The organism is Marinirhabdus gelatinilytica, from assembly GCF_003353425.1.
Taxonomy (GTDB): Bacteria; Bacteroidota; Bacteroidia; order Flavobacteriales; family Flavobacteriaceae; genus Marinirhabdus; species Marinirhabdus gelatinilytica.
Window position 1 is genome coordinate 234,496 of record NZ_QRAO01000002.1, and the last position, 57,671, is coordinate 292,166.

Sequence of the window (57,671 nt, forward strand, 5' to 3'; positions counted from 1 at the left end):
AATCATTGGTTAATGTTTTTGCCTTTGCGCTCGCCCTCAATCCCTGAAGGGATGTCCACGCTCAATTGGGCATTAATAATACTTTTAATGGTTTCATAATCATTTAAAACTTGCTCATTCAAAAACCTTAATTCTAAAATTCCCAAGGTTTTTAGATAGTCCGTTCTCTCTAAATCCTTTTCTTTTTGTTCCTTTTGTAAATGATAGCCTCCGTCTATTTCTATAGACAGTCTTAATCTATGGCAATAAAAATCCAAAACATATCCAGCAATGGGATGTTGCCTTCTAAATTTAAAGCCCATTGGTTTGATTTTTAGATATTCCCAAAGTTTCTTTTCAGTTTCGGTCATACTATCCCTTAGCCTTGCGGCATTTCTAAAAACTTTTGGTGTAGCCCCATCGTGCATTCCTGATATTTTAAGAGGGTCTTTTTTCATCTAAGAGGGTCTTTAGAAAACCCACCCTTTAGGGATGGGGCAAGGTTTTCGGCAATCAATATTCCAATCACCACAAGGATGATTTCGCCTATGGCGTAGAGCAGGTATTTCGAGAAACGATTTTCTCGTATCAAACGTTGGCGGATATGTCGGAAGAATTTAATCATTGTCGTTTGTTTATTTCACTTGTAATAAGTTGTGTGAGTTCTTCAACCTCTTCTTCTAATTTTTTGAAATAGGGCAATTGTCTATGATAATTGTCAGCAAATACATCAAAATTATTTATAAACTCCTTGTTGTTGATAATTCCTAGCATGGATTGCCCCATAGACTGCATGGCATTTTGAATTTCTTCTTCAGTGAATTGAATATCCACGTATTCTGCGAAATTTGGGTCAATGGGTTTAAAATCCTTTATATTGTAATGGGATTGTGTTGTCTCCATTAACCTATTATGTGTTGAAGCGCTCGTATTATCCCAATTTTTAATGCTGGAATAATTATTATTAAGAGCAATTAATTTGCTCTTAATGGTATCATTTTTAATTACATTGAGGTTGCCACTGCTCAACAACTCTGTAAATGTATCTTGATTTGGGTTGATGCTATTCCATGTCATGGCAGTTTTCATATCTCCTGCAAGCTTCATGAAATTTATAGTGTCTTTACGCTTGTTAAAGTTAATTGCAATGGTATTTTGAATGTATTGCACCTGCTTTTTACGAGTATCATGAGTGTTCTGCCATAACAGTTTATCTTTTTCTAAATCGTTTACCAGACGTTTTAAATAGCCAATCTCAATAGCATCTTGCTTGCGTTCTTCATTCCAATTATTAATCTGTAATGCAATTAAAATACCAATCACCACAAGGATGATTTCACCTATGGCGTAGAGCAGGTATTTTGAAAATCGATTTTCGATTACTAATCTTTGACGTATATGGCGGAAGAATTTTATCATTGGTTAATGTTTTTGCCTTTGCGCTCGCCCTCAATCCCTGAAGGGATGTCCACGCTCAATTGGGCATTAATAATACTTTTAATGGTTTCATAATCATTTAAAACTTGCTCATTCAAAAACCTTAATTCTAAAATTCCCAAGGTTTTTAGATAGTCCGTTCTCTCTAAATCCTTTTCTTTTTGTTCCTTTTGTAAATGATAGCCTCCGTCTATTTCTATAGACAGTCTTAATCTATGGCAATAAAAATCCAAAACATATCCAGCAATGGGATGTTGCCTTCTAAATTTAAAGCCCATTGGTTTGATTTTTAGATATTCCCAAAGTTTCTTTTCAGTTTCGGTCATACTATCCCTTAGCCTTGCGGCATTTCTAAAAACTTTTGGTGTAGCCCCATCGTGCATTCCTGATATTTTAAGAGGGTCTTTTTTCATCTAAGAGGGTCTTTAGAAAACCCACCCTTTAGGGATGGGGCAAGGTTTTCGGCAATCAATATCCCAATAACCACAAGAACAATTTCACCTATGGCGTAGAGCAGGTATTTTGAAAATCGATTTTCGATTACTAATCTTTGACGTATATGGCGGAAGAATTTTATCATTGGTTTTCAGCTATTTCCGAAGTAATTAAATCTATTATTTCTTGGGTTTTATTCCTAACACCAATGGACTGTTCATTAGTGTAAGGTGTCATACCAAGTAATCGAGTGATATGATCTTCAAAATCAGGATGGTTTAAAAGATTTTCGAAATTAGCCTTTGGTACCAGATTTTTTAATTCTGAAAAATCACTAAGACTTTTACCAATGGTGAATCTGGCCCTTAATTCTTCATCAAATAAAAAATTAGTAATGAAGCCTCCTATTTGATACTGATCAATTAAAAAAGCGTAAAATTCTTCTTCGGTAAACCTAAAAATGTTCAATTCTTCTTCATTGAGCTCCTTTAAAAAACTCGAATATGAAGATATTCTGTTCCGTAAAGTAGCGTTTTCTATTAAATATAATTTACCTGCATTTATCAACTCATTGCTTACACCTAACTGTGGGTCAAAGGTTGGTCTCATTGTTGCACGTGAAAGATGATAATCTATACTATCTGTTGTAATATTTTTAGGGCGTTTATGGATGTAATTTAAAAGGGTAATGCACGATTTAATAACATCATTTCTAAGGCTGATTTTACTTTCTATTTGCTGCAAGTTACTTTCATATTCTGCCAATAACTGCGTTAGTATAAGTTGTTCTTGTTGGTCGTTTTTTTTATTCTCATTCCAATTGTTAATCTGTAAAGCAATAAGGATCCCAATTACTACAAGGATGATTTCACCTATAGCGTAGAGTAGGTATTTACTGAATTTGTTTTCAGAAAGTAAACGTTGTCTTATCCTTCGGAAGAATTTTATCATACTATCAGCACATTTTTGCAAGCTGTTCGTAAACAGGCTTCATCTTGTTCAAAATTAGTTTTGAAGTATTTGGCAACACCTGCGATAGGCTGTCTATAGTGTATTGTTGGGCTACAAGTATGTAGTATGGGAGCAAGGCCATAATGGTCCCAGTTTTCATGGTGAGGCTGGTTTTTGTTGCTTTGTAATATTTTGTTTTTCAGTGATATAAATGTAGGCTATTATTTTTTAACGAGAAATACGTGTTTATACTTATAGCTTTTCAACGGAATTCAAAATTGAAATCCAGGCCGAAATGGAACGTTGGTTTCAAAACCTAAAAGCCTGCAATGCCAACTGTTACTGTAAACCGTATTCAAATTATGACACCCTGTCAGTCTCTTTCCCTTGGCACATTCCTTGACTATTAGTAAGCGTATTACAAAAAAGAATTTAAAATTTATAACACTAATAATATGAGTAAAATAATTGGAATCGACTTAGGGACAACCAACTCTTGCGTTTCGGTAATGGAAGGTAGCGAGCCAACGGTAATCCCTAACGCCGAAGGAAAAAGAACAACGCCCTCCGTAATTGCATTTGTAGAAGGAGGAGAAATTAAAGTAGGAGATCCTGCAAAGCGCCAGGCCGTGACCAACCCAACAAAAACGGTTGCGAGTATCAAGCGTTTTATGGGGAACAAATTCTCTGAAAGTAAAAAAGAAGCAGATCGCGCTGCCTATAAAGTGGTAAAAGGTGAAAACGATACCGCCCGTGTAGATATTGACGGCCGTATGTACACCCCACAGGAATTGAGTGCGATGATCCTTCAGAAAATGAAGAAAACAGCCGAGGATTACCTGGGTCAAGATGTATCCCGTGCCGTAATTACGGTACCTGCGTACTTTAACGATAGCCAGAGACAAGCAACCAAGGAAGCTGGTGAGATCGCTGGGTTAAAGGTAGAACGTATAATCAACGAGCCTACCGCAGCAGCATTGGCTTATGGTCTTGACAAGAAAAGTACAGACCAAAAAATAGTGGTATTCGACTTTGGTGGTGGTACGCACGATGTATCGATCCTTGAATTGGGAGACGGTGTATTTGAAGTATTGGCTACCGATGGTGACACACACTTGGGTGGTGACGATGTAGATGAAAAGATCATCGACTGGTTGGCAGACGAGTTCCAGAAGGAAGAGGACATGGATCTTCGTAAGGACCCTATGGCACTACAGCGTTTGAAGGAAGCAGCCGAAAAAGCAAAAATCGAGCTTTCATCTTCTGCACAAACTGAAATCAACTTACCTTACGTTACGGCTACCGCTAGCGGACCGAAGCACTTGGTAAAAACATTGACACGCTCAAAATTTGAGCAATTGATAGACGACTTGGTAAAAAGAACCATCGCACCTTGCGAAAAAGCACTGAAAGCTGCTGGATTGAGCAAGAGCGATATAGATGAGATCATCCTTGTGGGTGGTTCCACACGTATTCCTGCCGTACAGGAAGCCGTAGAGAAGTTCTTTGGTAAAGCACCAAGTAAAGGTGTGAACCCGGACGAGGTAGTGGCTATTGGAGCAGCTATCCAAGGAGGAGTCCTCACTGGAGATGTTAAGGATGTATTGTTGCTGGACGTAACACCACTTTCTTTAGGTATTGAAACTATGGGTGGCGTAATGACCAAACTTATTGAGGCCAACACTACCATCCCTACCAAGAAAAGCCAGGTATTCTCCACAGCGGCCGATAATCAGCCAAGTGTAGAGATTCACGTACTGCAAGGAGAACGCCCAATGGCGAACGATAACAAAACAATAGGTCGTTTCCACTTGGACGGGATCCCACCAGCACAACGTGGTGTACCACAGATAGAGGTAACGTTCGATATTGATGCCAACGGTATCATTAAAGTAAGTGCCGAGGATAAGGCAACCGGTAAGAAGCAGGATATCCGTATCGAGGCATCTTCTGGATTGACCGAAGAGGAAATCCAAAAAATGAAGCAAGAAGCCGAAGCAAATGCTGAAACTGATAAGAAGGCAAAGGAAACAGCCGATAAGATCAACGAGGCAGACGGGATGATTTTCCAGACCGAGAAATTGCTGAAGGAATCTGGCGATAAGTTATCTGAAGATAACAAGACCAAGATCGAAGGCGCTCTTGAAGAATTGAAGAAAGCTTACGAAACCAGAGAGATCGAGAAGATCCAACCCGCGTTGGATAACATCAACGAAATCTGGAAGACTGCGAGCGAAGAGATCTATAAGGCACAAGCCGAAGCTCAAGGACAACAGGGAGCTCCAACAGGAGAGCCCACTGCCGATGCAGACAACGCAACAGAAGGCAATAATGAAGGAGCCGATGTTGAGGACGTAGACTTCGAAGAAGTCAAGTAGCCTGTGCTAAGCGGAGTCGAAGCATAGATTTCGACGAAGTAAAATAACGGTTGTCATTCCGAGCCTAGCGAGGAATCTTCAATCCTATATTTAGAAGTTAAATCCCACAACTGTTTAAGTTGTGGGATTTTTTGTTAGAATAGCTCACCTAACCTTAAAATAAAATAGGTAGGTTGCCTAAGGGCAATAGCATTTTATATTGTTTAAAAATTATAGTGGAAATGCAATTAAAGCCAGCTATATAAACAAAAGGAAATCAATTATTCAGCTTCGGGATAATATGTTACATTTGGTATTCAAAATGCTTTTCTATGGATAATGCATCTACATATATTTTGGCAGGAGCGCTCATCATCATTATGTTGGGGATGGGGCTAAGCCTTAAGGTTGAGGACTTTAAGCGCATCGTTCTGTACCCAAAAGGAATCTTTATAGGACTTACCAACCAATTGATCTTTCTTCCGGTTATAGGTTTTTTAATTGCCACTCTTCTTCCCATGCAGCCAGAGATAGCAGTGGGGGTAATGATTCTGGCAGCTTGCCCCGGCGGACCTACTTCAAACTTAATTTCATTTATGGCAAAGGGTAACCTGGCGCTCTCGGTCTCTCTAACCGCATTGAGTAGTGTGATTACCATATTGACTATTCCGTTTATCGTTGTGTTTGCCTCTGAATACTTTGTAGGGGCAGAGGAGGTGGTGCAACTTAATATAGTACAGACCATTGTGCAGATTTTTGTAATCGTGGTAATCCCCATTGCCATAGGGATGCTTATTAGGAGCGCAAAACCCGAGTTTGCCAATAAAATGGGTAAACCAGTACGTATAGCCTCCGGTGTTGTATTGGCATTGATCATTATTGGACTGGTAATTAAGGAGCGTGCTAATTTTGTGACCTATCTCAAGCAAGCCGGGGTCGCTACCTTTTTGCTGAATGTTTTAACAATGGCGTTGGGATATGCTTCTGCTAGGTTGTTTAAGTTGGCCAAAACTTCGGCTATATCAATTTCTATTGAGTCTGGGATACAAAATGGAACCTTGGCCATCACTATTGCTATTGTGATGTTACAAAATACTTCCTATGCCATTGCTCCGGCTGTATATAGCTTGCTAATGTTTATTACTGGAGGGTTTGCTATCTATCTTTTCAACAGAAAGACGTAAAAAAAGGACCTGTATATACAGATCCTGGTTACATCAAACTATTTAATAAAAATTAATTGTCGTCTTCGCTGGTTTCTATGGCGATTACTGTTTTTGCAGAGGGTACGATACTGCTTTTCTGTAAATCTAGAGTTCCAGAATTAGACATCAATACCATTGAGAAAATTTCAGTATTGGTAAACTTGTTTTCAGCAATCATCAATTCTTTTAAGTTACTGTTGTTGGCAAGTTGTACGGGTAATGCACCCACAAGTTGATTGTCGAACACATTAAATACTTCCAGTGCTGTTAAGTTGTTTATTTCGGAAGGTACATTTCCGGAAAGTTGGTTGCTGCTCAAGTGCAACTGCTTTAGGTTGGTTAGGTTTCCTACACTGCTTGGGATCTCTCCCACTAGTGCGTTACCGTTTAAGGCCAAGGTTTGTAGGTTTTTAAGGTTTCCAATAGTTGTAGGTAAATTTCCCTCAATTTTGTTGAAAGAAAGCTCTAGCGTCCTTAAATGGGTTAAATTTCCTATAGAAGCCGGAAGCTCTCCATTAAGGTTGTTGAAAAGAAGACTGATTCCTGTAACCCTGTCATTTTCTACCGTAATCCCTTGCCAATTGGTTACTGGTGTATTAAGGTCCCAAGATTGTATCCATTGATCGCCCTGCGTTGCTACATACAAATCCAGCAAGGCCTCTTTTTCTGCTTCGCTTACATTGGCAGTGGCTATAACAGTAAAAAAAAGGAAAAATGAGGTTATTAAAGTTGATTTCATCGGTTAGTTTTTACGATTATTCCTACAAGTTTAAGCAAAAAAAATCAATTTTTTGCTTAAACGTAAAAATAATCGATGAAATGCAGTTTTGTAAAAATTTAGTTTTCAGCTATTTGCTTCAGGAAAGTGGTGTTCACTTCGTGAATCCCTTGAAAAACCTCAATGGTTAGCCTTTCTCCAAATAGTTTTGTTCCCTTCAGGGTTTCTTCAGTTTTTTTGGCCTCGGTAATGTACTGGTCTTTATTTCCGTAGATGTAGGTAATGTTGCAATTTCTTGAAAGATACTCGAAATCTTTTTTGTCCAGTTCTTTGGGTATGCCGCCACTGTGCAGTATAAGTTCGTCGCATTGTATCTTTCTGGCCGCCAACCATCGGGTAGCAATAGAGACTCCCTGGGAATATCCCATTACTATAAAGCGGGGAAGTGTTTGTGGTTTTTCATGTTGCCACAGGGCATCAATATAACTCAGTACGTTTTTAGTCTCTTGCACGGTATTCTCCCTAGTGAGCCACGAGGAACCCACATGTTTAAACTTAGGGCCCAAATAGTATTTTGAGGGCGCCTGTGGAATGATAATGAAGTTCTCCTGGGCATCCAGGTGCATAAAATATTTTGCAAAATACTTACTCAAATAACCCATCCCGTGGAAAACGAGCCAGATATTTTTTGTTTTCTCCGTAAAGGTGTTGAGTGTACTATAGGTGTTGGAAGTAGAATAGGCAACTTGCTTTTCTTGCATCTTTTTTGGTTTTGTATTTTTACAAAAGTATTTAATTGAAAGTAAACAAGTATATAGATGAAACATACCAAAGCTGAAATTCTCGAGGGTTGTAAAAAAATGTGCAAGAATACCCTTATGGAAACACTCGATATAGAATTTACCGATGTTTCCGAAAACACACTTGTGGCACGTATGCCCGTAACACCAAGGGTACACCAGCCGGATGGTGTACTGCACGGCGGGGCATCGGTTGCGCTGGCAGAAAGCGTCGGAAGTGCTGCAGCCTTCATCTTCCTTAATGCCGAAGAAGTAGCCATACGGGGCATCGAGATTGCTGCAAATCATGTAAAGAGTGTGCGGGAAGGCTATGTATATGCACACGCCAAGGTGTTGCATAAAGGAAGAACCACACAGCTTTGGCAAATACGAATTGTTAATGAGGAAGACCAACTAGTTTCCTTGGTGAAGCTTACTACTATAACACTTCAAAAATAAATTAACTTCTTATCAATCGTTCTTTTCTTTATTTAAGTGTACATTTATGTAACAAAAACTCGCTAACAACTAACAATGCAACTCCTGAAAAACCAACCATCATGCAGTATCCTCAACTTACCCAGAAAGCTTTGGGTTGTTTTGAAAATAACGTTCCTTTTGTCCTGTTTTCAATTCCAGGGAGCAATAGTATAACAGGGATTTTTCAGAAAGACGTGCATACTTCTCTCCCCAATGAGTCGCTAGAAGATAGTTTTATATTTTCCCCCTTCAATCTCCAACAAGAAAACTATCGCATACCCTTGGAAAATAGCGATTCATACAATTGTATGCTCAATTTAAAAGAGGAAGAAATATCTCCGCAAACCATTACAATTGATGAAACTAAAGAAGATAAGCAGGCACACCTTACCCTAGTTAACAATGCCATAGATAAAATACAAACCGGCAACATCCAAAAGGTTGTGGTATCCAGAAAAAAAGAAATTTCGCTACAAGGATTTCAGCTACAAAAACTATGCGACTCACTTTTCTCACAAAACCCATCAGCTTTTCGGTACGTTTGGTATCACCCAAAAACAGCTCTTTGGTGTGGTGCAACGCCCGAAGTACTCATCAAGACAAAAGACAATGCATTTACTACCATGGCATTAGCGGGCACCCAAAAAATTGAGAATACCTCCATAATATTTTGGGGCGATAAAGAAAAAAACGAACAGCAGTGGGTAGTAGATGCCATTGTAGATAGCTTGTTGGATAAGACCACGGCGCTAAACATCTCTAAAACAAAATCCCATATTGCAGGAAATCTTGCACATTTACGCACCGATATTAAGGGCGTGCTGAACACAAGTCGTTATGGGCTCAAAAAAGTAGTGGAAGCATTGCACCCAACCCCAGCGGTATGTGGCACACCTACCAAACGGGCACAGGATTTTATCTATAAAAACGAAAACTATGACCGTGAGTTTTACACTGGGTTTTTAGGAATTTCGAACGCAGAACAAAATAGTACAGACTTATTTGTAAACCTACGTTGTATAAAGATAGACCAAAACAATGCTACTCTTTTTGCTGGAGGAGGAATCACGAAAGATTCCAATGCTGAGGATGAGTGGCTAGAGACCCACAATAAAATGCAAACAATGATCCAAGTATTACAACCGCTGCTTTAAGATATGGACCAGCAGTTGTACCTTTGCGGTAATGAAATTTAGTAGTAAACCCCTCTCACAAACAGTTAGCCAGCTTTGTCTTGCCAAGGAGGCGACACACATTGTTATTTCCCCTGGTTCCAGGAATGCGCCCCTCACCATTGGGTTTACCGAGCACCCAGAATTTACTTGCTACAGTATTGTGGACGAGCGTTGCGCCGCATTCTTTGCCTTGGGGCTGGCACAGCAGTTGCAAAAGCCCGTAGCAGTTGTTTGTACTTCGGGTTCTGCGTTGCTCAACTATTTTCCGGCAGTGGCAGAGGCGTATTATAGCGATATCCCATTGGTAGTGTTAAGTGCAGATAGACCGCCACATCTACTAGAAATAGGTGATGGGCAAACCATACAGCAAGAAAATGTATATGGAAAACACATTTTATATGCAGCAAATTGTAAAGAAGGAGAGAAGCATCAAATATACAATGAAACTGAAATTAATATCGCATTAAACACAGCGATAGAGCTTAGCGGCCCAGTGCACATAAACCTCCCTTTTTCTGAACCACTGTACCACACTGTGGAGGATCTTTCGGTAAGGCCACAGCATGTACCAGCACGAAAACTGGATAAAGAACAAATTGCTACGGGAGAGTTTAAAAACCTTGTTGAAACGTGGAATTCTTCAGCAAAAAAAATGGTATTGATAGGGGTGCTGCAACCCAATAGTATTTCTGAAAAACAAATACAGGTATTGGCTGAAGACAAGAGCGTCCTTGTGCTCACCGAAACTACCAGTAACCTACATCACCCCAATTTTATCCCGGCCATTGATCAATTGATTTCATCTTTGGACAAAACCGAGATGGAAGCCCTACGACCAGATGTGCTGTTGACCTTTGGTGGGATGGTAGTATCCAAGCGTATCAAGGCCTTTCTAAGAAAATTCAAGCCCCAAACCCACTGGCATGTTGATCCCAAAAAGGCGTACGACACTTTTTTTGCACTGGAACATCACAGTAAAACCAACCCAGATTTCTTCTTGCAAAAACTATATAGCGAGTGTCTTCCTGTTGAAAGCGATTACCAACAAAAGTGGCTCTCGGTTCGAAAGCATAGAGTGGGACAACATGCTGTGTACACAAATAAGGCTCCATTTTCAGATTTTAAGGTGTTTGCTCAAATTTTCGAAATGTTACCCAACAACATTCAGCTGCAATTAGCAAACAGCGCAACGGTTCGGTATGCACAGTTGTTTGACCTAGACCCTAGTTTCCAGGTGTACTGTAACCGTGGTACCAGTGGCATTGATGGTAGTACGAGCACTGCTATTGGAGCCGCCGTAGCTTCAACAAAGCAAACCGTATTCCTCACGGGAGACCTAAGTTTTCTGTACGATAGCAATGCGTTGTGGAACGAGCACATCCCTTCAAGTTTCAGGATTGTCATTGTAAACAACAGTGGTGGGGGGATTTTCAGGATACTTCCGGGAGATAAGAACGGTGAGGCATTTCAGCAGTATTTCGAGACCAAACACCAACTCACGGCAGAGCATTTGTGCAAGATGTATAGCTTGGAGTATGTTTCGGTCACTTCTGAAACTGGATTGGTAGCTGCACTAAAAACTTTCTTCAACAATAGTGGAAAACCCAAAGTGCTCGAGGTCTTTACACCTTCAAATATAAATGATGAAGTACTTTTGGAGTATTTCAACTACATACGTTAGTGGTCTTCAAGGATGTTCCTTCCCCATTGGTACGCTTCTTCTAGGCTGTTCACGATTATAAATGGTTTCTTAAAGAAATTTTCTTCAAGGTGGGCATTGGTCATAGAGGCTTTTTCAGAATTTACTATTGCCAACCCTTTCAGTGTAGGAACTTTATTGAGGTATTTATAGTCAGTCGGGACCACTGCATAGGAATGTATCCTATTGGAAATATAAATCCATGGTTTCGTTCCAAGAATGGCAAGTCCTTTCAGCAATAATGAAAAACCGTTTTTAAACGAAAGCGTGGTACCTTCCTTTACTTCAACAACTGCAAAATTATCGTAGAGGTACACATCTGCGGCTTCATTACTGAAATAATCCCGAAGTTCTAAATTTTCAGGGAAATGTGAGGAAATGGTTTTTTTGTCCATTGATTAAATACTGAGGAGATTGGGGATTAATAATATAGGTACAGCAAATATACAAACGCTAAATCGTACCTTTGTAAAACTATGCTGAAATTAGGAGAATACCAAGAATTAACCATATTAAGAGATACAGACCCTGGTCTATACCTTGGCAATGCCGAAGAAGACGAGGTCCTGTTGCCACACAAATATAAACCTGAAACCTTTGAAATAGGCGACACCATCACGGCCTTTGTCTATCTAGACTACGAAGAACGTCCCGTTGCAACTACCCTGAAGCCATACGTAACGTTGAACAATTTTGGTTATCTCCATTGTGCAGATGTGAACCAATACGGCGCTTTTATGGATTGGGGCGTTCAAAAGCAATTGTTCGTACCTTTTAAGGAACAGGCACGCCCTATGAAGGTTGGAAACTGGTATATAGTATATCTCTATCTCGATGAACAGACACAACGGCTCGTGGGATCCAGTAAGACCAATAAATTTTTGGACAATTCCAGCCTTGAGGTCGAGAAATTTGAAGAAGTAGATATCTTGGTAACGCATCTAACCGACAAAGGAGCGAATGCCATTGTAAACGGAAAACACCACGGCCTTATCTATATAGATGATATTTTTGAGGACATCCGTACGGGAGATAGGTTGAAGGCTTATATCAAAAAAATTAGGAGTGACAATAAAATAGACCTCGTACTGCAACCTCCAGGTTACCGCAGCATAGAACCCAACGCCAATTATGTGCTGGACGAGTTAAAAGCCGCTGGAGGATTTTTGCCCCTACACGACAAAAGCGATCCGGACACTATTAAAAATGAATTGGGACTGAGCAAAAAATCCTTCAAAAAAGCCATTGGGAGTCTTTACAAAGACAAACAAATTATTATTAAAGAGGATGGGATCGAGCTGATCGCTGAAGATTAATACGAATTTTTGAAAAACGTTTTCTTATAGGCCACACACGTTTTGATTCGTGAATCATTGGCAATCTTTGGGTGTTGGAAATCGCCTACATATTCCAAGCCAATTTTTTGCATGACGTGTTGTGAAGGGAGGTTTAAATCTGGTGCAAAAGCGTAAACTTCGGTCAAACCAAATTGTTTTTGAGCTGCTTCCAAGCATGCGTTGGCAGCTTCAGTAGCGTAACCGTTGCCCCAAGCTGATTTTTTGAGTCGCCAACCCATATCTACACAGGGGGTAAATATACTCTGCCAAGCCTGTACGGCTAGCCCACAAAACCCTATAAACTCTCCGGTTTCCAAAATATCTACGGCAAAATAGGTATAGCCGTGCTTTTCAAAATGAAGTTGTAGTCGTTTAATTAAACTAAGTGTTTCTTCTTCTGAAAGTGTTGCTGGGAAATACCGCATCACCTCTGGGTCTTTGCACATCTCCACAAAATGTACTTCATCACTCGGGAGCCAGTTGCGTAGACCAAGGCGTGGGGTGGTGAGGGTGTAGTTTTTTGCTTCCATTATTTAGCAGTATCCAGTAACACCTCCAAAATAGTAATAGCAGCATCACTAATTTTGGTTCCCGGTCCAAATACAGCTACAGCTCCGGCATCGAACAAAAAGTCATAGTCCTGTGGTGGAATGACACCTCCCACAATAACCATAATATCTTCTCGTCCCAATTTTTCCATCTCTTCTATCACTTGTGGTACGAGGGTTTTATGGCCCGCTGCAAGGCTGGAAACGCCCAGGACGTGTACGTCATTCTCAATTGCTTGTTTGGCAGCTTCTTTGGGAGTTTGGAAAAGCGGACCAATATCTACATCAAAACCAACATCGGCATAGCCCGTAGCCACTACCTTGGCACCGCGGTCATGACCGTCCTGTCCCATTTTGGCAATCATAATTCGAGGGCGACGGCCTTCCTGCTCGGCAAATTGGTCTGCGAGCTGTCGCGCTTTTTCAAACTGTGGGTCTTTTTTTATCTCTTTGCTATACACACCGCTAAATGATTTTATTTCTGCTTTATAGCGTCCAAAAACTTCTTCCAGGGCATCGCTTATTTCACCAAGCGTGGCACGTTCTCGGGCAGCATCTACGGCTAAAGCTAGTAAATTTCCTTCACCTGTTCTGGCACATTGTGTCAATTTTTTCAAGGCTTCGGAAACTTTTTCGGTATTTCTTTCGGCTTTTATTTTCTCCAATTGCTCCATTTGTCCCTTGCGTACCTTTTGGTTGTCCACATCCAAAATCTGCAATGGGTCTTCCTTTTTTAGCTGGTATTTGTTCACTCCCACGATCACGTCCTGTCCACCATCTATCCTGGCTTGCTTTCTCGCGGCGGCTTCTTCAATACGGAGTTTGGGGATTCCGGCTTCGATAGCCTTGGTCATGCCACCTAAATCTTCAACCTCTTCAATAAGCTGCAAAGCTTTTTCGGCAATATCGTGCGTTAATTTTTCAACATAGTAGCTTCCAGCCCAAGGATCAACCGTTCGGTTGATCTGTGTTTCCTCCTGTAAATAGATTTGTGTGTTACGTGCAATGCGTGCCGAAAAATCTGTTGGTAGCGCAATGGCTTCGTCCAGGGCATTGGTATGTAAACTTTGTGTACCCCCAAAAGCTGCGGCCGAGGCTTCCACACAGGTTCTGGCTACATTGTTAAAAGGATCTTGTGCCGTTAAACTCCAACCACTGGTCTGGCAGTGGGTGCGCAATGCCAACGATTTAGGGTTTTTAGGGTTGAACTGCTTCACCAGTTTGGCCCATAGCATTCGTGCGGCCCGCATCTTGGCAATCTCCATAAAATGGTTCATCCCAATGGCCCAGAAAAACGATAGGCGAGGAGCGAAGGTATCTATATCCATCCCAGCGGCGATACCGGTTTTAATATATTCCAACCCATCGGCCAGGGTGTAGGCCAACTCAATATCGCAAGTGGCGCCAGCCTCTTGCATATGGTAGCCTGATATGGAAATACTATTGAATTTGGGCATATTTTGAGATGTAAATTCAAAAATATCGCTGATTATTTTCATGGATGGCGTTGGCGGATAGATATAGGTATTCCGTACCATAAATTCCTTTAAAATATCGTTCTGGATGGTCCCTGCAAGTGCATTGGGAGCTACGCCCTGTTCTTCGGCAGCAACTATATAAAATGCCATGATGGGCAGTACAGCACCGTTCATAGTCATAGAGACGCTCATCTTGTCCAAGGGAATCTGGTCGAACAAAATCTTCATATCCTCTACACTGTCTATCGCCACACCCGCTTTTCCCACATCGCCCACCACACGCTCATGGTCGCTATCGTACCCACGGTGGGTAGCAAGATCGAACGCCACAGAGAGTCCCTTTTGTCCCGCGGCTAAGTTGCGGCGGTAAAATGCGTTGCTATCCTCAGCGGTTGAAAAGCCAGCATATTGACGGATGGTCCAAGGCCTACGCACGTACATCGTAGAATACGGGCCACGTAGATTGGGTGCAATTCCTGCCACGAAGTCAAGATGCTCTAGGTTTTCAGTGTCTCTTTGAGTATAAGTCTTTTTAACTGAAATATTTTCAGCAGTAGTGAAGCGTTCGTCGTTTGTCGTTTGTCGTTTGTGGTTCACACCCTTTAAAGTGAGGTGTTGTAAATCTTTTCTCTTCATCACATAATGGTCTTTAGTGCAAATGGGTCGTAATGGGCATTAAAACCAGCATTCAGGTTGATAAAAACAGTCTGAAAATTTTTGGTGATAAAGTAAGCCGTAGTGTAAACATCAAAGTCATTTTCAGTATTAGTAAACTTATATACATATTTAAATATGTAATCATTTTTACTCCCATTGTATTTTGAGGAAATCCTCTCTACCTCAATAGGAGAGTTTTCTACATTTTTTTCAATTTCTAGACGATTTATCCCCAAGACATATTGGGCGTCTTGCTTGGTTAAAGGAGTAAATGGAAACGTGTTCACTGTTATAGATGCCAAGGATACTTTATCAAAAAACAGATACAATTCGCCATCTGCATCCTTTAATTGATTCATCCGTTCAATCTCGAAGGATTGGGACTCTTCGGGATACTTTTCTCTTACGATTTGTTGGTATTCTGAAATAGAGATCTTTTCGAACTCCAGTGGGATATACACTTTTACACCAGAATCCTCAAGAAACTCATACCTGCCATTGGGTTCTTCATTCTCTTGTAAATCGTTCCAAGATGCTAGTTGTGTGCCCACTTCGAGACATCCGGTAAGAGTAATGGAGAAACTTACCAACAATGATACTAATCTCAGTTTATTCATGGTCCAATCGTTCTTGTTCAACTTTTTCTGAAAGGCGTTTGGCGACAATAGGTTCTATTTCGGTTTTACGCGGATTGGTTTTTATAAAAGGATACAGCTCCAAATCGTTTTTCATCGTATCAATATCGTTGGGATATTTATTGGTGCCCACCAAGACCAATTTGCCCTGGTCAAACCAGTCCTGCTCTTTTGTAGCGCTCTCTTTTATCTTTTTCTGAAGCGTACCATCCTTTAGTTGTGCCAACAACCCGCCCCCTTTTTCAATAGATTTGAATATTTCCAACGCCTTTTCGGCCAGCTGTTGGGTAAGCGTTTCAATGTAATAGCTGCCGTCTGCTGGATTGCAAACCGTATCGAAATAGCTTTCGTGCTTTAAGATAAGCAACTGGTTTCTTGAAATACGCTCCCCAAACTCGTTGCTCTTGTGGTACAGTGCATCGTACGGCAAATTACAAACCGTATTGGCTCCTCCCAGTACAGCACTCATAGTTTCGGTAGTGGTACGGAGCATATTTACGTTATAATCGTAAATGGTTTTGTTGCGTTTTGAGGGTGTTGCCAATACGTGGCAGGTTTCTGAAACATTATATTCTGAAGCCAATGTAGCGTACAACAGGCGTAAGGCCCTAATTTTGGCGATTTCAAAAAAGTAGTTTGACCCTGTAGCTGTTTTGAACGTCATGGAGCGTGAAGTATTCTTATCACCCCCGGCGTGACAGAAATGATTGAGGTATTCGTTGGCGTGGGCAAGGGCATACGCCAATTGCTGCACACTATTGGCCCCCGCGTTTTGGTATACCGAAGTATCTACTGAAATCAAGTTTTCTTGGGGGTATGCTTGCTGAAGGGCATTCAAAATCTCGTGATCTTGCTGAAGGTTATGGTACCAGTTTCCTGTCTTGGCAAGATTGCCCAATACATCTACATTGTAAAAGACCGTCGCTTTCTTTTCGGTTAGGTAGGAAATCGATTTCAACAAAAATTCCTTGTCCAAAAAATCAAACTGAAAATAGATAGAGGTCGCTCCAAAAGGAAAATCCTTAAAAACACTTTGTATTGAAAAAGGAGCTTCAGCAGTAAACACAATGGCCTCTGCGCCTCTATGTATGGCATCCAATGCTAACTGATTGGCAATCGTTTCATCATCAATAAACACGTGCTGGGCTATGTTCCAACTTTTGGGGTGCCCGGGGATGGTAGGTGGAGTGCTTTCAAAATCATCTGCATGGTAAGTGGGCCGCACGTCTATGCCCTCCAAACTCTGCCAAACCAACGTGTCGTTATAGTCGGCTCCCTTTAGGTCCATTTGTATTTTTTGTTTCCACTGTTTGGCGGAAACGGATTCAAAATCTTTGAATAAGTTGGTACTCACATTATTTTTTTTTGGGGTTTGAAACTTTATTTCAGGCTGTCTTCGTTTTCAATTATATAGATATCCTCACCTTCTTTTTTAAGGTAATATTTTTCGCGGGCATACTTTTCAATTTCGTTGCTGTCCTGCATCTTATCAAGGAATTTCTTGTCCTTTTCAATTTCCTTCTTGTAAAATTCCTTGTTTTCTTCAAGTGCATTGATGTCCTCGTCCAGTTCCTTGTGTATAAAGTACGAATTTGTATCGAAAAAAATCATCCACACGGCAAAGCATATCAGGATAATTACATAGGTGCTTCCCAATATCTTGAACCAGCGTTTTTGTTTTAATTCTTTAAATTTCATTGCCAATTTTTTGCTGAACGATATTCCGTATCACATCCACAGCTACGGTATTGTAACGGTTGTTGGGGATGATGATATCTGCAAATTCCTTTGTGGGTTCTATAAATTGCTGATGCATGGGCTTTAGGGTGGTCTGGTAGCGGTGCAATACCTCATCCAGATCGCGCCCACGTTCGGCAATATCACGCTTTAATCTGCGTATCAACCGTTCGTCACTATCTGCGTGCACAAAAATCTTTATGTCGAACAGTTCCCTGATTTCGGGGTGGGTCAAGATTAATATGCCTTCAACAATAATAACTTTTCTGGGAAACGTTGTTACAGTTTCTCCTGTACGATTGTGCTCTACAAAACTATAGACAGGTTGCTCAAAGGATTCTCCTTCCTTCAAAGTTTCCAGATGCTTAACCAGCAGGGGAAAGTCTATGGAATTTGGATGGTCAAAATTAATCTGTACTCGCTCTTGGTAGGTTAAGTTACTGGTGTCCTTGTAGTAACTGTCCTGCGAAATAACACACACTTCATCTACAGGAAGTTGTTCGATAATTTGCTGAACAACGGTTGTTTTGCCACTTCCGGTACCGCCTCCTATTCCTATTATGAGCATATTTTTGTTGTTTGGAGCAAAGGTAGAAAATATGTTAGTTTAGGGAAGTTATTCTTCAACTTTTGCAACTTCGTTTTCGGTGATCATCTCGTCCTGTGTATTTCCCCAGCTGTTCATTACATAGTTCATAACGTCTGCTACTTCTCGGTCGCTCAATCCCATGGGAACCATCACACCATTATAGGTAACGCCGTTCACTACAATTTCTCCTTTTTGCCCATATTTTACTGCATGGATACTTTCTTCTCTTTTTTCTTTTAGCCAGTTGGATCCGGCCAGGGGAGGAAAGTTGCCCGGTACACCTTTTCCGTTGCCCAAGTGGCATTGCATGCAAAAATCTGTATAGATAATCCCACCACGTTCCATACTGGCTTCAAGGGGTGTTTGCTCTTTTTCAGTTTCTGAAATTTTAACACCACCAATTTTAATGTTATTCTTTTTTTCTGAATTGTTACAGCCTGCTAGTACAAGAGGTAGTGTGAGCAGTAGAAGTGCTTTTTTCATATTTTGTTTTGTGTGTATTTTAGTTAGGTACCATTTTGTAAATTCCGTCACCTTCAACAGCAATGTAAATATAACCATCCGGAGCTTCTTTTACATTGCGAACCCGGCCAATATCTACAGCGATTTTTTCACGGTCTATTACTTCGTCACCTTTCAGCTTCAGCAATTCTACATAATTAAATTTCAGCGAACCCACCAATAAGCGCCCTTTCCAGTCTGGATACTTGTCACTGGTCACAAAATCCATCCCGCACGGGGCAATGCTGGGTACCCAATAGTAAATGGGTTGGGTCATTCCTTCCATTTCGGTCTTATCGGTAAACTTGGTACCGCTATAATTTACACCGTAGCTTACCACGGGCCAGCCGTAATTGGCACCTTTTTCTAAAATATTTATCTCGTCGCCACCTTTTGGGCCATGCTCATGTATCCAAATTTTACCAGAAGTAGGGTGGATGGCCATTCCTTGCGGATTTCTATTTCCGTAGGTATAAATAGCATCCAAGCCTTCCTTTCCCACAAAAGGATTGTCTTTGGGAATGCTGCCATCGTCATGTAGCCTGTACACTTTACCGCCATCGCGGGTAATGTCCTGTGGATTCACATCCCGAGCGCCTCTTTCGCCAATGGCAAAGTAGAGATAGCCTTCGTTATCAAACTCGATTCGGGAGCCAAAATGTTGCCCCCGTGTGGTATTGGGAGTGGCCTTGTAAAGATCTTCTATTTGGGTAAGGGCCCCGCCTTTAAGTTGGGCACGGCTCAATTTTGTATTTCCACCGCTACCTTCTCCTTCTTCTGAGGCATACGTAAAATAAATCCAGCCATTAGCAGCATAATTGGGGTGAAGGGTAATGTCCAGCAACCCTCCTTGTCCGCGATTGTACACTTTGGGGACATTTTGAATTTCGGTTTTTGTACCATCTTTAAAGTGGAGGAGGCGCCCGTCCTTTTCGGTAACGAGCATACTGCCGTCCGGAAGCCAGGTCATCCCCCAAGGATTGTCCAGGTTGTCTACTACTTTTTCGTTACTGTATCCGCGTTTGGAATCTACCGTTAGTGCCACGTCATTTTTTTTCTTGGGAGCATTGCAAGCTATTAGTAGCAGGTAAATAATAGGGCAGAGGACTGTTCTTTTCATAGTGTGTTTTCTTTTTGAAAAGATACGTATTTACTGTTTAAAACGAAAACCCAAATGCCATTGGCATTTGGGCTTTGCGGGGTTACGCTGTCAGGTCTCGTTGGCTAACTCGAAGCTTCCAAGTCTCTGACCTACTAATATATACGAAAAAACTTACAAGATGGTTTTTCAATCATATACTAAAAGACTAACCCGCCCGTGGGTGATCATGAAGGTTATATTTAGTAAATATGAAAAGATTTTTGTTAAAAATTTGGTTTTAAGATTAAATTACATACTTTTGGTAAACCAATTTGGTAAACCAATTTTGATACTTTAAAAATATGATGTTCTTTACAACCTATAAATCTTACTTCAACCTATATCTTTTAGGGGTGACCACTGCTTTGCTTTTTTCGAGCTGTGCTGAAAATAAAACTCAATCGGCTGGAGAGGCTACTGAAAATCTAGCAATGGGGACATCTGCGAACGACGTTATACCATTTTTTGAGCACTGGAACTTAATTTCAGGCAATGGTAAAAATGTGGGGCCCGCGATGGATTATGAGGATAAAGACTATTTTTTTACCACAAAGGATGGGGATGAAGATTGGGTAGTGTTTAAAACACCCAATGCTGGGAATACCCACGGTACCTCAAACAACACCAGGACCGAACTGGCCCAACTTAAAAAGTGGCTGCCCACAACCGATGCCAAAATGAACGCCACCCTAAAAGTGATGAACGTTTCAAGTACGGGAGATGCGCATGTTGCTTCAACATATTCAGTTGTTGTGGGACAGATTCACAGTGCAGACGGTCATGAGAACGAACCCCTTAAAATTTTCTATAAAAAATTCCCTGGCCACACCAAGGGGTCTGTTTTTTGGAATTATGAGATCAATACGGCAGGAGATGATAATTCGAAACGTTGGGATTATTCCTATCCAATTTGGGGTTACGACTTTTCGGTTGTTGGTACTGGTAAAGATATCTATCCGCCCGAGCCTGAAGACGGGATTGCCTTGGGTGAGGAATTTAGTTATGCCGTAGAAATCAAGGATGGTATAATGTATCTAACCTTCAGCAGTGAAGGACACGAAACTAAAACGTTCACTAAAAATTTAATCGAATCTGAATACGCGACGCGTTCAAGTATCCCGCAACAAACCAAAGAGTTATTCTTCCCCATTGGCCAGGATGGTGTGGAGCGTGAGAATGCGTATGCTGAAGAGGGATTATTTTTCAAACTGGGTTGTTACAACCAAACCAACGGAAAAGACCCTAAAATAAATAAGGTATGGTGCTCAGGTGCCGAAACCCACGGTGGTGATGTGCAAAAACAATATGCAGATGGTAACTACGCCGAGGTTTGGTTTAAAACTGGAAGTATTGAGATTAGTGAGAATGCTTATTCCAACGCGGGTTATTTTGAAGCAAATGATGGATTGAGCCAAAAGATTGTATACCCAAATGAAGTGATCCCATTTATGGATAAATTTAAAATTCTATTGGGTAATGGTACAACGGTTGAAGATCTTACAGAGTATCAACATGAAGATTTTTTCTACACGGTCATAGATGGTACAAGAAGATGGGTAGTATATAAAACACCAAATTCTGGGGTTACTTCGCCAAACTCCAGCAATACAAGAACAGAGTTGGGTGAAAAAAGAGACTGGACGCCTGAAGAAGGCGGGAAGCTCACAGGAACATGTAAGGTAATGCAGGTCTCTGTCTCTGGTGATGCAAGGGTAGCTGCCTCCTATTCTGTTGTGGTAGGGCAAATCCATAGTGGTGAAGGGCACGAAAACGAACCTTTAAAAATATTCTATAAAAAATTCCCAGGTCAGGAAAGAGGCTCTGTGTTCTGGAATTATGAAATCAATACGGAGGGTAATGATAATTCTGGTAGATGGGATTACTCCACTGCAGTCTGGGGGCACGATATGTCTGTGATTGGAAAAAGTAAAGATGACTATCCTACTGAACCTAAAGACGGAATAGCTTTGGGGGAAGAATTCAGTTACGAAATTAATGTTTATAATGGTATTATGTATCTCACATTTAAAAGTGACAATCACGAAACCAAAACATTTACAAAAAATCTTATAAAATCCGAATACACAAAACGCTCTGACCTACCTAAACAAGTTGAAAAAATCTTTGTGCCCATAGGCCAGGACGGAACCGAACGTGCCATTGCCTATAGCGGTGAGTTGGGCTACTTTAAACAAGGGGCTTACAATCAAACCAATGGAAAATCCCCCCGAACAAATAGGGTTTGGTGTGCAGGTGCCGAAACGTATGGGGGCGACATTGCCAAGCAATATGAAAATGGATGTTACGCCGAAGTTTGGTTCAGAGAAGCAACAGTGGGACCGGGAGTTCCGCCGAAAAAATAAAAAAGCTTGGGATACCTCTACAATTAAAAACATACAATCAAAAAAAAAGATTATGAAGAGATTCAGTGAAAAATACATTATTACCAAAGAAATGCAGTGGGAAGAACTGGGAGGAGGAGTTTCAAGAAAATTTTTAGGATATGATAACCAAATAATGATGGTTAAAGTCAAGTTTGAGAAAGGGGCCCTGGGCGCTCCACATCAGCATTTTCATACACAAGCAACTTATTGTGTCTCAGGGAAGTTTGAATTTGAAATTGATGGAGTGAAGCAAATTGTAGAAGCAGGCGATGGGGTTTACATCGAGCCAAATTTATTGCACAGTGCAGTTTGCCTAGAAGAAGGAATGTTGATTGACACATTTAGCCCTGTAAGAGAAGACTTCCTAACGGGTGGTGAAGTATCGTACTTTGGTGATAAACCATCTTAAACAACACTCCCTATCTGTGAACATTTTATGAAATAGACTGATTTTTAACACAAATAAATTTGCGTGGTAAGATAAAGATGCTATATTTGGTTCACCAAACTGGTTTACCAATTTGGTGAACCAAAAGGAACTATAAAAAAATAGGATGGGTGTGCGCCCATCCTATCAAAAAAATTACTCCTTCGTCAGAAAGTAATTTAGAATGTACTGAGTTACCAATACATTAGATGCAAAATTAACAAAACAAATTATCACAACCGAGCATCAAGCGTATTTAAGTTAGTGCAAAATCAATTAACAACTTAAATTAACAACCATGAACTTAAAAAAGAGATTATTCTTGCTCTTGCTGCTCGTTAGCAGTTCAATTGTGCTAGCGCAAGAAAGCTACACGTTGTCCGGAACAGTAGTTTCGGCAGCAGATCAAATTCCAGTCCCCGGTGCCAATGTGATACTGGAGGGAACATCGAGGGGTACAACAACCGATTTTGACGGAAATTATGAAATCCAAGTCCAAAACGGCGATGTTGTTCAGTTCTCATATATAGGGTATGTGTCCCAATCTGTAGAAATAACGGGGCAAACCACGCTCAACATTGCCTTAGCTGAGGAAGCGAGTTCGCTGGATGAGGTTGTTGTTGTTGGGTATGGAACCAGAAAGAAAAGCCAAGTAACCGGTGCTGTTGCGAAGATTGGGGGAGAAGAAGTTGCTGCTATCCAATCTACTCGTGTAGACGAAGCATTGGGAGGTAAACTTGCAGGTGTTTTAATTCAAAATCAAGATGGAGCACCTGGTGCAGACCCTAAGATACAGGTTAGGGCAGCATCCTCTATTAATGGTAATAGCAATCCGCTTATCGTTGTGGACGGATATCCAATTTCGGGAACACTAGCAACGGTAAACCCAAATGATATTCAAAGTATAGAGGTGCTAAAAGATGCGGCTTCGGCAGCAATTTATGGTTCTAGGGGAGCAAATGGTGTTATTTTGGTAACGACCAAAAAAGGAAAAACAGGCGATCCTACTTTTAGTTATGATACTTACTCAAGTATATCAAGCAGATACCGTAGTGACAGAAGAAAATTAACAGCTGGTGAATGGGCCAACGAACTGGAGCAAGGCATTGCTAGCGGAAGGTTTGATGTGTCTGAACTAGATCCAGCATTTGTTAACTATAAGATAAATGCCTATAGAAACGCACCTGATGTAGTACCTGTTGAGGATTATCTCTTCAGAAATGGATACAGTACCAGCCATAACTTTAGCATGAGTGGTGGTAGTGAAAATGCTAATTATTTTGCATCGGTAGGGTACCAAAATACTGAGGGTGTTGTAATTACTCAAGCTTTTGAGAGGGTAAACGCTCGTTTAAATGTAGATGCCAGATTAGGTGACAAATTTGAAACAGGTGTAAGCTTTAATGGTTTTGCTTCCGATAGAGATATAGTGGGGCATGATATTAGAGACCTTTTAAGGGCTTATAATATACATCCTATATACCATACCGCGGCATCTATTGCATACGTTCAGCAATTAGATCAGCAGGCGCAAGCTTTGGGGCTCGATCCTTTTGATGATGGATACAGAGGAGGTGATGCACCTTTCAACAATAGTATTTATACCCTAGAGCCGGGTGATACTGCCCAAGACTGGCACTACGGAAGAAGTGGTAACGGAATTGGAGGGTCTGGAGATGCAGGTCCTGCAACAAAACTTGATAATACCGATAGATACCAAAAAACATTTTTCGCTAATGTAAGCTCATACCTGCAATACCAAATAGTAAAAGGGCTCAATATTAAAACCGTGCTTGGTGGAGATATTAGAGATACCCAAGACTACTTTTGGAGAGGGCTTGAGTTCGATTCTAGGGCCAGACCCAACCAGACCGCTTTAGATCAAGTGGACGTTAAAAGATCCTCTATCTTGAGTGAGACTACTTTGAATTATAGTGGAGAGATAGGAAACCACGAAATATCTGCCGTAGCAGGAGTTGAGTTCCAGACTCTGTATACAAGGGGAACTGCCTTGAACGGTACCAATGTACCATTTAGCGATATCATTAACTACAATTTATTGCAGCCAGAAGACATTGCTGTGACAGAAGTTGATGAGACCATTGTAAGAAAAAGTATTTTTGGAAGGATAAACTACGCCTTTGACAATCGTTACTTACTATCTGTTTCGGTAAGAAGAGATGGAGATTCTCGTTTTGGAGCAAACAACAAGTACGAAACATTCCCAGCGTTCTCAATTGGATGGAATGTGCACAACGAAGCCTTCTATAATTTTGATGCTATAAGTACTTTAAAACCAAGATTTAGCTATGGTTCTCTTGGAACCACATCAGATTTAGGTGCCTACAATTCTTTAAGTCTTCTAAACCCACAATCTACAGCATTGGGGACCGGGTTCTTGATACCTTCAGATATTGAAAACTCAGAACTTACCTGGCAAACTAATACGGAGACTAACTATGGACTTGACCTTGGTTTTATAAACAATCGTGTTAGGTTGAGTGCAGACTACTATACATCGGATATTGAAGATATATTAATAAACCAAAGTGTATCCGAGGTGTTCGGTACGCCTTCCATACGTCTCAATTCTGGCGATGTAAGAAGTACTGGTATTGAACTTGAGCTTTCTTCAGCCATAGTGAGAAACGAAAATTTCAGCTGGGATTTTGGCGGAAACTTTTCCACCGTTGAAACAGAAATTACAGACCTAGGGGGGCTGGACGAATTACCCCAGACAATTTATGGGCAGAGCGGAAGAGGACCCGTGTTCAGAAATTATGTAGGTGGTGAAATTGGTGAAATGTGGGGATTGGAGACCATTGGGATTGTTGAAGATGAGTACATAGAAGATCCTACACGAGCCATAGGCATCAATAGTTCAGAATATTACGTAGTAGATCAAAACGGTGATGGAGTTATTGATAATACAAAAACCGTTGAAGAAGGTGGAGACTTGGTGAAAATAGGCCAGAACACTCCAGATTTCTACTATGGTGTAAACAGCAATTTCCGTTATAAGGATTTCGACCTTTCCTTCCAATTGCAAGGAGCTGAAGGTGGTGAGGTTTTTAATGTGGATCCATTGTACTATAATTCAGAATTTGGTGGAAGACTGCGCGACAGCTTTGATGCAGATAATGATGGTATTGCCGATCATAACGGATTGCACTATACACAGTCAAGAAACCAAACAGACGCACAAATACAAGACGCATCCTATTTAGCGATGAGAAACCTTACCTTGGGTTATACGATTAAGCCGGAGTTTATTACAAGAGTTGGTATCAATTCGGCTAGGGTATATCTGGCTGCGACCAACTTATTCTACATCTTCGGAGATGATTATACTTCAGATAACCCAGAAGGTGTGGAAACGACCAACACTGGTTATTTAGGGCCTACAACATACGGAGTGCAGGTAGGTGCCAGTCCAATAGTAAGAAGCTTTACGTTTGGGTTAAATGTTAATTTTTAAATAAAAGAAATATGAAAACGATATATAAATTAGTATTAGTATCAGTGTTGTTCTTAGCAGCCTGTGAAAGCGATTTGGACCAAGTTCCAGAAAATATTGCCACTTCAGATTCTTTAGAAGATTTTACCGGAGTATTAAATGCAGCGTATTACTATCAGCTTGGTGCTGTAACACCTATGGCGGTAATGGGAGACTTTAGAGCAGACAATGCGCTAATGGACGAAGAACCATACCCTGCATTCGATAGGTTTAATGGTGACTTAACCATTATGGAAGACCAATTTTTCGGTCCTTTTTACACTGCATTGTATAGATCTATCTTGAGTTCTAATAACGTAATTGAAAACTCTTCGGACCCTAATCTAGTAGGGCAGGCCAAATTTTTGAGAGCCTTGTCTTATTTTAAGTTGGTTCAAGTGTTTGGAGATGTGACGATAATTTTAACCACTGTAGATATAAGTGATATTGCAACGTACGACCTTACCAGACAACCGGCCCTGGACGTATACAACGACGTTATTATCCCAGATTTACAAGATGCATTGACAACCTTGGATAATTCTGGGCTGAATGAGGGAAGAGCAACCGAAATAGCGGCCCAAGCACTTTTAGGTAAAGTTTATATGCACATGGGTAACTTTGGTAGTGCAGAGCCATTTCTTGCTTCAGTTGTAAATGGAGCCTCGAGTGCTGGTGTTAGCCTTCAAGAGAACTACGCCGATATCTTTGGCGAGGCTAACGATTTGAATTCTGAAATCATTTTTGCTACACAAAGATCAGGATCGGTAGTAGATGAGTATGGCTTCTCAGAATTTTGGGAATGGTTCTTCGGTCTGGATACAAAGGCACTGGAGCCCTTGGATACAGATTTGATCGCTGCTTTTGATGCAGTTGCCAATGATACTCTTGTAGGAGGAGATTTTAGAAGAGTAGTTAATATAAACGAGGAAGAATTAAAATCTCCAAAATATCCCCAGACAGGAGGCCCAGACCACGATTGGATAGAGATGAGATTGGCAGATGTGATTCTATTGTACGCAGAAGCCCTGAATGAGAACGGAGCAGCTGCCGAAGATGTACTTGACCTTTTGGACCCATTGCGAACCAGAGCCAATTTAACGGTGCTGGACCATAATGAAATAAACACTCAAGCCTTGGTAAGACAAGCAATTCAGGACGAAAGAAGACTGGAACTTGCCTTTGAAGGACAAAGATGGTTTGATTTGGTAAGAACGGGAACTGTAGATGCTGAAATAGGAGAACCTGTTAACCCAAATTACTACCTATTTCCAATCCCAATTTCTGAGATACTTGCAAGTGACGGCGAGATTACACAGAACCCCGGATATTAATCATGGTGCAATTATAGATAAACCTCCCGCCCAGAAAGAATAGACATTACAGTAATATGTATTTGATTAGCCTAAATTAAATTGTATTAAGTTTTACTGGTCTTCATTAGGCCAGTAAAGCTTTTCTGAAAATGAGTTAGTGAAAAGTCGATTTAAAATTTGTTTAACCTGAAACCATAAAATTTTATATATTTTTAAAGAATATAGTTGGTTAACCAATTTTTTTAAAACAGGACGATATGAAAGTAGAAGTTATAAATCAAACTGAAAAGCACTCCCTGCAAAAGCAGGTAATAGCTAAGTTCAAAGATTTGATTAATTATAAGAATTTGGAGCCAGGGGACAAACTTCCTTCAGAGAGGATGCTATCTGAAAAATTTGAAGTGACCAGAAGTACCATACGCGACACCATCCAGAAATTGGAATTCTACGGAATACTCAAGTCCATTCCCCAAAGTGGGACCTTTATAGCAGATATTGGTGCCGTAGCTATGAATGGGATGATAGACGACATCCTAAGATTGGAAGATCCAGATTTTAAATCGTTGGTAGAGACACGAATTCTCTTAGAGCTCAAAACAGTACGATTAGCGGCCCTAAGAAGAACAGAGGAAAACCTTGAGGAGATGAAGAAAGCCTTGGATGCCTATACTCTTAAGGTCAAAAATGGTGAAAATGCAGTACAGGAGGATTTACTTTTTCATTTAGCAATTGCGAAGGCCAGTGGCAACAGTGTAATGAATACATTTATGTTGATCATTACCCCAGAAATAATTACAAATTTTGCCAAATACCACGTATGCGATGAATCATTATCATATCAGGCAATCGAAGAACATCAATTAGTTTATGAAGCCATAAAAAAAGGAGATCCTAAATTAGCAAAACAACGTATGAAAGAACACTTTAAAGTACTCTACCAGTACTGTTATAATATAAAAGGATAAGAAATACCATTTATCTTGTGTTTTTCAACTCTAATAAAATCAGGAACATGCGTTCATATTGTAGGTTTTTTCTCTGCAATAAATAAAATAAGTAAGATCATATTATTTACACTTTAATCAAGCTACAGCGGTAGATTGAAATAATAACTATGTGCCAAACTGTAATGTAAAAGGCTCGTGGTTTAATTCAAAAAACATGAAAATAAAAGGACTTAGATGGTGGATAATTGGGCTTGTATGTCTTGCAACAATTATAAACTATATCGATAGATCTGCTCTAGGCATAATGTGGCCTAAGATGAGTGTAGATTTAGGGTTGACAGAGAAAGACTATGCATGGGTCATAAACATCTTTACCGTGACATACGCCGCAGGTAAGTTTATCTCCGGCAAAGTGTACGATAAGGTAGGAACCAAGATTGGTTTTGTATTGTCAATAGCACTCTGGTCACTTGCATCGGCATTGCACTTTTTTGCCAAGGGTGCTGCATCTCTCGGTATTTTTAGAGGAATGCTAGGGGTAGGAGAAGCTGGAAACTGGCCTGGAGCGGTTAAAAATAATGCCGAATGGTTCCCCGTACAGGAACGTGCCCTGGCACAAGGAATATTTAACGCCGGAGCTGGTATAGGGTCTATTGTTGCGGCACCAACAATCGCAGAACTTTTTGAATCGTATGGCTGGAAATTAACCTTTGTAATAATTGGTGTCCTTGGTTTTCTGTGGATCATTCCGTGGTTGATTATGAACAAGACAAGCCCGGCAGCACACCCTTGGATTACTGAGATGGAACGAAGACACATTGTAAAGGGAAGGCACGAAAGTAGACAAACCATAGATCCCGGACCTTCATTGAGTGTTTGGAAAATTTTGTCCTATAAAGAATCTTGGGGCGTTATTATCTCTCGCTTTTTTATTGAGCCTATATGGTGGCTATTTGTTTTCTGGATGCCCATCTATCTTTTTAAAGAATATAATTTCAATGTAAAGGAAATAGGCTACTACGCTTGGTTCCCATATGTTGGAGCAATGATTGGTAGTCTGGCAGGCGGATGGTATGCACAAAAGCTCATAAAATCCAAAACAGTAGATCTTAGCCGAAAGAAAACCATAACCATAGGAGCCATCATAATATTAATTTCAATCATAGGAGCTATCTTGTTTGCAAATACGCCCATAAAATTTGTTTGCTTTGTGTTCCTTGTACTGTTCGGATTTCAGTTTTCAATAAGTAATATACAAACCATCCCTAGCGATTTATTGAGTGGGAAATCAGTAGGGACACTCGCAGGATTGTGTGGAAGTATTGGCGCAGTATCTGTGATTATAATGAACTGGCTCATCCCTATCATAACAACCGAATCGTACACCCCAGCATTTATAATACTTGCAGTATTGGCACCGCTGGCGGTACTATCCATAGTACTCCTCATCAAGAAAATAGAACCAATAGATATTGAATAATAAAATTTAAAATAAAAAAAAGAAAAGAATATGAGCAATACAACTAAAAAAGTAGCAATAGTAACAGGCGCCACAGGCGGAATTGGCTTTGAAGTAGCAAAACGATTGGGTAAAGATGGTTATACCGTTGTTTTAAACGGTATAGACGATGAAGCTGGTGAAAAACGTCTTGCAGAGCTTAAAGAAGATGGCATTGATGCAGAATATGTTGGCTTTGACGTAACCAAAGAAGATCAAGTAACCTCAAATATACAAAAAATAGGCAAAAAATATGGCCGCATCGATGCATTGATAAACAACGCTGGAGGACTTGGCGGTAGGTCAAGATTTGAAGACATGACCACAGAGTTTTACAGAAATGTAATGGCGTTGAACTTGGATTCGGTATTTTTTGCTTCAAGAGCCGCCATTCCATACCTAAAAAAAGGAGCGCACCCCACAATTATAAACTATACCTCAAATGCAGGATGGAACGCTGGTGGACCTGGAGCTGGAATCTATGGAACTTCCAAGGCAGGTGTACATACTATCACAAGAGCAATGGCAAAAGACCTTGCTGAATACGGTATAAGGGTAAATGCAGTATCTCCGGGTACTATAGACACCCCTTTCCATGCGCAAATAAAATCTACTAAGCCAGAAGTGTTTGCATCTTGGAAAAATAATATCATGCTGGGTAGGTTAGGGCAACCAGAGGAGGTAGCTTCAGTCGTTTCCTTTTTAGTAAGCAAGGATGCATCTTTTATTACAGCAGAGACCGTACAGATTGGTGGAGGCCAAGGATTGGGAATCTAGCAAAAAAATATATTCTTCCAGTTTTGTGCATATAGAATTTTGAAAATAGCTTCAACAACAAAAATGTACTTTAAAATGGTGATATTTGGTATTAAAATATAGATAATGGGTAAAGTTGTCACTTTTGGTGAAATTATGTTAAGGCTCTCCACAGAGCGTCATTTAAGGTTTTCTCAAGCAAAAACATTTGCCGCTTCTTATGGTGGTGGAGAATTTAATGTAGCAGTATCCTTGGCAAATTATGGTATTCCAGTCGAATTTGTGACCAGATTACCAGACAACGATATTGGTGCGTGTGCATTAAAGGAAATGCGAAAGTTTAATGTTGAATCCAAGAATGTAATCTATGGTGGTGATAGGCTAGGACTCTATTTTCTTGAAACAGGAGCAGGAACCCGTGGTAGTAAGGTAGTGTACGATAGGGCAAACAGTGCTATGGCCACCCTAGAAAAAAATACTATAGATTGGGAGTCAGTTCTAAAAGATGCTACATGGTTTCATTGGAGTGGTATTACACCCGCAATTTCGCAGGCGGCTGCAGAAGTATGCCTAGAAGGATTGAAAGCTGCGCATAAACTTGGCATTACAATTTCTTCAGATTTAAATTATAGATCTAAATTATGGAAATACGGTAAGCAGCCACACGAAGTAATGCCAGAACTCTTAACATATAGTAATCTTATTTCGGGAGATATTGATACAGCATTATTTATGCTGGGAAAGGACAAAGTAGCGCCTAACTACATGAACGAAACCTCACTACCTGTTCTGTACGACCAAATTTTTGAACTTTGCCCCAACCTCACCACTATCGCAACAACCCTACGATATTCAGTGAGTGCCTCTCACCAGCGTATAGGAGGAGTACTGTACGATGGTAAGGCCATTTACAATGCCGATATCAAAGAAGTAACCCCCGTTGTGGATAGAGTGGGTAGTGGGGATGCATTTATGGGAGGTCTTATTTATGGACTGTTGGACGACCAGAGCAGTAAACAAAGAGCTTTAAATATTGCTGTGGCTGCGTGTTGTTTAAAGCATACCATATCTGGTGACTATAATTTGATCACCCTTGAGGAAATTCAACAATTAATCAGCGGAAAGGCTTCTGGTAAAGTTTCAAGATAAAATATATTTAAATGGCACAATACTCAAGAATAGAAGTTGTTCAAGTCATGGAAAATACTGGGCTGGTACCTTTGTTTTTTCATCCAGATGTAACAATATGCAAAAAAGTACTAAAGGCTTGTTATGATGGTGGGGCACGTTTAATGGAATTTACCAGCAGAGGTGATTTTGCTTTTGAAACCTTTTCAGAATTAACAAAATACGCCATAGCCGAACTTCCAGGAATGGTGATGGGCGTAGGCTCAGTGACCGATGCCGCTGCGGCTTCACTTTATATGCAACTGGGAGCAAATTTTATTGTAACCCCAGTCTTGAGAGAAGATATTGCCAAAGTATGCAACCGAAGAAAGGTACTTTGGTCCCCGGGTTGTGGAACCTTATCTGAAATCGCAAGAGCAGAGGAACTTGGTTGCGAAATAGTAAAACTGTTTCCGGGTAGTATCTATGGTCCCGAATTTGTAAAAGCCATAAAGGGACCTTGCCAATGGACCAGTATTATGCCCACTGGCGGTGTTTCCCCTACCAGAGAAAATCTAGAGAGCTGGTTCAATGCGGGGGTAACTTGTGTGGGAATGGGGTCTAAACTCATGGTGAAGGATACCAGCGGTAACTATGACTACAACAAAATCGAAGAACTTACCAAAACGTCGCTCGATATTATTTCCCAGCTTAGAAAATAAAGGATATCACAGTCATTTTTTTTTCAAGTGTTAATTGGTTTCCAATAATCGGTGAATGGAAGAGATGAAAGCTATTTCTTCCAACAATTTTATGCTGAAACTACTCTAAAGAGTATCATGTTAAACACGCTTTTTTTAGGTTTAAAATGTTTCAAATAGATTTGCAACCCATCATTTTTTAGTTATTTTTGCATTCCAATAAAAATTCGGGATGTGGCGCAGTCCGGTTAGCGTACACGGCTGGGGGCCGTGTGGTCGCAGGTTCAAATCCTGTCATCCCGACTTAACGGAGAATGATTCAGTCTTGCTGGATCATTTTCTATTTTCAGAGGTATCAAAAGTGCAACTTTTGTAAGCATTTGGCAATAGAAAATGGGAATGCGGTGAGCGTCAATTTTCCATTTTCAATAAGGGTTTATGAGGATTCTATAAATCCTGTCATCCCGAATACAGAAGCCTGAGGACAAAGTCCTTGGGCATTTTAATTTGTAAGCAAGCCCAACGCGGTTTTGTAAACCCAACAAATAAAAATGACCAGTATGCCATAGTATTGGGTATCTGTTTGCAACAAATGCGACGTAAGGGGATTTTCTACATCCCTATATATTACGACCATCGATAGAACTTTCACAAAACACACCGGCTTCCATCAAAAAACTTAATAAATCCATTACAATTCTTAATAAGTTTTAGGGTTTGTTTTTCGCTAATCTTAGTACTTTTACATTCTGAAATCTTACAAAGAATAATACCATGAGCGATACAGTTGAAAGAATAAAATGTTTGATTATTGGATCTGGTCCTGCGGGATACACGGCGGCTATCTATGCTTCCAGAGCAGACCTTAAACCTGTTATGTACACTGGGATGGAGCCTGGTGGACAATTAACCACTACTACCGAAGTAGATAATTTCCCTGGCTACCCAGAAGGGATAGACGGTCCCACGATGATGGTACAACTGCAACAACAGGCCGAACGTTTTGGTACCGAAGTACGTATAGGGATGGTAACAGCTGTAGAATTCAGTGATGAAGTGGGCGGAATTCATAAAATTACTGTGGATAACTCAACACAACTAGAAGCCGAAACAGTTATTATTTCAACTGGAGCTACTGCAAAATATCTTGGGTTGCCAAGTGAGCAGAGGTTACGTGGCGGTGGAGTTTCTGCTTGCGCGGTTTGTGATGGGTTTTTCTACAAAGGACAAGATGTAGCTATAGTTGGTGGTGGTGATACCGCTGCCGAAGAAGCTACCTACCTTGCCAATATTTGTAAAAAGGTTACTATGCTAGTCCGTAGAGATGAAATGCGTGCTTCCAAAGCAATGCAACACCGTGTTACATCAACCAAAAATATAGACCTGCGCTACAATACCGAAGTTGACGAAGTGTTGGGCGATATGGTGGTTGAGGGACTGCGTATGAAAAACAACCAAACTGGCGAAAAAGAAACGATAGATATCACAGGATTGTTTATCGCCATAGGCCACAAACCCAATACCGATATCTTTAAAGACCAGATTACCATGGACGATACGGGCTACATCAAAACCGAAGGAAAGTCTACTAAGACCAACAAGCCGGGCGTATTTGCCAGTGGCGATGTACAGGACAAGGAATACCGCCAGGCTGTGACGGCAGCAGGAACGGGATGTATGGCAGCCTTGGATGCAGAGCGATATCTAGCTGAAATTGGCAGTGTAGAGGAAGTAACAACGTCTACATATAATTAAAAAATAGTATCTAAAATATGAAAACCGTTCAAAAGGAGATTTTCCTTCTGAATGGTTTTTTCATTCCGGCCAATTAGCCGATAGCTTTATTTAATTGATCATTCCGCTGCTTTGTGGTCAAAACTGAAAACCCGTTTTAGTTTCCATACATTATTTAATAATTCATAGTATGAAGTAAAGCGAGCATAACCAGTTTTTTCAATTTCTCCACCAGATTCCTTTCTGAAGAATTCATGGGCTCCGTTTACCAATGCCCCATATAGACTGTCGTTATTTTTAAGTGGGAATACCTCCAAGCTACCTTCAATTAATTCCCGGGTTATTTTTACAGAGCGATTTCCGCAGATATTTTTTGCCATGGCTTCCAAGAATTCTTTTTTATCCTGGGTGCCACCCACATCGTGGTAGAATTCCAGATCTTCTGCTAGTACAGTTTCCAGATCTTTCAAATTACAGTTGTTAAAGCCTTCCTCGAAGAGGATACTATCTAGCCTTTTCATTTGCATAAATAACCCTGAAGTAGTCTCAACCTGTGATATGGCTACTGTTGTTAGTGCCGAAAATAGCAGGATAAGCAATGCTTTCATAAAAAGATGGTTTAATTAAATCCGTCCTAACCTTCAAAAAGTGCTAGGACGGATACGGCGGTTAGCCGATAGCTTCTTGTCTAGATCCAAAATTCCAATGAGGAGTTTTGAAAATTGAAACCGATAAAGATACGTTTACATCTTCCGAACGCTTCCGGATTTACTACTGTTGTCCTTCACGGCTGTTGGGTTTCCGTAGTAGTTTACATCGCCACCACTGGATGCATCCACTTCCAGGTTATCTTTTACGTTCACAGTAATCTCGGCACCGCTGGAAACCTCAGCTTTGCAATTAACCACCAAGAGGTCCTTAGCATCTATCTCACTGCCACTGGATGCGTCCGCGGTAAGTTCCGATGCTCTTCCTGAGACTTTAATATCTGCTCCACTGCTACAATCTACGTAGAGGGTTTTTGCAAATACGTTAATTTCTAGGTCGGAACCACTACTGGAATCCAAGGTAAGGTTTTCGGCCTCAAGGGTGCCATCCACTATCACATCGGCTCCGCTGGAGGAGGCTACTTCGTCCAATGCAACATAGGTTACAAAAACCTTTTTGGCTTTGGATTTACCTATGTTGTGGCTGTTTGCTGTTTTAACATGTAGTGTGCCGTTTTGGATTTCGGTGTCAATGATTTCGTGCAGGTTTTCGTCTGCTTCAACTTTAATGCTCGCGGTAGTACCTTTGGAAAGGTATACGTCCAGCCCAGAACTACCTCGTACTTTTGTAAAATCTTCTGTAACGCTTCGGGTTTCGGTAGTTACATTGCCGTTGCCGTGGGTTTGGTTAAAGCCTATATCGAAGTTACACGAACTCAAGGTTACGGTTGCTATGGTGAGCAAGATAATTTTTAGTGTTTTCATGATTTTTGTTTTATTGGTTGTTTTTTTCTATTGAAATTCATGGAATTGTAATCTCATTGAGATTCCTCCTCCTGTCTCGTTCAGGATAACAGGATAACAGTATATGGTCATTGTCCTATATAGAATCGTTCACTTTTGTGGTTTTTGTTTGGAGGGTATCCTCTTCTTTTATGAATATATTGGTTTCAGTTTCCTCCCCAAAATCTTCAGATACTTCCTGCCTCCAGTTTTCGTTTTCAGAAGTTAGGGTTTCAATATTTTCCTCAACTGAATCATCTTCAGGGCAATCAAGACACTCTGCTTTATTCTTAAGAATCAAAAGATGTTGTCCTTCTGTTCCGTTGTGGAGAATATCACCATAGCGCGAATCATTCCTGTGGAAAGAATAGGTATTTTCTTCGGCCACAAGGATACTTCCTTCGGGCAAAAATAGCGTAATATCAATCTCCTGGTCGCGGTATTTGTTTTCTATCGCAGTCAAGAAATAGCCATCGAGGAATAGGGTGCCGTTTTCGAAACTATACTCATATTCAATAGCTTCGGCACGTTTTTTAGCGTTCAGGAAGCTGTTGCCCTCGGCGTTCTTGTCTATCACGATTTTTGCAACGCTATCGGTTGTAGATTTCACGATTAACCGTATATCGTTGCTGTAAATTACTTGGCTATCGTTTTCGTCATACTTAATCTCCACACCGTTCCCACGAGAGAGATGGGTATCGTACTGGGTATTGCCCTTCATGGCAACATACACGGTGTCTCCGGTACGCACGGGCAGTGTTTCTTCGGTCAACACTTCGCCGTTATAGGCTTTTTCGGTAGCTTGGCGAATACCCATGATGCCCAGCCCTATCAAAGAGGCCACCCAAAGTACCAATAGGATGATCTTTGCCTTGGTTCCAATGGATTTTAGGTTGCTCACCAAAAGTTTCAGTCCTAAGATAAAGATCACGAAAAATGGGATGCCCACTGCAAAGAAAGCCAGTAGCGACACCAGCCAGATAGGGCTGTTGGTCGTGTCTACCAGATTTATGTAGTCCAGCACTTCTCCTGTTCCCCAAAGGTCTATGGTGCCCAGCGTGAAGAGGCTTATAATCAAGCTTACCAGCACGGTAAGGCCAATTAGAATTAAGAATATTCCGAATAATTTGACAAATATCTTTAGGATAGTAAGAAGGATATTACCAAGCGTTTCAACAAAAGTGACTGCACCGTTGCCTACTTTTTGCCCGAATTTGTCATAGTCTGCATTTTTTACCCTATCTGCAACTGTTTCATATCCTTCCTTGAACTTTTTTTCGATATTGGAGATTGTAACGGCCTCACCGCTCATTTTCAGTTTTTCTGAAGTTGTCAATGCTGGCGGCACCAGTATCCAGAATAGGATATACACTATAATAAAGGTTCCGCTGGTGAGCAGGGTGAGCAATATCCACAATAGGCGTACCCAGATAGCATCTATCTTGAGATAGTGTGCCAATCCTGAAGAAACCCCAGATATAAATTTATTGTCCACATCCCTGAACAGTTGCTTGTGGGAACCATAGCTGCGGTCCCTGCGGGTACTGGAATGTGGGGGAGGGGTGTCGTCGAACATTTCCTCGTCCACTCGATAATCCTCGGGCTGTCCCATTACGGCGATTACCTCGTCCAATTCCTTTAGGCTGATTACTTGGGAGCTCGATTCAATTTTTTCGGAGAACAATTCTGAAATTCTCGCTTCAATGTCGCGTATAATCTCGTCCTTGCCCTGTGGATCGCTCAACGAGTTTTTTATGGCTTCCAGGTAGCGCGAAAGTTTGCCAAAGGCATCCTCGTCTATATGAAAGAACGTGCCTGCCAAATTTATGTTTACTGTCTTTTTCATTTCTTAGAGGTTGTGCTAGTTACTTTGTTTACGGCCTGTTGCAGTTCGCTCCAGGTGGTAGTTAATTCGTTTAAGAACAGGTTTCCTGTTTCTGTGAGTTCATAATACTTGCGTGGTGGCCCACTGGTAGATTCTTCCCAGCGGTAGGCCAGGAGTCCGGCATTCTTCAATCGCGTTAATAACGGATAGATAGTACCTTCAACCACAAGCATTTTTGCGTCTTTGAGGGTGTCCAATATATCACCGGTGTATGCCTCCCCGTCCTTTAAAATAGACAGGATGCAATACTCCAAGACCCCTTTGCGCATTTGCGCCTTTGTGTTTTCGATCTTCATTTGCTTAATTTACATTTATGTTCGGTTTTGATTGATGATGCAGTAATTGTATCTTTCATTGTTGCAGAAATAGAGTCGCAGTGTTTGTGTTGCTGCGTTGTTATTTCTGTTTGTGTTTTGCTGGCTAGTTGCCTTTCTTGGACTTCTACACCCAATATGTTTAGGACAATGGCCATAACAATGCTAATTAGCGTGTTCATGTTCCTGAGGTTTTAATGGTTGTTGTTTTTTTATGAATGGGATGGTCAAGGGATATCTATACCGTTCGCCCCTGGATGCTTTTATGGTAGCGGTGATCACGGCGTACAATTCAAACACGAAGAGCCCTAGTAGAGCAATTGCAACGATTAGAATCAATACTACATAGCCCGACACGTTTTTCACGTTTTGTACCGAAACTTCGTGGTATTGATTTTCCAAGGTTTCAACGAGGGAAATAAAATCGGTCGCCAAAATGATAAAGAAAGGTAAGCAGGCCACTCCTATTAAAATTGTATAAACCAAAATACTCAACTGAAAATTAAGCGCCTGCCTACCGTGTTCGTTTATAAAAGGTTTCTCCTTGTTGGTAGTCCATAACAGCAAGGGAAGGATAAAGTTCCCCAACGGAAAAAGATATTTTGAAAACGTAGAGAGGTGTGTTGCCGCAGCTACATTTTTATCGTTATTTGAAAGGTTAGTTTCCATAGACCATTAATTTCTTATACAAATATATGTCTATTGCTTGGTATTATGTTACGCATAGTACTAAATTTTAACAAAGTATTAACAATATCGTATTTTGATAAGGTTGTTGGGTTGTTCCCGATTTTCCTAACGTTAGTGACTTTGTCCCGTTTTTTGATTACTGAAATGTATTTCTGAAAATGAACAATTTTCATGTTTCGTTTTTCTATTTTTACAGCACATTACACAAATTTATACCCTACCATTATGCTCACACCCAAAAAAATAAACACCTTTACCATGTTGAAACTTCCCTCGGCTTTTCTAACGGGGGTCCGGGTCAGGGAAATTTCAGAAGACCGCTGCGTGACATCGGTGAAATTACGGTGGATCAATCAAAACCCTTTTAAGTCTATGTTCTGGGCCGTACAGGGAATGGCTGCAGAGTTGAGTACGGGAGCCTTGGTGATGGCACAGATACGGGAGAGTAGTGCCAAAGTTTCTATGCTTGTGGCAAACAACAAAGCTACCTTTACCAAAAAAGCCAAAGGAAGAATCACTTTTACCTGTAACGATGGAATGGCTATTCAAGAAGCAATAACTGCAACCGTTGCCAATGGTGAAGGCCAAACCTGCTGGATGAAAGCCGAAGGGGTGGACCAGGCTGGAGATGTAGTTTCGGTATTTGAGTTTGAGTGGACGGTTAAGAAAAAGAGTGTAGGGGTTTAGGGTTGAGCGCTTGAGGTATCGATTAGAATCCCTATTATAATACCAGTTACACAACTTCCGTAAATTTCCGCGCTTCTCTGCAAATTTATGCGTCATAAAGAGTTTGTTAATTTTTTCAGCAACATCCTGTAACATTCTGCTAAACATCCCAACACATAAACACCTAAACATTTTAAAAAATGAACGCGCACGAAATAGACTACCGTATCCTAGGCGAGGAAATGCAATTTGTAGAAATAGAACTGGACCCCAATGAGGGCGTTATAGCCGAAGCAGGCAGCTTTATGATGATGGACGATGGGATAAAGATGGAAACCATTTTTGGCGATGGATCTGCTAAGGATAAAGGCTTTATGGGCAAGGTGTTTGGAGCAGGCAAGCGCTTGCTCACGGGCGAGAGCTTGTTCATGACGGCTTTTTATAACATAGGCGTGGGCAAACGGCAGGTGAATTTTGCGTCTCCATATCCCGGCAAGATCATCCCAATAGATTTAACCAGATTTGGCAATAAGTTTATTTGCCAGAAAGATGCTTTTCTGTGTGCCGCAAAAGGCGTGAGCATAGGGATTGAATTCTCACGGAAATTGGGGCGCGGACTCTTTGGAGGCGAAGGGTTTATAATGCAGAAGCTGGAGGGGGATGGAATGGCATTTGTGCACGCTGGTGGAACCACGGCAACCAGGGAATTGGCTCCTGGCGAAAAACTGAAGATTGACACAGGCTGTATCATTGGTTTTGACCACACCATACATTACGATATCGAATTTGTAGGAGGCATAAAAAATACCTTGTTTGGAGGAGAGGGATTGTTTTTTGCAACTCTCACAGGGCCAGGGACCGTTTTTGTACAATCTTTACCCTTTAGCCGTTTGGCAAAACGTGTTTGGGCTGCAGCACCAAGAGGAGGAGGCAAGAATAAAGGTGAGGGAAGCATCCTGGGGGGATTGGGAGATCTGCTGGATGGTGATAACCGGTTTTAACATAGTATACTTATCAACAATCATTTTTTTTTGAAAGTTTTTTAGTATCTTACATTCATATTTAATCCTAAACCTCACGCATATAGAAAAAAACTACGTAACCTAATTAATACCGAGTTTACTATGGCAAGAGCAATGTTTGATTACACTAAAGCTGTATTAAAAAAAGTAAGTTTTGATGTTAACTTGTTCTGTAAAGAGTTGAAAAAAGCAATGGAAAGACTACTTCCTTACGAAATTGAGGAATTAAGGGTCTGGGTAGATGCTCTTATAAAACAGAACCCGCAATTAAATCAATGTTTAATATATTTAAATCCCTAACAAAGAGGCCTCCACATGGGGGCTTTTTTTATTTCCTATTTTTCTTTGTTGGGCTAATAATTTCCACATCCTGAAACGCAATGGCACCACGAACCACCCCTGAAATTGTATCGTATAGTGCATTTATTATTTGAAGTTTTAATTCGCTCGTGCTATAGATTAGGCTTACTTCCCTAGATGGGTGCGGCTTGGCAAAGTACCGTAAGTTATCTTTTTGTTTTTCTGAAATTTCTAGAGTGTGTAAGTAGGGGAGCAGTGTCATTCCCAAGCCTTCGTTGCTCAGTTTAATAAGGGTTTCAAAACTTCCGCTTTCTAATTGAAAAGATTGGTCTGCATGTAATTTTGGGCTTTTGCACAAATTTACAACTCCATCCCTGAAACAGTGCCCGTCTTCCAGTAGCAAGATATCTTCTATATCAAGATCGGCAGTTTCAATTTCTTTTTTTTCAGCTAGTCGGTGGCTTTTTGGGATGTAGCCAACAAAAGGTTCGTAATATAGTGCACGTTCCCTTATTTTTTCTTGGTACAAGGGGGTCGCGGCAATGGCGGCGTCCAGATGGTTTTCAGAAATCTTTGAGATAATCTCATCTGTAGTGAGCTCTTCTATTTTCAGCTGTACCTTTGGATAACGTTTCGTGAACGTTCTAAGGAACATAGGTAATAGCGTGGGCATAATTGTGGGGATAATGCCCAGCTTAAACTCACCCCCAATAAACCCTTTTTGCTGGTCTACCACGTCTTGCATCCTGTCGGCCTCGTTCACGATGTTTCGTGCTTGGCTCACAATTTTCTTACCTATATCGGTAAGTTCAATGGGCTTTTTGCTTCGGTCAAAAATCAAGATGTCAAGCTCGTCCTCTAACTTTTGAATCTGCATACTTAATGTTGGCTGGGTCACAAAGGTGTTTTCGGCTGCCTTGGTAAAGTTTTGGTGCTCTGCTACGGCGAGGACATATTTTAATTGAGTGATAGTCATTTTGAAGTACGATTTTATGTGTACGGGGTACGAACACAAAGATACCAAATACTATCGATAAAATTTATAATTACTCTTAACCTGTAAGTTTTTGGTTATTAGAAGGGTGGTAAACCAAAGTTCATTGTTCTGGTTTACTGCAGGCAAATGTCTGGTTGGGCGCAGTCGAAATCTTTAAAATTATTAAATTGGTTAACTTCTCGACTGCGCTCAACAGACCTCTAAGTACTTCTTTTGGAGTTATTGCAGATTTTATTTTTTTTGTTTTAAACTTTATACACTGGTTACATAATAATCTCCATTTCAACAGCTTCTTCTCCTACGGTGAATTTAGCATCGCTCCATTGCGGTGGACCAAAGCTCATTACATTGTTGGAAACTCCGTAGTTTTCCTTGGGCATACCGCTGGGCTCAAAATCCATTTGATGGTTGCCGTTGGTGTCGTGAAAAAGTGAGATGCCATATTCCCCTGGCATTACGTTCTTGAAGGTTAATGTGGCTTTCCCGTTTTTAATACTACTGCTGGCACTTTGTAAAGGAGCGGCTTTCATAAAGGTGGCTTCGTTGTAGAGACCGGCCAGGATTTCACCTTTTTCTGTCTTAACAGGAACTGTTAGGGTAATTGTGGTGCCTTCGGTTTTAACTGTGTCCTGGGCATTCATAAATGTTAGTGTAAGGGCTAGAACGATTGTTGTGATGATAGTCTTCATAATTTCTGTTTTAAAGTGTTTATTTGTTTTGAACACTTCAAAAGTGCGAAGAAACCGTAGCAGGGAAAATTGAATCCTACCCAACTGTAGAAATTTAATACTGAAATGTAATATCTTAAGTTTCAGTCTTTGTCACAATAACCCTTTCGCCTTAATTTCCAGATATTTGTTTATGGTATTCACTGTAAGATCCTCGGGTGCGGTCAATACCGTTTGTATGCCGCGCTGCTGTAGTTCACGTACCATTACTTTTTTATCGAACTGGAACTGTTGTGCAATAATCTTGTCAAAAATGTCGGGGATATGGGTGCCTTCGGTCTCGCTGAGTTTACGAAGCTCGGTATTTTCAAAAAAGATGACTACCAATACGTGTTTCTTGGCTATAGCTTGCAAATAAGGGAGTTGCCTGTGTAGGGATGAGATATGCTCAAAGTTGGTGTAGAGCAGCAATAAACTACGGTGGGTAATGCGTCTGCGCACCAATGCTTGCAATGCCCCATAATCTGAATCCAAGTACTTGGAATCTATATTATATAACGTTTCCAAGATGTTGTTGAGATAGGTTTTCTTGGCCTGTGCGGGCAAGAAACTACCGATTTTATGACTAAAATCTACCAAGCCCACCTTGTCGTTTTTCTTCAACGCAATATTGCTGAAAGCCAACGCACTGTTAATGGCATAATCGATCAATTTCAGTTCGTTAAAAGGCATCTTCATGACACGGCTGGTGTCTATAATGCTGTACACAGGCTGCATTTTTTCATCTTGAAACTGGTTCACCATAAGCCGTGCATTCTTTGCCGTGGCTTTCCAGTTCACGGTGCGCACATCGTCCCCAACCACATATTCCTTTATTTGCTCAAACTCCATGGTATGGCCTATGCGTCGTATTTTTTTCAACCCGATATGCGACAAGCGGTTGTCAATGGCGAGGAAATCGTATTTCTTCATCTGTATGAAAGAGGGATATACCTTTACCATTTGCTCCTTGTTGAAGGTATATCGCCTGCGTACCAGCCCGATAACCGATGTTGCATACAGGTTCAGGTTTCCGAAGACATATTCACCTCGCTCCACAGGACGCACCAAGTAAGGGTAGGCTTGACGTTGCTTTCCAGGGATTTTTATGCGCTGGAAGAAATCTCTTTTCTGAAACTGTATAGGGAGCTCATCCACAATGCCCACTGTTACTGTAAAGGGGTAATTGTTGTTCAATTGAACAATTATTTCATTCTCATCACTATTGCTGAATTTTTCAGGAAGTACACGATTGCCCTTTATCCCTTTGCCACTGTACAACATTGAAATTTCCAGCAGCATAAAAATTACAATTCCCGACACCAGTACCCAAGTGATGCCATACAGCTCCAACCACCAATTGGAAATAATAAACAATACCGAAAGCACAGCGAGCACGTAGAAAAAACGTGGCGTAAGGTATAGCGATTTAAAGAAGTTGATCATCTACCTCGGGATTTCAATACTCTGTGCAATCATATCGATTACCGTTTCTGGGGTCATTCCCTCCATTTCACGTTCTGGGGATAGGATGATACGGTGCCTAAGGACGGGGGCGAGGCTTCGCTTTACATCGTCCGGGGTTACAAAGTCACGCCCATTGATGGCGGCAAAAGCTTTTGAGGTATTCATTATGGCCAGTGAAGCCCTTGGCGAGCCTCCCAAGTATAAATGCGGATGGTTCCTTGTCTTGTCTACAATCTGTGCGATGTAGTTGAATATTTTATCCTCTATCAATATTTCCTGTACCTGCCCACGGAATTTTTGTAGATTTTCAGCAGTGAGTACTCCCTCAATAGCATCTTGTGGGATGGCCAACTTACGGTCATGATGGGTCTTGAGGATGGTCACCTCTTCTTCCAGTTTTGGATACCCCACCTTGATCTTAAAAAGAAAACGGTCCAACTGCGCTTCGGGAAGGGCATAGGTGCCTTCCTGTTCCACTGGGTTTTGGGTTGCCAGCACCATAAAAGGGTAATCCATCTCGTACTTGGTGCCGTCCATGGTTATTTGTCGTTCTTCCATCACCTCAAAGAGTGCGGCCTGTGTTTTTGCGGGCGCCCGGTTAATTTCGTCTATCAGGATAATGTTACTGAAGATGGGGCCTTTCTTGAATTCAAATTCAGAAAGTTTCATATTCAATACGGACGTTCCCAATACGTCACTGGGCATAAGGTCTGGGGTGAACTGTATCCGGCTAAAATCTGTCTTCAATGTTTTGGCAAACAGCTTTGCGGTGATGGTCTTGGCAATCCCGGGAACACCCTCTATCAACACGTGGCCGTTTGCCAACAATCCCACGATGAGCAATTCTACAAAGTCCTCTTGCCCAACGATAATTTTTCGAAGTTGTGCTTTAATCCCTTCCACCGAAGTTTTAAGCTCCTCCAGCGGGATACGGTTGTTAAACTGCAAATCTTCTTGAGCTTGAGGTTGTATTGGGTTTTCTTCAGGATTTTCCATCTGTTTTTTGTTTATAGGTAGTAATTTGTTTGTATAATCTTTGTAAGGTTTCAGGCTGTATATTTTCGGCTTTATGTATGTGGTCCATAAAGGTAAACAATGCCTTGGTATCTTCTACGCTATTGCCACTACGAGCGGCCACTTGGGTAAAAAAGCGTGCGTTAATATGCTCGGTAGGGATTCGCAAGCGGGTGCGAACGTATTCCATAAATAAGGCAATCTGTTTTTTGGCAATGGCGGTATAGTCCTTCTGGTCGTAATACATTCCAGCTATGGTACGGGTGTACTCAAAGGTCTTGTTGGCTGGTGGCTCCACGACGGGGATCTTCCGTTGTTTACGTTTTCCTTCAAATAGCACGAATAGCAAGGCACCCATGAGCATAAAATAATAGGCCCATTTAAGGTATTTATTGTTCAATAAAATATAGAGCGGCGAGGTTTCAATGGGCTTTCCAGATTTGTAGTGGTTGTCCCAATAAATATTATTTGTGGTGTCGAGGTATCCCAGAACACCTTCGGTATAGTTCAGGTTATTATCGTCCAGGAGGAAATAGTTGGTAAAAACTTCGGGCTGGGTGTGCAGAAAAATAGTTCCTTCGCCAAAAGGGGCTTTTATGAAATTGGGAGCAGGATTTTCAAGGCTCAGGGTGTCGTTATACACATCGGCCTGTCCTAGCACGGTGTGTGAGAGGGTATCGATCTCTTCAAAAACATACACACTTAAATCCCTGTCTATTTTATGGGGCGTTTCAGACTGTAATGTTGAATTTGTAAGTTCCAGCAAAGGTTGGGAGCCAATTGCGTTTATATTATACACTGTGGTGGTTTCAAGGGAAAGTGTGTCCTCTAGCTCATAGCTGAAACCGTGGGAAGCAAAAAACAAGGTGTTTCCCTCTTCAACCCAAGATAGCAAACGGTCCATTTCATCACCATTGATACCCACATAATTGTTCACGAAAAAATAGGTGCCCTGTAGTGCTGAATCACTAACAGCTTCGAAGGGAGGACGATTAATTTCGATAAAGTTCCCAGCTACTTTTTCTGAAAGCAAATCGTGTAAAACGTAGGTCCCGAACGGTATCTTATCCACACGGCTATAACTCTGGAACCAGTTGATGGGTTGTGGTTTGGTGGCCTCTACATACACCAAGAGGGATACGAGCCCCAATAAGGTAAACACTACTATTTTTTGGAGTTTTGTCATGCGGCCTTGTGGATGCTTTTTTCCAGATTGTTGAAAATAGTCTGTGCTTTGTTGAAATCAGTTTCGGTCACGGTAAAGTTTCCATACCAGATATAATCGTAAATGTTGGTTGCTTTCCTGAAACCTGTGTTCAGGTTTTCTGAAGCTATTTCAGCAAAATAATCGCTGTTGGTCTTGTCAAATTCGTATTCAATGAGTTCGGCATCGGTGAGGCGTTTCAGTATTAAAAGATAATAGTAGCGTACGGCAAGACGGTAGTTGTTGTTCGCCAAGGCCTTATCTATCAATTTTTGGATATCGCGGGTTTTTATGATCTCTTCCTCTTCGGTAAAGAACACATCGGGTTTTTCTTTACTCTGCATCAATTTCGCCCCAGGATTCAGTTTGTAGAACAACCACACCACAAATGCGAGCAATATGGTAATGATAATGTACGGCAAGATATTGATTGCAAACCCCCAAAACGGGCTCCCTTGCCCGTTGGGCAACAACCATTCCCAAAAACTTCTCCAAACATTGCCCAACCAATTGAAAAACCTTGAAATACCATTGCCTATCCAACTAGTAAACTGTTTCCACCAATTATCGGTTTCCTCGGGAGGGGCGTAATTAAAATCTGGATTGTTTTTATACTCCTCAACTTTTTCTTCATTTAGGGGGAGCGGGGTTGTTTCTGTACTTGTATCATACTGTACTGCCTGTTCCTTTAGCGGTGCAATGGTGTCCTGGGCCAATGTTGGATTGGCCATAAGCAGTACTAGTATGATACAAAATCTAAAGTTCATTTATTTAAATCAGAAGCTATCGAAAAAAGAAAATAGTGAATGGGATATAGACGGGAACGGTACTTTCATAATAAATTTAGACCATTTTGGAGTCCCATTGTCATTTTCTGCCATTCTTAAATTTTTACCTCAAGCATTTCCAGTTCCTGTTGGTTGCTATATTTTTTTTCTACCCCACTAGTCTCCTGTCGTCTCTCTTTCCCCAATACTCTCAATAGTTTCAATAGTCCCGGTGAAATGTTTCTTTTCGTTTAAATTGAAATAGATAAACCCTGTGGTAATCACAATGATCACATACAGAATGTATTGTGCGAGCAGTGCAACCCCGTTAAGGGCTATGTAAACGCCGTCGAACATAGAAGCGGGATCCGAATCTATCGTTTCAGCAATGGTAAACATTTTAATAAAAAAGTAAATGTACTGCGGAATCTGTGCTATTACCATAATTATATAATAGAGGATAAGGATAACCAAAAGGGTTGCAAAGGTAATCCACCACTCGCCTTTTATAAGTTCAAAACTATAACTTATACTGTCCGTAACACTTCGTTTTTCAAACACTAAGATTCCGTAGGTAGTTGCCAATACCACGGCCAGATAAATCCCGGGCGCAATACATACCAAGAAACCTACAGCTATCATAAGTGCCGTGAGGACGCTTATTCCCATCAATTTCCAGAAATCGGTTTTTACGCCGTTTATCACTTCTTTTTTGTCAATAAGGCCATTGTTGTTCATGTACGATCGTATGCTGTACATTACCGTACCGTACATAAGTCCGTAGTAGGCAATCCCCGCAATAATAATTAGGACTAACGCCAGTATAAGTGATACGCCAAACTCTGAGCTGCTGAAAAAACTAGGATTGCTGCCCAGGGTCCCAAAACTCCCAAAAACCGTTTGCATATAAAAAACATAAGCTAGGACCAATAATACCAATGCTGGTCCTGCAATACGGAAAATGAGCCCGAACAAAGGTTTCCACTGTAACCGGATAAATTTGAAGGTGTCGCTAAGGATGGTCCCCAGCTCTCTTTGTTTTTTAAATTGAATGAAATCGTGCATAAAAGTCTATCTAGTTTTTTATAGGTCTACTGTTCGGGGAGTGCGTTACGTTCTTCAAGCTGTAAACGTATTTTTCTTTGTAAATGAAGTGGGTAAAAAACATAATAAAAAAGGATGAGGGCCAGCGAACCACCTATGATGAATATAGCGAGCCAGTCTGGCATCTCGGTGTGGCGGGTCACGAAACCTTCCAGAAATCCGGCAACGATAAAAAACGGAATGGTACTTATCAAAATCTTTACCCCGTCCTTTGCTCCTTTTACAAACGATTGTACCCGTGAATACGTTCCGGGAAACAAGATACTGTTGCCCAATACCAAACCTGCGCAGCCCGCAATAATGATTACTGAAATCTCAATGGTACCGTGTATCCAGATGGTTCTTGCGCTTTCCCAAAGCAAGCCCTGATCGTAGAAAAAATACTGAAAAGATCCCAGCATTATGGCATTGCGCATGATGATAAAAAGTGTCCCCAGACTTAAAAACAGCCCAAAGGCAAACGCCATAAGCGCTACTCTTATGTTGTTGATGGTAATACCCAGTGACATTTCCAATTCGTTCATTTCTTTGTACACGCGCATCGGGTCGCCATCCTCAATATTCTGTAGGGTCATGTTTACATAGCCATCGCCCAAGATAAGGCGGACAAAATCACCATCGGTAGCAGCGGAATAGGCCCCCACGATTGAGAAGATAGCAAAGGTTGCAAAGGCGATGAGCAGTTGTTTTTGGTACTGCGCGAAGAAAAGGGGAAACTCTTTTGTGTAAAAGGTAATAAAGCGTTTTCGGGACTCGCGTTTGGTTTTATAAATTTTTTGGTGTGCAAGGACCGAAAGGCCATTTAAGTACCGTAATGTGTTGCTCTTGGGGTAAAAGGTTTGTGCGTAGCTAAGGTGATCTGTGATTTCAATATACAGTGCGCTCAGCTCGTCCGGAGCAACCTGAATATTATTCCGCAGAACATTTTCAAATCTTATCCATTTGTCTTTATTTTGTTTCGCAAAAGCAGCTTCGCGCATACGTAGCAGTTTTTCTTCAAAGAAACATATTTAATGGATAATTTTCAAATAGAAACAGCGCAAAATGTAAACATTGCCCAAAACGTTGGCGGAGTAGGAGAAAGGGTGCTTGCGTTCATTATAGATTACCTTATCATCTTCGTGTATATTATCCTGGCATCCATCGCCATATCTGCGTTGGAGTTTGATAGCGACTATATGTTCTTGGTGTATATGACGGCTGGACTTCCCATTTTCACCTACAGTCTTTTGTGGGAAACTTTCTGGAATGGCCGCAGTCCGGGCAAGGCATTGCTGAAATTGCGCGTGGTGAAACTTGACGGTTCCAAACCTGCTTTTTCAAATTACTTTATTCGTTGGTTATTGCGTATAATCGATGTAACCATCACCAGCGGGGCACTGGCCCTGGTAACCGTGCTGTTGAATGGAAAAGGACAGCGCTTGGGCGATATCGCTGCCTCTACCACTGTTATTACCGAAAAGAAAACCGTGAGTCTGTCCCAAACATTGGTCATGGACCTGCCAGAAGATTATACCCCAAGATACCCACAAGTAACCGTGTTTACCGATGCTGAGATGAGCACTGTAAAATCGCTGTTTTGGGAAGCCAAGTACAACGGCAACCATGGAGTGGTGCTCAAGCTTAAGGACCGCCTCTCCAAAGTGATGGAAGTAACCCCAGAGGAAAAGCCCATTGCTTTTGTAGATAAGGTGATTAAGGATTATAACTACTATACCCAGAACATGTGAGTCTAGCCATTGCAACTTCTTCGATAGATCTTTTTCTCATTCTTGATATTTTGGGAACCATCGCCTTTGCCATCTCTGGTGCCCTTACAGCGATGAAAAAGAAAATGGATCCATTTGGCATTTTTATCATTGCTTTTGTTACTGCTGTGGGAGGCGGTACCCTACGTGATATATTGATAGATGCCAACGTAGCGTGGATGCGTAACCTCACGTTTGTGTACGTGATAATCTTAGCCGCCATTGTTGCCATTATCTTCAGAAAAAAATTGAGCTATGTGCGTCGTTCCCTGTTTTTATTCGATACTATTGGGATAGCGCTATACACTGTAGTTGGGGTAGAAAAGGGTATTGCGGCAGATTTCCCTGCGATTATCTGTATCGCCCTTGGTACAATGTCGGCTTGTTTTGGTGGGGTGATACGGGATATTTTGTGTAATGAGATACCTGTGATATTCAGAAAGAATATCTACGCCACGGCCTGTATCTTGGGTGGCTCGGTATATTTTTTACTGCTGAAATTTAACGTTTCTGAAAACTGGGTGGTCATCATTTCATTTTCGGTAGTCATCACTATTAGGCTACTAGCGGTAACCTTTAATTGGTCATTGCCCAGTATCTATAAAAAGGATGCCATTGAAAATGATTGAAATGGAATTTCTCCAGCTTAATTACACCGCCACATCATATTCCCGTAGTGCGTCGTTCAAGGATGTTTTTTTGTTGGTGCTTTCCTTGCGTTCCCCAATGATGAGTGCACAACTCACTTGAAACTCACCCGCTGGGAATTTCTTGGTATAGCTTCCGGGAATCACTACCGATCGTGCTGGAACCCTTCCTCTCATTTCCTTGGGCTCGCTCCCTGTAACATCAATTATCTTGGTAGAGGCCGTGAGTACCACATTGGCTCCCAATACTGCTTCTTTCTCCACGTGCACTCCTTCTACCACAATGCTCCGTGAGCCTATAAAGGCATTGTCTTCAATAATTACTGGGGCTGCTTGTAAGGGTTCTAAAACACCGCCAATGCCTACACCACCACTTAAATGTACATTTTTACCAATTTGCGCACAGCTGCCCACGGTTGCCCAAGTATCTACCATTGTGCCCTCATCTACGTAGGCTCCAATATTTACATAGCTTGGCATCATGATCACGCCTTTGCTAATATATGCTCCATGACGGGCTACGGCATGCGGCACCACTCTAATCCCTTTTGCTTCGTACCCACGTTTTAGTGGAATTTTATCATGGTATTCAAAAATACCCGCTTCCATGGTTTCCATTTTTTGGATAGGAAAATACAGTACCACTGCTTTTTTCACCCACTCATTTACTTGCCAACCATTTTCCGTAGGTTGTGCGCAACGTAATTCCCCTTCATCGCAAAGTCTCACCACTTCTCGAATGGCTGCAATGGTTTCAGGATTGGACAGTAGGGAGCGGTCTTCCCAAGCGGTTTCAATGGTTTTTTGTAGTTCGGTCATGCGTATGTTCTTATTCAATTTCAGAAATGTAAAGATACAATTTGTAGTTGCTCCTAGTATCATTTCAGTATAGAAAATAGTCCAAAGGTGTCTTTCGCTCAGCAAAAAGCAGCGTTCCCTCAAACCAACTTTAAATATGTAAATTTTGAATGTACTTTTAAATTGTGCTTAAGGGTACTTTATAAAACACCCTCACGGAGGAGGAACAGTTGGGGTTGTTTGTTAAAAAGAGTTTCAGAAATGGAGCTCTTTTTTTAATTGAAATGTTCCAGAACAGCCTGGTGGGCAAACTCTTTCAAAACTTCGGCATCTTCCTCGTTCAAAGGGGTAGTGTAGGGGTTGTTGGTTACAACTTGGCCAGAAATCATCTCAAATAGCATCGCTGCCGAAAAGTAGGTGCCGTGCATACTGGGGTGTACACCATCTGCACTCAGCAACTCAAAGGGAGGGTTGGTGGCCATAACATCACGCCATCCCAAACCAACGGGTAATTTTGTAAGACCGTTCTCCATTGCGGCTTGTGTATAGAGTGAGTCCAGGGCGCCGGTCATCTCTGGGTGGCCCTCGTAGGCCCAGGTCATAAAAATATACACCTGCGTGGGTTTGCCTTCAAAATAAGCCTTGTATGTGTTGAACGAAGCTAGCGCCTCTCTAGGGTTTTCAAAAGCGTGCTGTCCGTTTTCTTGTAAAATCATTTTATCCCATATCTTGCTATCTAGCTTATGCACGGTCTGTGCATGGGTTAAATGTTATTGCAAGGTAGCACCGGGTAGGGTGCTTTCGTCCACTAACACGGGATTGGGCAGCTCGTTACCATTACTGTAAAACCGTTGTACATGAAAATCCATACCATTGTTAAAGGAGGTCAAGCTATTGCCAATGAACAAAATGTTTACGATATTAGGGTCGTTATTGGTGGATTCTTCATCCTGGGGCACTTCAAAGGGCACAGTGGATTCGTCTGATCCGCTACAACCTAACAGAGCCAAAACTACTAAAACCGAATACCAAGACCGCATACCAACTTTTATTCTAAAGATATGAAATTGAAACCAATTGTTACTACGCTATTCACCCTTCTCCTACTTTTTATGTATGCTGAAGGGACTTCGCAAATCCTTAGCGAGCGCGAAAGAGCCGATATGCGTAATGAAATCCTTGCGGACCGTTTCAACAATCTGTTACCAAAGCTAATGGACGAAACCGATATTGATATGTGGCTGGTGATCTCCCGGGAATATAACGAAGATCCCGTAATGCGTACTATGCTTCCCGCGCGCTGGTTGAATGCACGCCGAAGGACCATCTTGGTATTTTACCGAAACAAGGAGAAGAACACTATTGAGAAACTAGCCGTTGCCCGATACGATGTGGGAAAGAACATTCAAAGTGCTTGGGACAAAGAAAAACAGCCCAACCAATGGCAGCGTTTGGTGGAAATTATACAAGAACGCAATCCTGAGAAAATAGCGGTGAATTTCAGTGAACATTTTGGCATTGCCGACGGTTTGGTGCATACCGATTTTAAGGAACTGAAAGAGGCCCTCCCCGGGTTTTTGGAATCGAAAATAGTCTCTGCAGAGCCCTTGGCCATCGCCTGGATCGAGACCCGAACCGAAAAAGAGATGCAACTGTACAATTCCCTTGTACAGGTAACCCACGATATTATTGATGAAGCCTTTTCCAGCAAGGTTATCACTCCTGGCGAAACTACTACGGACGATGTGGTGTGGTGGATGCGCCAAAAGGTTACCGACATGGGCCTGGAAACGTGGTTCCACCCAACCGTAGATGTGCAACGGAGCAACGAGGCCTTAAAAAGCCATATTGAATCCTTCAGTAAGGCGAAACAGGATGAGATTATACGTCCAGGCGATTTGTTGCATTGTGATTTTGGAATCACGTACATTACCTTGAACACCGATTGCCAACAACATGCCTACGTATTGAAAAAAGGAGAAACCAAAGTACCTGAATTTTTAGCAGAGGCCTTTAAGACCGGAAACCGTGTACAGGATATATTCACCAATAATTTTGAAACTGGGAAGACCGGTAACGCAATTTTGTTGGAATCCTTAGCCGAGGGAAAAGACGAAGGATTGCGACCTTCCATCTATACCCACCCTTTGGGCACCTATGGTCACAGCTCTGGAACCACTTTGGGAATGTGGGACAGTCAAGGCGGAGTGCCTGTTAATGGCGATTACCCCCTGCACGAAAACACAGTCTATGCCATTGAGTTGAATAATACAACCTATATTGAAGAATGGGACAAGGACGTCCGTATCATGCTCGAGGAAGCAGGATTCTGGGGCCCTAACGGATTCCGCTACGTGAATGGGCGACAAGAAGAGATTAAACCTATAAACACGTATTGATTATTGTTGCATTCTAAGATATTTATCTACAGAGTGTTTCCCAGAACCATACACTAAAAAGAATATCGAAACTAGTAACACTGCAAGCGCTAAGATTAGATTTTTGGTATCCATCGTCCCTACAAAGTTAATAAGCACAGCACCGGCCAAAATTGGTAATTGGGCTATAATGGCCCAGCGTGTCAACAACCCGAATACAATCAAGAAACCACCTACAAAATGTGCAGGAGCAATGTAATGTACCAAAAGCACGTCACCAATGAGTGGTTTAATGGGTTCGTAAAGTTCTAATAGGAGTGGCAGATTAGACATAAAGTATACTCCTTGATAGAACAATGTGATACCCAGAGCTATCCTTAATAGATCGATAGGGTAATAGCTATTTTTATTAGCCCATTTATTGAGTGATTTTATTGTTTCCATGGCTAAAGGTAATTTGTTGTGCGTATCTAAGATACTAATTTTTAGCCACATATAGAAATCAAACCTGAATAACCCCCAAATTAAAAGGCTTTTCGATAGGTGCATGGTTTGCGGCTTCAATTCCCATGGAAATCCACTTTCTGGTGTCCAACGGATCTATTACCGCATCGGTCCAGATTCGTGCAGCTGCGTAGTAGGGCGATATCTGGCGGTCGTATCGTGCTTTTATCTTATCGTATAGTTCTTTTTCTTCTTCTTCTGAAATTTCCTTGCCTTGTTTTTTAAGGGAGGCTGTTTCAATCTGTAGCAATACTTTGGCAGCGCTGTTTCCACTCATTACGGCCAGTTCGGCACTTGGCCAAGCAGCGATCAATCGTGGGTCGTAAGCTTTACCACACATGGCGTAGTTTCCTGCTCCGTAACTGTTCCCTATAACAATGGTAAACTTGGGCACTACACTGTTACTAACAGCATTCACCATTTTGGCACCATCTTTAATAATTCCACCGTGCTCACTTTTACTTCCTACCATAAATCCGGTTACGTCCTGTAAAAAAACCAACGGTATTTTTTTCTGGTTGCAATTGGCTATAAAGCGAGTGGCCTTATCGGCACTGTCACTGTAAATCACCCCGCCAAACTGCATCTCGCTGGGCTTGGTCTTTGCTTTTGTGGTCTTTACCAATTTTCGTTGGTTGGCAACAATCCCTACGGCCCAACCGTCTATACGGGCGTAACCTGTTAGGATTGTTTGACCGTATCCTTCCTTGTATTCTTCAAATTCACTGTTGTCCACCAGTCGGGTTATGATTTCCCGCATGTCATACTGGTCGGCTCTTGACTTTGGGAGAATACCGTAAATATCTTCTTGATTTGCTAAAGGTTTCTCTGCTTTAATCCTATTGAAACCTGCTTTGTCAAAATCACCAATCTTTGATACTATGTTCTTTATTTTATCAAGGGCATCCTTATCGTCTTTCGCCTTGTAATCTGTCACACCGCTCACTTCGCAGTGGGTCGTAGCACCACCTAGGCTCTCGTTGTCTATGCTTTCTCCAATTGCAGCTTTTACTAGGTAGCTTCCCGCTAAAAAGATACTCCCTGTCTTATCCACTATCAATGCTTCGTCACTCATAATGGGAAGATAGGCGCCACCGGCCACACAACTTCCCATTACAGCAGCAATCTGGGTGATACCCATACTACTCATCACGGCGTTGTTGCGAAAAATACGGCCAAAATGTTCTTTATCCGGAAAAATCTCGTCCTGCATAGGCAGATATACTCCAGCACTGTCCACCAAATAGATAATAGGCAACTTGTTCTCTATGGAAATTTCTTGTGCCCGTAGGTTCTTTTTACCTGTAATAGGGAACCAAGCTCCTGCTTTTACGGTAGCATCGTTGGCAACCACGATACACTGCTTGCCCTGTACATACCCTATCTTTACCACAACACCACCACTTGGGCAACCTCCGTGCTCCTCGTACATGCCATCCCCGGCAAAGGCACCAATTTCAATACTGGGTTTTTTGTTGTCCAATAGATAATCTATGCGCTCCCGGGCTGTAAGTTTTCCTTTTGCGTGATGTTTCTCAATGCGTTTTTCACCACCGCCCAGTTTTATTTTTGCAAGCCGTTTTTTTAATTCTGAAACTGCTAACTTATTGTGGTCTTCGTTTTTATTGAAGTTTATGTCCATAGGTCTTAATTCTTGTGCCTCAAAAATACGAAATGCTTGTTAACGGTGTAGGCATTCTCTCAATATTTCACGATATTTGAACCCGCGTTAGGGGTTGAGCGGCATGTTTGAGCTCTCCCGATAAAATCGGGAAGCGAGTAGCGAAGACCCGACCCACCGTAGCTTTTTTGCGAGGATGGGGAACGCCCAAAGCACAAAAAAAAATGATGAATAAAAATACTGTATTGGCCTGGGCCACTTTTATAATGATTGTTGTAGGCTGCGGCCTTATTGCACTTGGAGCTTTTAGATACGATGATACCGCCGGCTGGGGATTTGCCTCGGTTGGGATTGGTTTCTTTGCTATCGCATGGGTTTTTAACGCCCTGAAGGGGAGAGTCTGAAAGGCCCTGCGGCGAGTGGCGAAAAAACTAAGAGTTTTGAATTTTGAAGCAAACACTTGCATTGAGGTAAGGTGAAGCCTTCACAATTCAAGCAACATATTAAATCAATTAACCAACTATGAGCGACGATAAAAAAGTAATCTTCTCTATGTCTGGGGTCACAAAGACGTTCCCCAGCGCACAAACCCCTGTACTTAAAAATATATACTTAAGTTTTTTCTACGGAGCCAAAATAGGCATCCTGGGTCTTAACGGAAGTGGTAAATCTACGTTGCTGAAAATAATTGCAGGGGTAGATAAAAACTATCAAGGCGATGTGGTATTTGCACCAGGCTACTCGGTGGGGTATTTAGAACAAGAACCCCAGCTTGACGATAGCAAGACCGTACTCGAGATCGTAAAGGAAGGTGCCGCCGAAACGGTAGCGATCCTCGATGAGTACAACAAGATTAACGATATGTTTGGGCTAGAAGAAGTGTATAGCGATCCAGATAGAATGGAGAAACTTATGGCAAGACAGGCCGTGCTGCAAGACGAAATTGACGCTGCCAATGCTTGGGAACTGGACACTAAACTTGAAATTGCCATGGACGCACTACGCACACCAGATGGCGATAAGCCCATTAGTGTGCTTTCGGGTGGGGAACGGCGTCGTGTTGCCCTTTGCCGCTTGCTGCTGCAAGAACCCGATGTGTTGTTACTGGACGAGCCGACCAACCACTTGGATGCAGAGAGTGTCCACTGGTTGGAGCACCATTTGGCACAGTATAAAGGAACCGTGATCGCTGTAACCCACGACCGTTATTTCTTGGACAATGTAGCGGGATGGATATTGGAACTGGACAGGGGAGAAGGCATCCCGTGGAAAGGCAATTACTCTTCGTGGTTGGACCAAAAGAGCAAACGCTTGGCACAGGAACAAAAACAAGCCAGCAAGCGCCAAAAGACCTTGGAGCGAGAACTGGAATGGGTACGCCAAGGAGCAAAAGGAAGACAGAGCAAGCAAAAGGCACGTTTACAGAACTACGATAAACTCTTGAGCCAAGATCAAAAGAAGTTGGATGAAAAACTGGAGATCTATATCCCAAATGGTCCTCGTTTGGGAACCAATGTGATTGAAGCCAATGGAGTGAGCAAAGCTTTTGAGGATAAGTTGCTTTATGAAGACCTCAACTTTAAGCTACCACAGGCAGGTATCGTGGGGATTATTGGCCCCAACGGGGCTGGAAAAACTACCATCTTTAAGATGATTATGGACGAGATTGAACCTGATAAAGGTAGCTTTACCGTTGGTGAAACAGCCAAGATTGCCTATGTAGACCAGAGTCATAGTAATATTGACGTTGAGAAAACAATATGGGAGAACTTTAGTGACGGTCAAGAACTCGTGATGATGGGCGGTAAGCAAGTAAACTCACGAGCATATTTAAGTCGTTTCAACTTTAGTGGGAGCGAGCAGAATAAAAAGGTATCGAAACTTTCGGGTGGTGAACGTAACCGTTTGCACCTTGCCATGACCTTAAAGGAGGAAGGCAACGTCCTGTTGCTCGATGAGCCCACCAACGACCTTGATGTAAATACCCTACGTGCTTTGGAGGAAGGTTTAGAAAACTTTGCAGGTTGTGCTGTGGTAATTAGTCACGACCGTTGGTTCTTGGACAGGATATGTACACACATTCTAGCCTTTGAAGGTGATAGTCAAGTATATTTCTTTGAAGGAGGCTTCAGCGAGTATGAAGA

The 57,671-nt window shown here is 41.5% G+C and carries 60 protein-coding genes and 1 tRNA gene (1 of these 61 running past the window's edge); 25 read left to right on the top strand and 36 right to left on the bottom strand.

All coding sequences use genetic code 11. The features are described 5' to 3' along the window. Positions 1-2: 2 nt before the first annotated feature. From C8D94_RS07125 to C8D94_RS15295, 7 genes are read right to left on the bottom strand one after another with little or no spacing between them, the layout of a single operon-like run. Complete coding sequence (locus C8D94_RS07125; RefSeq protein ID WP_211308903.1) at positions 3-437, bottom strand: endonuclease domain-containing protein; 435 nt, start codon at positions 435-437, stop codon at positions 3-5. Next, positions 434-604 (bottom strand): hypothetical protein, encoded by a 171-nt coding sequence (locus C8D94_RS15285; protein WP_170134727.1) that lies wholly within the window; start codon positions 602-604, stop codon positions 434-436. Before C8D94_RS15285 ends, C8D94_RS07125 begins: the two co-directional genes overlap by 4 nt. Beyond that, positions 601-1,398, bottom strand: a complete 798-nt coding sequence (locus tag C8D94_RS07130) for a DUF6090 family protein (RefSeq protein WP_115123244.1) — start codon at positions 1,396-1,398, stop codon at positions 601-603. The genes C8D94_RS15285 and C8D94_RS07130 overlap by 4 nt, the downstream gene beginning before the upstream one ends. After that, a complete protein-coding gene (locus C8D94_RS07135) occupies positions 1,395-1,829 on the bottom strand; it encodes an endonuclease domain-containing protein (protein ID WP_211308903.1) in 435 nt (144 codons plus the stop codon). Before C8D94_RS07135 ends, C8D94_RS07130 begins: the two co-directional genes overlap by 4 nt. Beyond that, on the bottom strand, positions 1,826-1,996 hold the full coding sequence (locus C8D94_RS15290) for a hypothetical protein (RefSeq protein WP_170134728.1): 171 nt from the start codon (positions 1,994-1,996) through the stop codon (positions 1,826-1,828). Before C8D94_RS15290 ends, C8D94_RS07135 begins: the two co-directional genes overlap by 4 nt. Then, a complete protein-coding gene (locus C8D94_RS07140; protein WP_115123245.1) occupies positions 1,993-2,802 on the bottom strand; it encodes a DUF6090 family protein in 810 nt (269 codons plus the stop codon). Before C8D94_RS07140 ends, C8D94_RS15290 begins: the two co-directional genes overlap by 4 nt. A 4-nt stretch (positions 2,803-2,806) precedes the next feature. Next, entirely contained in the window at positions 2,807-2,962 is a 156-nt protein-coding gene (locus tag C8D94_RS15295; protein ID WP_170134736.1) for a hypothetical protein, read from the bottom strand. Positions 2,963-3,257: 295 nt separating this feature from the next. Here C8D94_RS15295 and dnaK point away from each other — a divergent pair, with 295 nt between their 5' ends. Both dnaK and C8D94_RS07150 read left to right on the top strand, forming a co-directional pair. Further along, entirely contained in the window at positions 3,258-5,180 is a 1,923-nt protein-coding gene (dnaK, locus tag C8D94_RS07145; protein ID WP_115123246.1) for a molecular chaperone DnaK, read from the top strand. 311 nt (positions 5,181-5,491) lie between these two features. Continuing rightward, the gene (locus C8D94_RS07150; protein ID WP_115123247.1) at positions 5,492-6,343 is read left to right on the top strand and encodes a bile acid:sodium symporter family protein; all 852 of its coding nucleotides are present in this window, start codon (positions 5,492-5,494) and stop codon (positions 6,341-6,343) included. A gap of 52 nt (positions 6,344-6,395) precedes the next feature. Here C8D94_RS07150 and C8D94_RS07155 read toward each other — a convergent pair whose 3' ends face one another. Both C8D94_RS07155 and C8D94_RS07160 read right to left on the bottom strand, forming a co-directional pair. After that, positions 6,396-7,103 (bottom strand): leucine-rich repeat domain-containing protein, encoded by a 708-nt coding sequence (locus C8D94_RS07155; protein WP_115123248.1) that lies wholly within the window; start codon positions 7,101-7,103, stop codon positions 6,396-6,398. 98 nt (positions 7,104-7,201) lie between these two features. Continuing rightward, positions 7,202-7,843, bottom strand: coding sequence for an alpha/beta hydrolase (locus C8D94_RS07160; RefSeq protein WP_115123249.1), 642 nt, complete (start codon positions 7,841-7,843; stop codon positions 7,202-7,204). 57 nt (positions 7,844-7,900) lie between these two features. On the opposite strand from C8D94_RS07160, the gene C8D94_RS07165 reads away from it, so the two are divergent. The 3 genes from C8D94_RS07165 to menD all read left to right on the top strand — a co-directional run bounded on the left by C8D94_RS07165 (position 7,901) and on the right by menD (position 11,197). Next, entirely contained in the window at positions 7,901-8,320 is a 420-nt protein-coding gene (locus C8D94_RS07165; RefSeq protein ID WP_115123250.1) for a PaaI family thioesterase, read from the top strand. A gap of 101 nt (positions 8,321-8,421) precedes the next feature. Then, positions 8,422-9,495 carry an isochorismate synthase gene (locus C8D94_RS07170; RefSeq protein ID WP_115123251.1) on the top strand — a complete coding sequence of 358 codons (1,074 nt, stop codon included), beginning with the start codon at positions 8,422-8,424 and terminating at the stop codon, positions 9,493-9,495. Positions 9,496-9,526: 31 nt separating this feature from the next. After that, positions 9,527-11,197 (top strand): 2-succinyl-5-enolpyruvyl-6-hydroxy-3-cyclohexene-1-carboxylic-acid synthase, encoded by a 1,671-nt coding sequence (gene menD / locus C8D94_RS07175; protein WP_115123252.1) that lies wholly within the window; start codon positions 9,527-9,529, stop codon positions 11,195-11,197. On the opposite strand, the gene C8D94_RS07180 is transcribed toward menD, so the two are convergent. Next, positions 11,194-11,610 (bottom strand): hypothetical protein, encoded by a 417-nt coding sequence (locus C8D94_RS07180; RefSeq protein WP_115123253.1) that lies wholly within the window; start codon positions 11,608-11,610, stop codon positions 11,194-11,196. The genes menD and C8D94_RS07180 overlap by 4 nt on opposite strands. Before the next feature lie 81 nt (positions 11,611-11,691). On the opposite strand from C8D94_RS07180, the gene C8D94_RS07185 reads away from it, so the two are divergent. Continuing rightward, on the top strand, positions 11,692-12,531 hold the full coding sequence (locus C8D94_RS07185) for a CvfB family protein (RefSeq protein ID WP_115123254.1): 840 nt from the start codon (positions 11,692-11,694) through the stop codon (positions 12,529-12,531). Here the strand turns inward: C8D94_RS07185 and C8D94_RS07190 are convergent. The 8 genes from C8D94_RS07190 to C8D94_RS07225 are packed head-to-tail and all read right to left on the bottom strand — an operon-like array spanning position 12,528 to position 19,817. Next, positions 12,528-13,082 (bottom strand): GNAT family N-acetyltransferase, encoded by a 555-nt coding sequence (locus C8D94_RS07190; protein WP_115123255.1) that lies wholly within the window; start codon positions 13,080-13,082, stop codon positions 12,528-12,530. The two genes, C8D94_RS07185 and C8D94_RS07190, sit on opposite strands and share 4 nt — an antisense overlap. After that, positions 13,082-15,214: a methylmalonyl-CoA mutase gene (gene scpA, locus C8D94_RS07195; protein ID WP_115123256.1), complete on the bottom strand. Its 2,133-nt coding sequence runs from the start codon at positions 15,212-15,214 to the stop codon at positions 13,082-13,084. Before scpA ends, C8D94_RS07190 begins: the two co-directional genes overlap by 1 nt. Then, positions 15,214-15,852, bottom strand: a complete 639-nt coding sequence (locus C8D94_RS07200; protein WP_115123257.1) for a hypothetical protein — start codon at positions 15,850-15,852, stop codon at positions 15,214-15,216. Before C8D94_RS07200 ends, scpA begins: the two co-directional genes overlap by 1 nt. Beyond that, positions 15,845-17,224 carry a methylmalonyl-CoA mutase subunit beta gene (locus tag C8D94_RS07205; protein WP_115123258.1) on the bottom strand — a complete coding sequence of 460 codons (1,380 nt, stop codon included), beginning with the start codon at positions 17,222-17,224 and terminating at the stop codon, positions 15,845-15,847. Before C8D94_RS07205 ends, C8D94_RS07200 begins: the two co-directional genes overlap by 8 nt. 26 nt (positions 17,225-17,250) lie before the next feature. Next, positions 17,251-17,568: an FtsB family cell division protein gene (locus tag C8D94_RS07210; RefSeq protein WP_115123259.1), complete on the bottom strand. Its 318-nt coding sequence runs from the start codon at positions 17,566-17,568 to the stop codon at positions 17,251-17,253. Further along, complete coding sequence (gene udk / locus C8D94_RS07215) at positions 17,558-18,175, bottom strand: uridine kinase (RefSeq protein ID WP_115123260.1); 618 nt, start codon at positions 18,173-18,175, stop codon at positions 17,558-17,560. Before udk ends, C8D94_RS07210 begins: the two co-directional genes overlap by 11 nt. 48 nt (positions 18,176-18,223) lie before the next feature. Then, on the bottom strand, positions 18,224-18,679 hold the full coding sequence (locus C8D94_RS07220) for a c-type cytochrome (RefSeq protein WP_115123597.1): 456 nt from the start codon (positions 18,677-18,679) through the stop codon (positions 18,224-18,226). A 19-nt stretch (positions 18,680-18,698) separates the two neighbouring features. After that, positions 18,699-19,817: a PQQ-dependent sugar dehydrogenase gene (locus tag C8D94_RS07225; protein WP_115123261.1), complete on the bottom strand. Its 1,119-nt coding sequence runs from the start codon at positions 19,815-19,817 to the stop codon at positions 18,699-18,701. A gap of 323 nt (positions 19,818-20,140) precedes the next feature. Between C8D94_RS07225 and C8D94_RS15535 the strand changes: the two genes are divergently transcribed. The 11 genes from C8D94_RS15535 (at position 20,141) to trxB (ending at position 34,225) form a co-directional block, all read left to right on the top strand. Then, positions 20,141-22,201, top strand: coding sequence for a polysaccharide lyase family 7 protein (locus C8D94_RS15535; protein ID WP_115123262.1), 2,061 nt, complete (start codon positions 20,141-20,143; stop codon positions 22,199-22,201). A gap of 52 nt (positions 22,202-22,253) precedes the next feature. After that, a complete protein-coding gene (locus C8D94_RS07235) occupies positions 22,254-22,631 on the top strand; it encodes a cupin domain-containing protein (protein ID WP_115123263.1) in 378 nt (125 codons plus the stop codon). Positions 22,632-22,947: 316 nt separating this feature from the next. Further along, entirely contained in the window at positions 22,948-26,127 is a 3,180-nt protein-coding gene (locus C8D94_RS07240; protein ID WP_115123264.1) for a SusC/RagA family TonB-linked outer membrane protein, read from the top strand. Between the two features lie 11 nt (positions 26,128-26,138). Continuing rightward, on the top strand, positions 26,139-27,479 hold the full coding sequence (locus C8D94_RS07245; protein WP_115123265.1) for a RagB/SusD family nutrient uptake outer membrane protein: 1,341 nt from the start codon (positions 26,139-26,141) through the stop codon (positions 27,477-27,479). 239 nt (positions 27,480-27,718) lie between these two features. Next, on the top strand, positions 27,719-28,426 hold the full coding sequence (locus C8D94_RS07250) for a FadR/GntR family transcriptional regulator (protein ID WP_115123266.1): 708 nt from the start codon (positions 27,719-27,721) through the stop codon (positions 28,424-28,426). A gap of 196 nt (positions 28,427-28,622) precedes the next feature. After that, a complete protein-coding gene (locus C8D94_RS07255) occupies positions 28,623-29,888 on the top strand; it encodes an MFS transporter (protein ID WP_115123598.1) in 1,266 nt (421 codons plus the stop codon). Between the two features lie 30 nt (positions 29,889-29,918). Then, on the top strand, positions 29,919-30,683 hold the full coding sequence (locus tag C8D94_RS07260) for an SDR family NAD(P)-dependent oxidoreductase (RefSeq protein WP_115123267.1): 765 nt from the start codon (positions 29,919-29,921) through the stop codon (positions 30,681-30,683). 105 nt (positions 30,684-30,788) lie between these two features. After that, a complete protein-coding gene (locus C8D94_RS07265) occupies positions 30,789-31,811 on the top strand; it encodes a sugar kinase (protein ID WP_115123268.1) in 1,023 nt (340 codons plus the stop codon). An 11-nt stretch (positions 31,812-31,822) separates the two neighbouring features. Then, a complete protein-coding gene (locus C8D94_RS07270) occupies positions 31,823-32,491 on the top strand; it encodes a bifunctional 4-hydroxy-2-oxoglutarate aldolase/2-dehydro-3-deoxy-phosphogluconate aldolase (protein ID WP_115123269.1) in 669 nt (222 codons plus the stop codon). Positions 32,492-32,698: 207 nt separating this feature from the next. After that, positions 32,699-32,773: transfer RNA gene (locus C8D94_RS07275), tRNA-Pro, on the top strand. Positions 32,774-33,244: 471 nt separating this feature from the next. Then, positions 33,245-34,225, top strand: a complete 981-nt coding sequence (gene trxB, locus C8D94_RS07280) for a thioredoxin-disulfide reductase (protein ID WP_115123270.1) — start codon at positions 33,245-33,247, stop codon at positions 34,223-34,225. Positions 34,226-34,323: 98 nt separating this feature from the next. Here trxB and C8D94_RS07285 read toward each other — a convergent pair whose 3' ends face one another. The 5 genes from C8D94_RS07285 to C8D94_RS07310 all read right to left on the bottom strand — a co-directional run bounded on the left by C8D94_RS07285 (position 34,324) and on the right by C8D94_RS07310 (position 38,562). Then, positions 34,324-34,812: a nuclear transport factor 2 family protein gene (locus C8D94_RS07285; protein ID WP_115123271.1), complete on the bottom strand. Its 489-nt coding sequence runs from the start codon at positions 34,810-34,812 to the stop codon at positions 34,324-34,326. A gap of 135 nt (positions 34,813-34,947) precedes the next feature. Next, entirely contained in the window at positions 34,948-35,676 is a 729-nt protein-coding gene (locus C8D94_RS07290) for a head GIN domain-containing protein (protein WP_115123272.1), read from the bottom strand. Positions 35,677-35,791: 115 nt separating this feature from the next. After that, on the bottom strand, positions 35,792-37,540 hold the full coding sequence (locus C8D94_RS07295; RefSeq protein WP_115123273.1) for a PspC domain-containing protein: 1,749 nt from the start codon (positions 37,538-37,540) through the stop codon (positions 35,792-35,794). Continuing rightward, positions 37,537-37,875 carry a PadR family transcriptional regulator gene (locus C8D94_RS07300; RefSeq protein WP_115123274.1) on the bottom strand — a complete coding sequence of 113 codons (339 nt, stop codon included), beginning with the start codon at positions 37,873-37,875 and terminating at the stop codon, positions 37,537-37,539. Before C8D94_RS07300 ends, C8D94_RS07295 begins: the two co-directional genes overlap by 4 nt. A gap of 183 nt (positions 37,876-38,058) precedes the next feature. Then, a complete protein-coding gene (locus C8D94_RS07310) occupies positions 38,059-38,562 on the bottom strand; it encodes a DUF4870 domain-containing protein (RefSeq protein WP_115123276.1) in 504 nt (167 codons plus the stop codon). Positions 38,563-38,805: 243 nt separating this feature from the next. Here C8D94_RS07310 and C8D94_RS07315 point away from each other — a divergent pair, with 243 nt between their 5' ends. From C8D94_RS07315 to C8D94_RS07325, 3 genes are all read left to right on the top strand, one after another. Beyond that, positions 38,806-39,270, top strand: a complete 465-nt coding sequence (locus C8D94_RS07315) for a DUF4442 domain-containing protein (protein ID WP_211308907.1) — start codon at positions 38,806-38,808, stop codon at positions 39,268-39,270. A 179-nt stretch (positions 39,271-39,449) separates the two neighbouring features. Next, a complete protein-coding gene (locus tag C8D94_RS07320) occupies positions 39,450-40,250 on the top strand; it encodes a TIGR00266 family protein (RefSeq protein ID WP_115123278.1) in 801 nt (266 codons plus the stop codon). 123 nt (positions 40,251-40,373) lie between these two features. Continuing rightward, on the top strand, positions 40,374-40,571 hold the full coding sequence (locus C8D94_RS07325) for a hypothetical protein (protein WP_115123279.1): 198 nt from the start codon (positions 40,374-40,376) through the stop codon (positions 40,569-40,571). A gap of 28 nt (positions 40,572-40,599) precedes the next feature. Here the strand turns inward: C8D94_RS07325 and C8D94_RS07330 are convergent, their stop codons facing one another. The 8 genes from C8D94_RS07330 to C8D94_RS07365 all read right to left on the bottom strand — a co-directional run bounded on the left by C8D94_RS07330 (position 40,600) and on the right by C8D94_RS07365 (position 48,811). Next, complete coding sequence (locus C8D94_RS07330; protein WP_115123280.1) at positions 40,600-41,547, bottom strand: LysR substrate-binding domain-containing protein; 948 nt, start codon at positions 41,545-41,547, stop codon at positions 40,600-40,602. A 284-nt stretch (positions 41,548-41,831) separates the two neighbouring features. Then, positions 41,832-42,257 carry a DUF2141 domain-containing protein gene (locus C8D94_RS07335; RefSeq protein WP_115123599.1) on the bottom strand — a complete coding sequence of 142 codons (426 nt, stop codon included), beginning with the start codon at positions 42,255-42,257 and terminating at the stop codon, positions 41,832-41,834. A gap of 132 nt (positions 42,258-42,389) precedes the next feature. Further along, entirely contained in the window at positions 42,390-43,721 is a 1,332-nt protein-coding gene (locus C8D94_RS07340) for a DUF58 domain-containing protein (RefSeq protein ID WP_115123281.1), read from the bottom strand. Continuing rightward, a complete protein-coding gene (locus C8D94_RS07345) occupies positions 43,722-44,738 on the bottom strand; it encodes an AAA family ATPase (protein ID WP_115123282.1) in 1,017 nt (338 codons plus the stop codon). Continuing rightward, on the bottom strand, positions 44,725-45,942 hold the full coding sequence (locus C8D94_RS07350) for a DUF4350 domain-containing protein (protein ID WP_115123283.1): 1,218 nt from the start codon (positions 45,940-45,942) through the stop codon (positions 44,725-44,727). The genes C8D94_RS07345 and C8D94_RS07350 overlap by 14 nt, the downstream gene beginning before the upstream one ends. Further along, positions 45,939-46,727, bottom strand: coding sequence for a DUF4129 domain-containing protein (locus tag C8D94_RS07355; protein ID WP_115123284.1), 789 nt, complete (start codon positions 46,725-46,727; stop codon positions 45,939-45,941). The genes C8D94_RS07350 and C8D94_RS07355 overlap by 4 nt, the downstream gene beginning before the upstream one ends. Positions 46,728-46,904: 177 nt before the next feature. After that, positions 46,905-47,792, bottom strand: coding sequence for a hypothetical protein (locus C8D94_RS07360; RefSeq protein WP_115123285.1), 888 nt, complete (start codon positions 47,790-47,792; stop codon positions 46,905-46,907). A 26-nt stretch (positions 47,793-47,818) separates the two neighbouring features. After that, on the bottom strand, positions 47,819-48,811 hold the full coding sequence (locus tag C8D94_RS07365; RefSeq protein WP_115123286.1) for a stage II sporulation protein M: 993 nt from the start codon (positions 48,809-48,811) through the stop codon (positions 47,819-47,821). A gap of 33 nt (positions 48,812-48,844) precedes the next feature. On the opposite strand from C8D94_RS07365, the gene C8D94_RS07370 reads away from it, so the two are divergent. Beyond that, the gene (locus C8D94_RS07370) at positions 48,845-49,561 is read left to right on the top strand and encodes an RDD family protein (protein ID WP_115123287.1); all 717 of its coding nucleotides are present in this window, start codon (positions 48,845-48,847) and stop codon (positions 49,559-49,561) included. Between the two features lie 23 nt (positions 49,562-49,584). Next, positions 49,585-50,208, top strand: a complete 624-nt coding sequence (locus C8D94_RS07375) for a trimeric intracellular cation channel family protein (protein ID WP_115123600.1) — start codon at positions 49,585-49,587, stop codon at positions 50,206-50,208. 21 nt (positions 50,209-50,229) lie between these two features. On the opposite strand, the gene C8D94_RS07380 is transcribed toward C8D94_RS07375, so the two are convergent. From C8D94_RS07380 to C8D94_RS07390, 3 genes are all read right to left on the bottom strand, one after another. Further along, entirely contained in the window at positions 50,230-51,045 is an 816-nt protein-coding gene (locus C8D94_RS07380) for a 2,3,4,5-tetrahydropyridine-2,6-dicarboxylate N-succinyltransferase (protein ID WP_115123288.1), read from the bottom strand. Positions 51,046-51,299: 254 nt separating this feature from the next. After that, a complete protein-coding gene (locus C8D94_RS07385) occupies positions 51,300-51,740 on the bottom strand; it encodes an SGNH/GDSL hydrolase family protein (RefSeq protein WP_115123289.1) in 441 nt (146 codons plus the stop codon). A 54-nt stretch (positions 51,741-51,794) separates the two neighbouring features. Next, a complete protein-coding gene (locus C8D94_RS07390) occupies positions 51,795-52,064 on the bottom strand; it encodes a hypothetical protein (RefSeq protein WP_115123290.1) in 270 nt (89 codons plus the stop codon). A gap of 21 nt (positions 52,065-52,085) precedes the next feature. Between C8D94_RS07390 and C8D94_RS07395 the strand changes: the two genes are divergently transcribed. Then, positions 52,086-53,423: a M24 family metallopeptidase gene (locus C8D94_RS07395; protein WP_115123291.1), complete on the top strand. Its 1,338-nt coding sequence runs from the start codon at positions 52,086-52,088 to the stop codon at positions 53,421-53,423. Here the strand turns inward: C8D94_RS07395 and C8D94_RS07400 are convergent, their stop codons facing one another. Together C8D94_RS07400 and C8D94_RS07405 are read right to left on the bottom strand one after the other, a co-directional pair. After that, positions 53,424-53,846, bottom strand: coding sequence for a DoxX family protein (locus C8D94_RS07400; RefSeq protein ID WP_115123601.1), 423 nt, complete (start codon positions 53,844-53,846; stop codon positions 53,424-53,426). Between the two features lie 58 nt (positions 53,847-53,904). Further along, positions 53,905-55,548, bottom strand: a complete 1,644-nt coding sequence (locus tag C8D94_RS07405) for an acyl-CoA carboxylase subunit beta (protein WP_115123292.1) — start codon at positions 55,546-55,548, stop codon at positions 53,905-53,907. 206 nt (positions 55,549-55,754) lie between these two features. Here C8D94_RS07405 and C8D94_RS07410 point away from each other — a divergent pair, with 206 nt between their 5' ends. Beyond that, a complete protein-coding gene (locus C8D94_RS07410) occupies positions 55,755-55,931 on the top strand; it encodes a CAL67264 family membrane protein (protein WP_245946248.1) in 177 nt (58 codons plus the stop codon). Positions 55,932-56,049: 118 nt separating this feature from the next. Continuing rightward, on the top strand, positions 56,050-57,671 hold the 5' portion of the coding sequence (gene ettA, locus C8D94_RS07415) for an energy-dependent translational throttle protein EttA (protein ID WP_115123294.1). 70 nt of this gene lie beyond the right edge of the window; the window shows 1,622 of its 1,692 coding nt (coding positions 1-1,622); its start codon is at positions 56,050-56,052; its stop codon lies beyond the right edge, outside the window.

Coding starts and splice junctions, on each gene's coding strand:
- C8D94_RS07270 (WP_115123269.1), top strand. CDS start 31,823: ATGGCACAATACTCAAGAATAGAAGTTGTTCAAGTCATGGAAAATACT.
- C8D94_RS07225 (WP_115123261.1), bottom strand. CDS start 19,817: ATGAAAAGAACAGTCCTCTGCCCTATTATTTACCTGCTACTAATAGCT.
- C8D94_RS07290 (WP_115123272.1), bottom strand. CDS start 35,676: ATGAAAACACTAAAAATTATCTTGCTCACCATAGCAACCGTAACCTTG.
- scpA (WP_115123256.1), bottom strand. CDS start 15,214: ATGAAGAGAAAAGATTTACAACACCTCACTTTAAAGGGTGTGAACCAC.
- C8D94_RS07250 (WP_115123266.1), top strand. CDS start 27,719: ATGAAAGTAGAAGTTATAAATCAAACTGAAAAGCACTCCCTGCAAAAG.
- C8D94_RS07190 (WP_115123255.1), bottom strand. CDS start 13,082: ATGGAAGCAAAAAACTACACCCTCACCACCCCACGCCTTGGTCTACGC.
- C8D94_RS07300 (WP_115123274.1), bottom strand. CDS start 37,875: ATGAAGATCGAAAACACAAAGGCGCAAATGCGCAAAGGGGTCTTGGAG.
- C8D94_RS07330 (WP_115123280.1), bottom strand. CDS start 41,547: ATGACTATCACTCAATTAAAATATGTCCTCGCCGTAGCAGAGCACCAA.
- C8D94_RS07310 (WP_115123276.1), bottom strand. CDS start 38,562: ATGGAAACTAACCTTTCAAATAACGATAAAAATGTAGCTGCGGCAACA.
- menD (WP_115123252.1), top strand. CDS start 9,527: ATGAAATTTAGTAGTAAACCCCTCTCACAAACAGTTAGCCAGCTTTGT.
- C8D94_RS07265 (WP_115123268.1), top strand. CDS start 30,789: ATGGGTAAAGTTGTCACTTTTGGTGAAATTATGTTAAGGCTCTCCACA.
- C8D94_RS07240 (WP_115123264.1), top strand. CDS start 22,948: ATGAACTTAAAAAAGAGATTATTCTTGCTCTTGCTGCTCGTTAGCAGT.
- C8D94_RS07160 (WP_115123249.1), bottom strand. CDS start 7,843: ATGCAAGAAAAGCAAGTTGCCTATTCTACTTCCAACACCTATAGTACA.
- C8D94_RS07285 (WP_115123271.1), bottom strand. CDS start 34,812: ATGAAAGCATTGCTTATCCTGCTATTTTCGGCACTAACAACAGTAGCC.
- C8D94_RS07340 (WP_115123281.1), bottom strand. CDS start 43,721: ATGATCAACTTCTTTAAATCGCTATACCTTACGCCACGTTTTTTCTAC.
- C8D94_RS07370 (WP_115123287.1), top strand. CDS start 48,845: ATGGATAATTTTCAAATAGAAACAGCGCAAAATGTAAACATTGCCCAA.
- C8D94_RS07295 (WP_115123273.1), bottom strand. CDS start 37,540: ATGAAAAAGACAGTAAACATAAATTTGGCAGGCACGTTCTTTCATATA.
- C8D94_RS15535 (WP_115123262.1), top strand. CDS start 20,141: ATGATGTTCTTTACAACCTATAAATCTTACTTCAACCTATATCTTTTA.
- C8D94_RS07130 (WP_115123244.1), bottom strand. CDS start 1,398: ATGATAAAATTCTTCCGCCATATACGTCAAAGATTAGTAATCGAAAAT.
- C8D94_RS07380 (WP_115123288.1), bottom strand. CDS start 51,045: ATGACCGAACTACAAAAAACCATTGAAACCGCTTGGGAAGACCGCTCC.
- C8D94_RS07345 (WP_115123282.1), bottom strand. CDS start 44,738: ATGGAAAATCCTGAAGAAAACCCAATACAACCTCAAGCTCAAGAAGAT.
- udk (WP_115123260.1), bottom strand. CDS start 18,175: ATGCTCATAATAGGAATAGGAGGCGGTACCGGAAGTGGCAAAACAACC.
- C8D94_RS07255 (WP_115123598.1), top strand. CDS start 28,623: ATGAAAATAAAAGGACTTAGATGGTGGATAATTGGGCTTGTATGTCTT.
- C8D94_RS07325 (WP_115123279.1), top strand. CDS start 40,374: ATGGCAAGAGCAATGTTTGATTACACTAAAGCTGTATTAAAAAAAGTA.
- C8D94_RS07140 (WP_115123245.1), bottom strand. CDS start 2,802: ATGATAAAATTCTTCCGAAGGATAAGACAACGTTTACTTTCTGAAAAC.
- C8D94_RS07170 (WP_115123251.1), top strand. CDS start 8,422: ATGCAGTATCCTCAACTTACCCAGAAAGCTTTGGGTTGTTTTGAAAAT.
- C8D94_RS07165 (WP_115123250.1), top strand. CDS start 7,901: ATGAAACATACCAAAGCTGAAATTCTCGAGGGTTGTAAAAAAATGTGC.
- C8D94_RS07395 (WP_115123291.1), top strand. CDS start 52,086: ATGAAATTGAAACCAATTGTTACTACGCTATTCACCCTTCTCCTACTT.
- C8D94_RS07400 (WP_115123601.1), bottom strand. CDS start 53,846: ATGGAAACAATAAAATCACTCAATAAATGGGCTAATAAAAATAGCTAT.
- C8D94_RS07235 (WP_115123263.1), top strand. CDS start 22,254: ATGAAGAGATTCAGTGAAAAATACATTATTACCAAAGAAATGCAGTGG.
- trxB (WP_115123270.1), top strand. CDS start 33,245: ATGAGCGATACAGTTGAAAGAATAAAATGTTTGATTATTGGATCTGGT.
- C8D94_RS07360 (WP_115123285.1), bottom strand. CDS start 47,792: ATGCACGATTTCATTCAATTTAAAAAACAAAGAGAGCTGGGGACCATC.
- C8D94_RS07135 (WP_211308903.1), bottom strand. CDS start 1,829: ATGAAAAAAGACCCTCTTAAAATATCAGGAATGCACGATGGGGCTACA.
- C8D94_RS07220 (WP_115123597.1), bottom strand. CDS start 18,679: ATGAAAAAAGCACTTCTACTGCTCACACTACCTCTTGTACTAGCAGGC.
- C8D94_RS07180 (WP_115123253.1), bottom strand. CDS start 11,610: ATGGACAAAAAAACCATTTCCTCACATTTCCCTGAAAATTTAGAACTT.
- C8D94_RS07245 (WP_115123265.1), top strand. CDS start 26,139: ATGAAAACGATATATAAATTAGTATTAGTATCAGTGTTGTTCTTAGCA.
- C8D94_RS07200 (WP_115123257.1), bottom strand. CDS start 15,852: ATGAATAAACTGAGATTAGTATCATTGTTGGTAAGTTTCTCCATTACT.
- dnaK (WP_115123246.1), top strand. CDS start 3,258: ATGAGTAAAATAATTGGAATCGACTTAGGGACAACCAACTCTTGCGTT.
- C8D94_RS07385 (WP_115123289.1), bottom strand. CDS start 51,740: ATGATTTTACAAGAAAACGGACAGCACGCTTTTGAAAACCCTAGAGAG.
- C8D94_RS07410 (WP_245946248.1), top strand. CDS start 55,755: ATGAATAAAAATACTGTATTGGCCTGGGCCACTTTTATAATGATTGTT.
- C8D94_RS15285 (WP_170134727.1), bottom strand. CDS start 604: ATGATTAAATTCTTCCGACATATCCGCCAACGTTTGATACGAGAAAAT.
- C8D94_RS07335 (WP_115123599.1), bottom strand. CDS start 42,257: ATGAAGACTATCATCACAACAATCGTTCTAGCCCTTACACTAACATTT.
- C8D94_RS07260 (WP_115123267.1), top strand. CDS start 29,919: ATGAGCAATACAACTAAAAAAGTAGCAATAGTAACAGGCGCCACAGGC.
- C8D94_RS15295 (WP_170134736.1), bottom strand. CDS start 2,962: ATGAAAACTGGGACCATTATGGCCTTGCTCCCATACTACATACTTGTA.
- C8D94_RS07320 (WP_115123278.1), top strand. CDS start 39,450: ATGAACGCGCACGAAATAGACTACCGTATCCTAGGCGAGGAAATGCAA.
- C8D94_RS07210 (WP_115123259.1), bottom strand. CDS start 17,568: ATGAAATTTAAAGAATTAAAACAAAAACGCTGGTTCAAGATATTGGGA.
- C8D94_RS15290 (WP_170134728.1), bottom strand. CDS start 1,996: ATGATAAAATTCTTCCGCCATATACGTCAAAGATTAGTAATCGAAAAT.
- C8D94_RS07390 (WP_115123290.1), bottom strand. CDS start 52,064: ATGCGGTCTTGGTATTCGGTTTTAGTAGTTTTGGCTCTGTTAGGTTGT.
- C8D94_RS07355 (WP_115123284.1), bottom strand. CDS start 46,727: ATGAACTTTAGATTTTGTATCATACTAGTACTGCTTATGGCCAATCCA.
- C8D94_RS07365 (WP_115123286.1), bottom strand. CDS start 48,811: ATGCGCGAAGCTGCTTTTGCGAAACAAAATAAAGACAAATGGATAAGA.
- C8D94_RS07155 (WP_115123248.1), bottom strand. CDS start 7,103: ATGAAATCAACTTTAATAACCTCATTTTTCCTTTTTTTTACTGTTATA.
- C8D94_RS07405 (WP_115123292.1), bottom strand. CDS start 55,548: ATGGACATAAACTTCAATAAAAACGAAGACCACAATAAGTTAGCAGTT.
- C8D94_RS07150 (WP_115123247.1), top strand. CDS start 5,492: ATGGATAATGCATCTACATATATTTTGGCAGGAGCGCTCATCATCATT.
- C8D94_RS07185 (WP_115123254.1), top strand. CDS start 11,692: ATGCTGAAATTAGGAGAATACCAAGAATTAACCATATTAAGAGATACA.
- C8D94_RS07350 (WP_115123283.1), bottom strand. CDS start 45,942: ATGACAAAACTCCAAAAAATAGTAGTGTTTACCTTATTGGGGCTCGTA.
- C8D94_RS07125 (WP_211308903.1), bottom strand. CDS start 437: ATGAAAAAAGACCCTCTTAAAATATCAGGAATGCACGATGGGGCTACA.